Raw genomic sequence first — 57,671 nt, forward strand, 5'->3', positions numbered from 1 at the left:
TATCAGCCTACTCCTGGAGATTTTCCGGCGCTCGCATTGCTTGTTTTTTCACTTCTCAGACCCCAGATTTATTGTCAAGTACAATTTATACCAAATTAGATGAGCTTACCCTGCTCTTAGGCTTCTTTTTCCAAATTTTAAGTCGTGGTACCTTTGTCCTTTTTCATTCCAGCCGTAGCCGTAATCTTCTCTATTATCTATTCCTGATTCATCTACATAAACTCGGTCTTTTGCTTCTTTTTGGCTAATTTTTAAGCTAAATGCTTTTCTTATCTCTTCATCTCTTTCTCGATATCCGTAAGTTTTTTTTCGGGTAAAACCAATCTTTTTCAAGGCTTTTCCAGATTGTTCGGTCACTGATTTTTTCCTCCCAGGCTTCTGCCATTTCTTCTTGAGTTCGACTGCCATGTTTTCGGGCAAATTCTCGAAATTTCTCGAAATCCGTGATTTTTGCCCCATATCCTTGTTGATATCCCTTTTTGGCTTGACAATCTCCCGTTTTTTTTCTTCTGTTGAGCGATAAGTTTATGGTATTCCGACTAATGTTGAAGATTTTACTAGCTTGGGTTTTCCCCATTCCTCTATCTATTGCCTCTATTACTTTTATTCTCAAGTCATAACTGTAGGGAGCTGGCATTTCTTTCTCCTATTCACTCCTTTCTATTATGTCCTAACCTTTACTTCAGTTGCTATAAGAGCCAATGAGAGTATCATACTGGGACAGCAAGCTTTTCACGCCAAAGTCTGAGGAATGAAACAGATAACTCCCGCAGCCATACCCCCTTGCTTCAATAAATGATGTAAACGCTTCGATGAGATACAGAATTTAAGAAGAAGCCGGAATTAGCTGTAGAGTTAATTGACTGAAGTAAGGAAAGAGAGTATCAACCCGGTTTCAAAGAAATTGAGTTGAAGTTTTCTATCGGAAAGAGAAGGGATGGTTAAAAGTTAAACAATAGCAAATTAGAGATTATAGAAGTCTAATGAGGCATTTTATTCTCGTATAGCGTGCCTAAACTTTTATGTTATGGCACCGTTTAACAGGAGGACTATAAAGACGTTGGGCTCATAAACCTTTAAACACCTTTGTTGAGGTTTTGGAGAGGTTTAGAACAAACTATCTCTTATCGGTTTTTCTAGTGGCTGAACCAGAACCGGGGTCTACTTGTCGCGAATATCGCTAGTTTTAGCTTGAATTGGGCTTGAAATTTGTTTAAGTCCCGCTAATGAATAATCTTTAAAAATACTCCTGCGGTGCAAGCCAAAGATAATCTTTACAAAAATACACAAATACGCCTTAAGTTTGAGGAATACACCTGAGCAAGTGAAATAATTTTATTGGTATAACAATATTTGCCTGGTCTTCCAGAGATAGCCTGTGTTTCAACTTCTATATTTTCTAGTTCATGCAATCAGCCCAATTTTAGCGCCAGTGTGCTTTTTTTGTGCCTGGATGATGACAATTTTGGTTTTGTGGAACATCTTTAGCGCGATCGCACAGGGTGTTTCCAAAACCAAGCGTCTGCACAGCATACCCTGCACTAATTGTCAATATTTTACTGGTGATTATCGCCTCAAGTGTACGGTAAAGCCTAGCGATGCCTTAACCGAAGAAGCGATTAACTGCTCCGACTATTGTCCAATTCCCGGTTATTCTCTACATTCTCAAGATTCGCTGTAGGATGGCAACATAGTCTTGTACGAATAACTATTCTTCGAGAATGCTGATTCAAAAGCTTAGTGCTTGTGAGGAATTTATTGCGGGTGATCGCACTCAGTTAAGAGAATTACTGCACCCAGATAAGCAGCCGATAGAGTTGCGCTATAGTTTAGCTCACGCCGTTCTCCCAGTGGGACAAACATCTGTAGCGCACTCTTTAAAAACTTCTGAGGTTTACTACATCATTAGCGGTGCAGGTGAAATGCACATTGATGATGAAACCCAGTTAGTCCAACCTGGGGATGCGGTGTATATTCCACCCAATGCAAAGCAATTTATCCATAGTTGCGGAAAAGAGCCACTGGTGTTTATCTGTATCGTCGATCCAGCGTGGCGCAAAGAAGACGAGACAGTTTATTAAAACGTAAAGGCTTTAAATGCAACAACAGCACCCCAACGAAACTCACTGAGCGATCTCCTCTCATGGGCTTTTAGACCTGGAGTTGCATTAACTTAATAAAGTTTAGTTGCATAGCTCCCTAGTCAGTAACTGAGGAAATATCAGTCTTTAGGTGGGGTGCTGCTGTTGTTTTTTGATGAGACAGATGTTATATTAAACAGCGTTTTTTACCTCTCAAGTCGAATATCAACTGCGCTGTGGTATCTGTCAGAGAAGCTTTTCAGCTTCAATTCTTACTTTAGCAGGCTCTCTGGAAAGCACAAGAGAATGAAACCTAATTTTACAGGTTTTGCAACAACTGCTGTTACTTTTACTAAGTAACATTAAGCTATTAGGTTGGGTTGAGGTTCCAAAGACCCAACCTATAACTACAAATACTGAAGGAAAAGGTTTCTCAGCAATTAAGCAAATTCATATTATTTTGCTCCCTTTCTGAATTACTAAATTAATCCAAGTCGGATAAATTTATTTTGCTTTCTGGGGTTTTATAGGTACCACTAGAAACCTGTAGCTTCTGTAAGAATTCCTGCGTTAACTTGATAAAGGCTTTGGAGCCAGACGAACTTGGATTTGAGATAACTACTGGCGTAAAACTGTCAACAGCTTTGGAAACATTAACATCCATTGGGATTCTGGTTTTGAAAATTTGGGTGGGAGTAAAATCCTCGCTGACTCGTTGCATAACTTGCTGGTAATATCTGCCGCTGAGTATATTCCCCGACATAATGAAGACAATTCCCATCATTCGCAGATTCAGCAGACTCTCAGTGCCATGACTTTCTTTTAGTTTGTTGATCCGTCGTTCCAGTAGCTGAATTCCTACTACTGATAGGGGTTCTGGTCTAGCTGGTAGCAAGTAAAAATTACTGGCAACGATACCGCTACGAGTCAAGAGGTTATAGCCCGGAGCGCAGTCCAAAATAATGAAATCATAGTCTTTAATAACCGGCTCTAAAATTCCTCTGATTAATTCCCTTTCAAAGTTATTCCAGACGTCGATGAAGTTATTGTTGTCCCCATTCATCGCTTTTTCATGGAGCATTTCGGAAACTAAAAATTCATCGTAGAGGTCAATGTCTCCCGGTAATAAATCGAGTCCTTTGACTGTGCAAACGTAAGGTTGAATGATATCTTGAATTGACAACTTGCTGGGAATTTCTGGCCTAATTGCTTTGTAAACCAGTTGCCTTAATGTGCGCTTTTCTTTCCGGCTCTTGCCAAAGTCTTGTGGCGACATTAGGCTGAGCGTAGCGCTGATTTGGGTGTCTAGATCGACAACTAAAACCCGCTTCCCATAAGTTTTGGCTAAACAAGTCGCCAAGTTGACGCTGAGAGTCGTCTTACCGACACCGCCTTTCATGTTTACCGTTGCAATGACATATCCCATGTGTTCGCTCCTCTGATGGGTGATGCTCGCTCTTACAGCGAATCCCCGGCACTCGATCGCTGGTCAACTGTTACAGCCTTAATAATAATCTTGGATTCTTTGTCGGAAGGCAATAGTGCGCCTTGAAGAGTTGCACTGACTTTGCGATCGCAGTGTCTCCCTTGTCAACTAAGCAGAAGGCGATCGCTGCAATATATTAACCGCTTTGGGCTTATGGGAGCGATAAACCTAACTTTCTCTCGAAAGTTCGTTTCTCATGGCTGAATATTTATAGATGCTGTGAAATATTCCCCAGAAGTGCGATCGCTCTCGTTAATTCAAGCGCTCTAGCTGGTTGTGCGCCAGAACAGCATCCGCCTTGTGTGATCGCAAATGCTTAAAATTATGTAAAATTTTGTAAATACCTGAAAACAAGATTTATGACAACTAATAGTGGATTCGGCAAAGCCAAGACAAACAAAAAACCAACCAAATCTGCCTCTAAACGCACCCAAGCCTCTAAGCAGTACGACAAATTGAAGTCGGAAGGCGTACCAGAATTTAATATATACATTCGCACTCAGGGTAAAAAGAACTGGTATCCAGCAGGTTCTCTAGCAGTAAATCGCACCAGCCAGATTAATCAAGCCATCTTTCAAGAAGAGGAGAACTTGCGCGAAGCCTCCTTACGCCTGTATCCAGTGTTACGCAAGAATAAAAGCCAATTGGAATATGGCTATCGTCTCAAAGGTTCTGAATTTGCAGATGAGCCGATTGAGGTTGCGGTTCCTCAAGAGCCAGTTTTACCTAACTTCTTCCAATCGACTTTCGATAAGGTGAAGAACAGCTTCTCTGGTTTGTTCAAGCGCGGTTAATTTTTTTTTAATTAAAGGATAGTTTAAGCGATCGCGTGGCGGGGAAAAATGCGCGATCGCTCAAATTTACTATTGCTCCTGGCAGACGTGCGAGGCTACACTCATACAAGTATAAAAGAACGTCATCTCAGGTTAGCGAGCGCCCTGACGCGGAAAACTTCATTCTATTGAGTAGGTTTAAGGTTCCAATCAGTGCAGTGTTATTAAGGAAGTACAGAATTGAACTTTAATCCTGAGCTTTGCCGCAACGAGAGCGAAGTAGAAAGTAAACTCATAGTTCAATATCTGCTGCCACAGCTAGGATACACTCCAGAAACTTGGCATCAAGAGATTGCCGTTGGCAGCATTCGATTAGACTTCTTGGCATTTGCAGCGCAAGTTGTTCCATTTGTGTTGGATGACAACTCGCCGTTAAGTGTTGTGATGGAGGCAAAGCATCCTAATCAAAACTTAAATAGACATACTGGTAGACTCAAGCGCTACTTAACGAGTTTAAATGTAGAATATGGATTGCTAACAAATGGTAAGGAACTTAGAATTTACCAGAAAGTTCAGGATGATATTCAGTTAATATTTACCTGTTCCGGCAGAGAAATCAGCTCTAAAATAGATGAAATAAAAACTCTCATTGGTAGAGACAGCTTAAAAGAAAAACCTACTAGAATCGGAAATATCCAGATTGATTCCACTGAAAACCAAATTCCTATCTCTGGAAAATCACCAGCAAACCCTTCAATTGAAGTAACAAACGGACAAGGGGATTCAATTAATTCTCAACCCCTATCTACTGACCTTCTTAAAGAGAAAAGGCAACATACTGTGAAAACAATTGCAATTTACCACAACAAAGGCGGCGTAGGCAAAACAACAACCGTAGTCAACCTAGCCGCCGCTATCAGGAAGAAAGGCAAAAAAGTGCTTATTGTTGACTTAGATAGCCAAGCTAATACTACCTTTGCAGCAGGTTTAGCAAAATTTGATGATGAAGAACTAGATGAGGTAAAAGATTGCAATGTTCGTCATCTATTGCAATCAGAAGAGTTTTATCCTATAAACGAAGTTGCTAAGAAATCTCAGTATAGTAACCCGGAAATTGATGTGTTGCCGTCCCACATCACTTTAATGCAATACGAAACCGAGCTAAACCAACAAGATTCTAGTAAAATAATGCTTTTGCAAAAACTAAAAGCAGTAGAAGGTCAATATGATGTTGTAATTATTGATACGCCACCATCTTTAAACCTTTATGCCAGAATTGCCTTAATTACAGCTGACTATCTAATTATTCCTTCGGATCTAAAACCGTTTGCTAATCAAGGGTTAGTAAACGTAAAAGATTTTGTTAAAACAATTAATGGGTATAGGAAATTTCTCAATAAGCCACCAATTGAAATCTTAGGTGTTCTTCCTTGTAAAATATCTACCAATTCCAGGTTTGGACAATATACCTTACCAAAGCGCTTAGAGGTAATTCCCAAACGCTACGATTTGAAAGTAATGGAAAGCGTTATTTATGAAAGAGAGGAACTGGCAAAATGTACCGAAAGAATGCAGATTGTAGGTAATATAGAAATACCAGATCCAATATCGGTACTTGATTTTAAGCCAGATTCCCTCTCAGCTAAGGAATTTGAGTTACTAGCAAAAGAAGTTTTGCAAGAAATAGGACTAACTGCATGAAATTATCTACTTCGCTCGTAGCAGTAAAAAAAATTAACTCTAATGTTCCCCGTTCAGAATTTTTAGAGGATGAGTTAAATCGGACTGCTGAGTTAATTTTAAAAGCTGAAGGTATTATTAATCCCCCAGTTATTCGCAGAACCAGTGGGGAATCCTATGAGGTAGTTAATGGACACTTTGAATACTACGCCGCTGTTAAGGCTCGTGAGATAGATCCTCGTAAAGGGGAAATGATTGGAGCTTTCATTATTGAATCAGAAAATGAGGAAGTTCTCATGGATCAGGTTGAAGTCCTGAGAAACCGAGAATTTAATAATGAGTCACCAGTTGCTGACACACAGCCTTTAAATACGGTTGAATCATCAAATGAAGTAATACAAATTGAAAGTTTATTGCCCGAAATTGAGAGTTTGATAGATAATAAGCTTGATTTAATTAGCCGCAGGCTCAGTGAACAAAATGAGGAACTTCTCAGGGAGCAGGTTGAAGTCCTGAGAAGTCGAGAAATTAATAATAAGTTACCAGTTGCTGACACACAGCCTTTAAATACGGTTGAAACATCAAAGGAGGTAATACAAATTGAAAGTTTATTGCCTGAAATTGAGAGTTTGATAGATAGAAAACTTCAACTGATTAGCAACAGGATAAGTGAACATATTGATGAATTTGTTCAAAAAATTGAACCAATCCTGAATAAGCCTGGAAAAGTAAGAACCAAGAAAGATGATAAAACTCCGACTAAAAAAAATGGCTACACTAGAATGAAACTTTCGGATCTACAAAAAGCCGCAAAAGAACGGAATATAGAGGAACTTTCAAAGCTGAAAACAAGAGCTGAATTTATTGCAGCTCTTGAAAAAGCTGATGCAAGTCAAACTTAGCGACAAATCTGTAAGACTAAACGAATTTTTATGAATATTTTAATGCTTTCTTCAACGTTTCCCTATCCGCCTAGTCGAGGGGGAACCGAGATTAGAACCTTTAACTTGTTAAAATACCTGCACCAGCGTCATAACATCACACTGGTAACGCAACGCCACAGCGGAGTATCGGATGCAGAAGTAGAAGAACTTCGTCAGTGGGTAAGCGAGTTGGTGATTTTTCCGATTCCTGCGGAACCCAAAGGTGGATTATTGGGGAAAGTGGGACGCTTTACAGAGTCACTGCTTAAGGGAACGCCGCCAAACGTTTTGCATCGCTACTCACCAGAAATGCAAGCTTGGGTGGATACCTATGTCAAAGCTGGGAAGTGTGACGCAATTACCTGCGAACATAGTGTAAATGAAATCTACGTTCGCCCGGAATTCCGCAATTCAGTGCGGACAGTGGTAGATATTCATAGTTCCGTTTATGGCTGGAGTAAAAACCATCTGGAAATGGGGGCTTCTCCTAATGCTTTGCGCGATCGCTTGTATCTCTCAATCTTGTACAGTTATGAGAAACGCTACTGCACTAAATTCTCAAACATTGTAGTCACTACAGAGGACGATCGGCAGCAAATGCTCCAGTTTAATCCGGCTGCTGAAATTAGGGTGATTCCTAATGGCGTTGATCTAGAGTTGTTTCCCTATCGTCCTAAAGATCCCGGTGGACACCAGCTAGTCTTTGTAGGGGCGATGGATGCTTCCCACAATATTGACGCAGCGCGATTTTTTACCTTAGAAGTCTTGCCAGAACTACAAAAGCGTTATCCTGATGCCACATTTAGTATTGTAGGAGCCAGACCAACGCCTGAAGTCAAGGCACTCTCGGATCGCTTGGGGGTAATAGTTACAGGGAAAGTCTCCTCAATGGCAGAACAGTTACACTCAGCAAGTGTTTGTGTTGTTCCGCTACGCACGGGGTTTGGGATAAAAAATAAAACTCTGGAGGCGATGGCTGCTGGGGTGCCTGTGGTGGGAAGCGATCGCGGTTTGGAAGGATTAGCAGTTGAGGGTGAAGGCGTACCTTTACGGGCGTTACGCGCTAACGGGGTACGAGAATATGTTGATGCGATCGCACGACTTTTTGAAGATGCCCAGTTGCGAGAAGAGTTGGCGAAAAATGGGCGATCGCTTGTAGAAACAGAGTATACCTGGGAAAGCGCTGGATCGCGTTATGAACAAGTCTTAATTTCTTAAAACACTCTCGGTACGCAGAGATATTACTTTGCGTACCGAGAGCGTTTAAAGTTTAATTTTTGCTACCTGCGTGATATTCATTGAAAGACTTGTAGTAGTCTTCTGAATCGTACAGGTGACACTCGTCGGTAATCTGCTTCATCAAAGACCAAGAGAAGCGAGTCTCGCGAATTGAGTCTCCCCACTTTTCTTTGATAGCGCTATGCGCTAGTCGCAAATTATAGGACGGAATTGCTGTGGAAATGTGATGAGGAATGTGAACGTTGATATCGTGGCAAAGGAATTCTACCCAACGCGGATAATCGCAGTGAACGGTGCCAAATAGCTGCGCTTGCGCCTCATTCCACTGCGTAGCGGGAGTAAAGGGAATTTCTGGTGCTGTGTGGTGAACCAGAGTAAAGGTACTCATCCAGAAGTGGTAAACCAACCACGGTAAGAGCCAAAATTTAACAAATCCCCAGACACCAGTTGTCGCTATTAACAAGGGGAAGGCGACGCTGGCAAATCCCAAAACTACTAGTGCCGACAATTTTACCTTCTGCCGCTCTTTGCCTTGGAATTTCGTCCAATCAAAGTGCATCATCGACCAGTGTATTATCGAAGCTAACCACCAAAACCGACCCCGCATTAAGCGATAGCCCCACTGTCCGGCCTTTGGCATACTGTCATAAAACTCTGGCTGGAAGGGTTGCCAAGCGTTGTCTTCCTCAAGCTTGTTGGTGTGGGCGTGATGGTAATTGTGCAGAATTCGCCAACTGTGGAAGGGATAAATCAAGGGCAACATAAATATATGTCCCACCAAATCGTTTACCCAGCGGCGGTTGGCAAATGAGCGGTGTCCGCAGTCATGCCCAATTACAAAAAAACCTGTCAACGCTGTGCCTGTAAATATCCACAGCAAAGGTGTCAGATACCAGGGCGCGATCGCTAACCCCCAATATCCCAATCCCACCATTAAAACGTTGATTACCACGGTCGTCCACGCTTTCTGACGATTTTTAGCAAAAACCTCACGCGGCAGACTTTTCAAGATGTCTCTCAGGCGGAGACTTTCAGCGGTTGTCGTAGATACCAGGTTGGTGTCGGTTACTTTGATTGTCGATAGAGTCATTAAAAACTTTTCTAAGTATCAGTTAAGTGAATTCACCCATCAATGCATAAAAAAATCCTGCCTGGTACGGATTAGTGGCAGGCAATGATTTTTGTCAGCTATGGGCTGCTGACCGGGTTACAAACCGCACTGAAGAAGGACAAAACCTTACTACTATAGCTTTTTGCTACCGATAGCATCGGAGAAAGCCGCATCTTGACAATCTAATGTTAGACGCTGCTTTTTAAGTGATTGCAGTTGCTGCAAAAGAATTTCAACTTCCACTTGCAAATGCAAGAACTTTACTTGCTGGTCGGTTTGATACACAGCTTTGGTTAACAAAGGCGATACATTACTCCCCGGATGGGAGTTGGCAACATTTTGAGGACGGGTCAGTGTTGATGAAAGAGTGGACATCAGCTGAATAGATATTTCTGCTTACTCACACCATTTTGCAATTCTATCCTGAACTGGCAACTTAGTAAAACTTCATGTGGCAATTTTACACCTGGGCAAAAAAAATCAGAGTGGTAGACAAAGTGTGATACCCTCTACTGGTTTGGTTCGCTCAGTAGAGCCGGGGAATCAGCTTTTTAACTTGTTGCCGATAATCTGCGTAATCTGGGTACTTTTGCGTTAACCATCCTTCCTCGTGGCTGGCTTTGGCATCCAAAAATACGAATAGGATAGCTGCTGCTACCAGGTGGGACAAGCTGACGAAGAAGATTGCCCAACTTAAGGCAGCCAGAATTAAGCCACTGTAGACAGGATGGCGCACGATACTGTAGACACCAGTTTGAACTAGCTGCCCGTTGTCTTTGGGATAAGGTAAGGGAGTCAGCTGCTGTCCCAAATCCAGCAATCCTTTGGCAAGTAGCACTAATGCCGCCAGTCCTAGTAGAGCAGCAACGCTTAAGTTAACAAATTTGTCAAGAGGTAAATTAATGGGGCGGTAGACTGGCAAAACGACAAAACCAACGATGAGAATTGCCTGAGCTACTACCCAGTATTCGCCTCTTTGATTATTGCGCCAGCCTTGGCGGGAGAAGCCCCAATCTGAGAAGATTTTCATAGGATGCGATCGCTCTGTCAATTTTGGATTTTGGATTAAATTCGCTGGTTCCCATGCTGAGGGGAACCAGCGTAGAGGCTAGAGCCTCAATTAATTTCGCCAAGGGCGGCTCAAAAGTTCCAGATGGGCAACTTCCTGGGCGCTCAACTGCCAACCCAGCGCCCCGGCATTCTGCCGCGCCTGTTCGGCTGACTTTGCCCCCGGAATGGCAATCACCCCATCCTGGGCAATCAACCAATTCAGGGCAACTTGAGCGGGTGTTTTTTGATACTTTTCTCCGAGTTTACGCAACGCACATATCACAGGCTCGATTTTCTCCAAACCGCTGCGATTGAAGCGAGAATCAAATTTACGTGCGCCAGTCGGCTCCTTGCCATCCTCGATTCTATATTTGCCAGTGAGTAACCCCTGAGCCAAAGGACTATAAGCCAAAATAGTCACGCCTAGCTGACGCGCCGTGTCGAGAATGCCGTTAGCCTCGACTTGCCGAGTCAGCAGCGAGTACCGCACCTGATTTACAGCCAAAGGTACGCCTCTAGCCGCTAAAAGCTGATAAGCTTCTTTCATCTGTTCGGCTGAGTAATTGCTGACACCGACTGTAGCAATTCTGCCCCGCTTCACCTCATCCGCTAGGGCATTCATCAGCGTTTCTTGGCTCATCAGGAAGGCGAAAGGCCAATGCACCTGATAAAGGGCTACTTGCTCGACCCGCAGACGTTTTAAACTCTCGGTTAAGGCATCTGACACGGATTGCCCGGTAACTCGCCAAGGGTAAGGGCCGTATTTTGTAGCAATCTGGGCTGTGCGCCCAGTTTCTTGCATGAACTTTCCCAAGAACTCCTCTGATTTTCCTGGGCCGTACACTTCAGCCGTGTCAAAGAAGTTTACGCCGGAATCCAGAGTCGCTTCAAAAGCTTCCCGCAACTGGGTTTCCCCGTAGTCGCTGCCATAGTTCCAAAATAGCTTGTCGCCCCAAGCCCAAGCGCCGATACCTACAGCAGTGAAGGTGGGGCCATTTTGCGCTAACGTGATGGTTTGCATTGGTAATACTTTTTACAAAAGTTTATATTTTTCAGTTTATCGTTGCAGATAGTTGCTGGGGGCTATGGTGAAATTAAAACAGCGTGATGTGCAACTTTATCCTTAAAAAGGGCGCTAAGAAAAAATTGCACCGAAGTGTAAAAACAGTAATGCGTGTATTGATTTCCTTTTAAAAAATATGGCAACAGGTGATATAAATTTACAGCCAGATGAGTCGAAACCGCTTGAATCAATCAAGAAAGTGAATTTGTTCACCATGTTTCGACTCGGCTTGTTTCAGATGGGATTGGGGATGATGGCGGTGCTGGCGCTGGGAATCCTGAACCGAGTGATGATTGGGGAACTGGCGATTCCGGCGACAATTGCGGCTGGTACTATTGCGATGCACCAGTTTATCGCCCCAGCACGGGTGTGGTTTGGGCAGATGTCAGATTCTAAGCCGTTATTTGGTTTCCATCGCACGGGCTATGTGTGGGTAGGGGCGGCGCTGTTTGCGATCGCATCCTTCCTGGCTGTACAAGTAATGTGGCAGCTGGGTAATGTGGTGCAAGCTGCTGGGGGTTGGGTATGGACAACTCAAACTTACGGTTGGACTGCGGTACTTGCACTGATTTTCGCGCTTTATGGTTTGGCGCTGAGTATGAGTTCCACTCCCTTTGCAGCGCTGTTGGTGGATGTTTCCGATGAAGATAACCGTTCCCAACTCGTCGGAATTGTTTGGTCTATGCTGATGGTGGGAATTGTTCTGGGGGCAATTATCGGCGGTACTTTGCTCAAAAAAGTTGCCGCAGATGCACCACTTTCGGAATTGCAAGCATCAGTAAATCAGCTGTTTATGATTGTCCCCGTCGGAGTGTTTGGGCTGGCGTTACTGGCGACAGTGGGCGTTGAAAAAAAATATTCCCGCTATACATCTCGTTCTACTTTAGTAGACCGGGAAGACAAAATTACTCTAGGGAAAGCGCTGCGAGTATTAACTGCTAATCGGCAAACGGGGATATTTTTCACCTTTTTGCTCGTGATGACAATTAGCTTATTTATGCAAGAAGCAGTGATGGAACCCTACGGAGGCGAAGTTTTCGGAATGCAAGTTTCGGAAACTACTAAGTTAAATGCTTACTGGGGAACCGGAACGCTACTTGGGATTAGTATCACTGGATTTTTAATTGTGCCTCGTTTAGGAAAGCAAAAAACAACTAAATTAGGCTGTCTTTTGGTAGCGGCTACTTTTGGATTAATTATCCTGTCCGGATTCACCCACAATCAAAAGTTGTTGCAGGGAGCGCTATTATTATTTGGTTTGGCTTCCGGTGTCACTACAACAGGCGCAGTTAGTTTAATGTTGGATTTGACTGCGGCGGAAACGGCTGGTACATTTATCGGTGCTTGGGGATTATCACAGGCAATGGCAAGGGCAATCGCAACTGTTACAGGTGGTGCTGTACTGGATGTGGGTAAAAGTTTATTTACTACTAACTTGGTGTTAGCCTATGGATTGGTGTTTGCACTGCAAGCAGTGGGAATGGTAGTAGCGGTTTGGTTCCTTTCTCAGGTGGATGTGACAGAATTTCGCGACAATGCAAAAGTTGCGATCGCAACTGTCCTCGAAGGTGAATTAGACTGATAAATTGCTAATGGCTAATTGCTAATTGTGAAGATGCCATGAACCATTAGCAATTAGCCATTAGCGATGAACTATAAACTATGAACGATTTTTTTGAGCAAGTTTTAAACTTTGCGAGTGAGACTACCGCTAGAATTGGCAAGCAGCTAATGCAAGATTTTGGGCAAGTGCAAGCTTCCCAAAAAGCTGATGGGAGTCTGGTGACGCAAGCGGATAAGTGGGCGGATCGGGAAATTCGAGAAGCGATCGCTGACGCTTTTCCCAGCCACGATGTCTTAAGCGAAGAAGCTGAACACACTTTTTATGGTGCCGAATGGTGTTGGGTGATTGACCCCATCGATGGTACAACAAACTTTACACGGGGAATTCCTATTTGGGGAATTTCAATGGGTTTGTTGTATCAAGGTACGCCTGTTTTCGGGTACGTACATTTTCCGCCCATCAACCAAACCTTTCACGCCTTTTGGTACGGGGGAGAAAAAAATGGTGCCTTTTTAAATAATCAACCGATTCACACCAGCCCTGACTCTCCCAGCCACAATCACTTTTTCTGCTTGTGTGCCAGAAGTACCTCTGTTTTGCAGAAACCTTTCCCTTGTAAAATTCGGATGCTAGGTGTCACTACCTACAACTTTGTTGCTGTTGCTTCTGGTACTACCCTTGGCGGTGTCGAGTCTACGCCTAAAATTTGGGATATTGCAGCAGTGTGGGTAATTTTACAGGCTGCTGGCGGGGTTTGGGTGTCACTGAAGGATGAAGCGGTGTTTCCGTTGCAAGAAGGAGAGGATTATGGCGATCGCTCTTTCCCCACTTTAACTGTTGCTCGTCCCGAATTGGTGCCAGTTTTTCAACCTTTGGTGCAATTTTTGGGTAATAAGAAGTAAACGCAAAGGTAGCGTAACAGCGCTACCTTTGCGTTTATCTTTGCGAACTTTGGCGTTTTAATTCCTCCCTCAATCGCATAATTTCTGCCTTATTTCCACCTTCATCTCCGAACTTGATTAACTGCATTTTCTTTTGCGCTAACTCCGCCGCAGCTTGAATAAAATGACGTTTTTCTTTGGGAGTTATGTGAAAACGAGCAAGTGCATTTGCGGTAGTGCTGCATAGTTCATGGTAGTCTTTAGGTGAAATAATTTTTGGCACTTCTTCGCGCAAGTAAGTTTTTAGTATTTCATGGTCGTGGTGTGCAGCAATAAAGCCTAAACTGATGAGTAAAGCCGCTAAAAATCCGTAATTACCAGCAGCTACAAAAATTGTGGCACCGCCGCTAGATTTTGCCAGAAGTAAAGCACCGTTGTGCAACAAATGCACAAATATAGCCGCAATTAAACCGCCAGAAATTACCAATATTTTCTTGAAAATATCTTGCATATGGCGTGCTAAACCAAAGCCGATTCCTGTAAGCGATGTCCAGAAGCCGTGCATGAAACCAAAGATAACAACACGTAGGAAAAAAAGCTTCCACCACTCTTCCCAGTTGGGCGTGTTGAACAGATAAAGAATATTCTCAACATAGGCAAATCCAAAACCAGCGATCGCGCCATACACAATCCCATCCACCCAACCATCAAACTCGCGCTTTCTCCACAGATAAATAACCGCTACAGCAGCACCTTTGAGGATTTCTTCTGTCACTGGCGCATTGACAGCAGCACTTACTAATTGTCCTCCTACGCTCTTTCCTCCGAATATTAGTTCTACTGGAACTTGTAAAATTAGTTGTAGAATAATTCCAGCAACAACTGCTGGTATTGCTCCCCACAAAAATGCACCAATTAGATAGCGCATTGGTTCTTTCTCAAAGCGATCGATACTGCTGACAATAAGGATATAAATAAATGTGGGAATAGCAACCAAAATTGCCGTAAATAGAAATTCTAGCATATGTTTGTCGGGGCGAGTTTGTCGCCATACAATTCGTTTAAAGAAACTAACGGCTAAACATTTGAATCGCCCTTAAAAGGGAGGTTAAGAAAAGCGATTAGTGTAGCCGGAAAAAAGTGAGTTGGTATAAGTAAGTTAGGTTGAAGTAAACGTTATTTTTTGTATTTATTGGGTAATGCTTACCTTAACCCCCCGTGCGGGGGTGGCTCCCCAACCTACAATTATTCTTAACTCAGTTCTCACTCAGAAGTTACCCAAAAGTAGTCAGCGATCGCTTTGTCACTTGAAGCTTGCATGACTTCCGATGGATTGAGTAGGATTGAGGATTGGACTATATTATTTCCCAAGCGTCGCGCAACGCGGCTGGGAATACCATAGCCATAAATAATATGAGCTTGTCCAGCCAACACAATGACTTGATAATCTGGGTTTGCTTTCACAAATTGGGCAATTCCTTCTGCCATTGTTTCATCCCAAAGCACCTGCGCTGTGAAGAAACGCTCAAAGTTTGCACTATTTCCGTGTCCGGCGACTTGATGCTGTTGAAAAGACTCTTGCACCATTTGGCGATATTGGGAATTATCGGTGCGAATTTCATTAAATGGCGGAATGTACTTTTTATCATCTGGTGTGAGACTTTCTAATCCTTGGCGTGCGACTTTGCGCGTTACTTCGCTGGGAGTATTTAAGGCTAAAACAGGTAAATTATTTTCCTTAGCAAAACTCAGAATCGGGGCGTAAGATTCCCACGGGAAACCCCAGCGTTTTTTATATTCGCTTTGTTCTAATAACTGGGTTTGGGTTATTTTTCCAGCTAGATATTGATTGAGTACACTTTGATAAGGACGCTGGAACATTTCCATTGCGATCGCTATTTTAGAATTTTGCCGATACAGTCGCTGAATAATCTCCAACTGGGCTTTGTGATCTTCAGGATTATCGTGGGTTTCGCCTAAGTAGATGACTTTGGTTTTGGCGAGTTGTTGCAAAACTTCTTCGACAGAGTATTGCTGCTGCTGGGGACGGGAGATTTTTTGGGCATGAGCCGGCAAGGTGCAGAGTAACATAATTAAAAGCGACCAAGCCGAGATAGTAATTGAGTGTTTTTGCATAGAAATATTGTGGCTTGCGATCGCGCATATAGTTTTGGATTGGGGATTGGGAATCAGGGATTAGGGATTAGGGATTAGGGATTGGCAAGAATCTTACCTAGTCCCCAGCCCCCAGCCCCCAGTCCCCAATCCGATGCTTTAGCCAGAAACCCAGCAAAGGTAAAGCTATCTGGTAGCCGTACTTAGCGCCGTATACCAAACCTTTCTGTTCTAAACTTGCCAAAGCACCTTGGAGAGAGCCACCTCTAGAAAGTTGGTGTTTTTGGATGTATTCCCGGCTGTGCGGGCTATCTGTGGGGTCAAGAGCTAAACTTTCTAGTACCCGAACTTGGCTGGAAGGTAACAGTAAAATCAGTGACTCGAAGGTAATAGATATATCTTCAACTAATGCTAAAGCACTGCGATGGACGTGGTGGGGTTGGATTAGTCCTTTTTTCTGGCTTCCGTATAAAACTCGGCAATCCAGCCAAATTCGTCTAGCTAGCGCGATCGCATCCCCTAAATGTCCTTGAACGTAGCTTAAAAATAGCGCTAAACCGTCTGCATCAAATTTCAATCCTTGCAAGCTCATTGCTGTCTCAATCCATGCACTGAGTTCTTGATTAGACAGGGGTGCTAAACAGACAACCTGCAAGTTACTATCTTGTACCCAAGGTTCTCCGACTGTAGCAATTAGCGCGTAGCTGACATGAGTATGTATGGCGATTTCTTCACGCAGATAAGCTTCCCATTTGCCATCTCTATCCCAAGAGCGGATGTGGGGAAAATTCCGAAAAACCATCACTACGCGGCTATTGAGTTTATCAGCGATCGCTTGCGGTAAGTTCAGCAAAATTTCAAATAGCGACCATTCTCCCTCACTTGATAGATTCCAAACTAAACGAGTTTGCCCATTCGGCAATTCCTCCAAACTCAGGGGATGTTCCGCAATCCACTGCCCAATTAACGCCAGTTCTTCCGGTGCGGTGAAGGTCGCCATCAAGCTTTCAGCGAACAATTGTAGAAATCTCTTGCCATCAGTGGTTCGCAGACAGTCAATTTCTAGCACTCTAGCTTTCACTTTCTGTGCTGCCCAACGAATAAGCGATCGCCTTCCACTACCAGGAACCCCTGTAATGAGTAAATCGCCATCTATTGAGAGAATTTGGCTGACTTGTTGCAGTTCTTGTTGTCTACCTACTAAATCTTGCGGCACAAACGGATTCGCAACCATTTTCCTTCACTTTGACACTCACTCTACTTTATAGTTCTATGACCCTCATTCCCATTTTCTCCTTCTGTCGTTTCTCTCGTTTTCTCTGGTTCCCAAGTCAGAAAAGCATTGTAATGCCCGATTAACTCTATCGGAAATTCCAATGGTAGTTTCCTTGACCGCACTTCCTAAGCCACCGTCATCCGCGACGGGCAAAAATTGCGAATTTCCTCACAAGATTTAGTACCGGGTGACGCAGACTTGCGAATTCAAGCACGGAAGTAAATTGATGAATCAGCCCTCACAGGCGAATCTCTTACTGTTGAGAAAGAAACCGAACCGCTAAAGCCAGAAACATCCTTAGCAGAACGGGAAAACATGGCTTTAAATTAAATATTTTGATGAGTTCGCTTAACTTGAAGTCCTTATAGCAATCCTATTTGAGTTGTGAGATACCAGCCTTTCAGATACCCGACTTCTTAGAGAAGTCGGGTATCTCGCCTTCACGAATCATTTAGGGCTGCTATATAAGCGATTTAACTAACCTCACCATATTAATAAATGTAGGGTGGACGCAATCTCCACCCTACTAAATTTAAACACCTTCAACTTTTGCAACCATTAAGAGAGTTTTCAATACAGAATCGGGATTCAAACTCATCGAATCAATCCCCAACTCTACCAAAAACTTAGCAAATTCGGGATAATCGCTGGGTGCTTGTCCGCAAATTCCAATTTTGCGATTAGTTTTCTTGGCGGTTTCAATTGCCATCTTCACCATCCGCTTCACAGCTTCGTTGCGTTCATCAAAGATATGCGCTACTAAAGCTGAATCTCGATCTAAACCTAACGTTAACTGTGTCAAATCGTTAGAACCGATGGAGAAACCATCAAAAACTTCAGCAAATTCTTCTGCCATGATTACGTTACTGGGCAACTCGCACATCACGTAAATTTGCAAGCCATTTTTCCCTCGTTCTAAACCATGTTTCGCTATTTCAGCTAACACTTTGCGTCCCTCATCAGGAGTACGACAGAAAGGAATCATGGGGATAACATTTGTCAAGCCCATTTCATCCCTTACCCGCTTTAACGCCTGACACTCTAACGCAAAGCCTTCGCGATATTTCTCATCATAGTAACGAGATGCTCCCCGCCAACCAATCATCGGGTTTTCTTCTTCGGGTTCAAATTGCTTACCGCCTAAAAGATTGGCGTATTCATTGCTTTTAAAATCGCTCATCCGCACAATTACCGGATTTGGATAAAAAGCGGCAGCAAGTCTGGCTACACCTTGGGCTAATTTATCGACGAAGTATTGCGGTTTGTCTTCATAAGTTACAGTCATTTCCGCAATTTTCGCCTTAGCTTCTTCATCCTCTAATTTGTCGTAATTAATCAAAGCTAAAGGATGCGCTTTGATGTGATTGGCGATGATGAATTCTAATCTTGCTAACCCAACACCATCATTAGGAATACCTGAGAAACTAAATGCTTCTTCCGGATTTCCCACATTCATCATTATTTTGGTGCGAGTGCGGGGCAAATTTTCTAGCGCTACTTCTCGGACTTCGTAGGGCAATAATCCTGAATAAACTCTTCCTTCTTCTCCTTCGGCACAAGAAACTGTCACCTCTTGACCTGTTCTTAAAATATCTGTGCCATTCCCACATCCGACAATTGCCGGAATTCCCATCTCCCGCGCAATAATTGCGGCATGGCAGGTGCGCCCGCCTTTATTAGTAATAATGGCGCTGGCTTTTTTCATTATCGGTTCCCAGTCGGGGTCAGTTTTATCTGTTACTAAAACTTCTCCTGGTTGGAACAGTTCAATTTTCTGGACATCGAGAATTACTCTAGCTTTTCCCTGTCCAATCATTTCCCCAACAGCACGACCTCTAACTAAAGGAATTGGTAATTGGGAAGATTTGTCCCCAGTCGCAAGTCCTCTATCCCCTGTCCCCAATTTCAAGTGATAGCTACGTAGGACATTTTTACCTTTTTGGGATTGTACTGTTTCCGGGCGGGCTTGGACGATGAAAAGTTCATCTGTAATACCATCTTTTGCCCATTCAATGTCCATCGGCGTATACTTACCGTGAACTTCACTGTAGTGATCTTCGATTAAACAAGCCCACTTAGCTAGTTGCAAAATTTCGTCGTCGTTGATGGCAAATTTCTGCTGTTCGCTTAAGGTTACACGTTCATTCTTGGTGATTCTACATCCACCAACATCGCAGACTAATTTGAACTCTTTGCTACCGACTCGTTTGTCGATAATTGGGCGGAATCCTTCTTTTAATGTAGGTTTGAAAACTAAATATTCGTCAGGGTTGACTGCCCCTTGAACGATGTTTTCTCCTAATCCGTAAGCGGCGGTGATTAAGGCAGCATTTTTAAATCCGGTTTCAGTGTCTATGGAGAACATGACACCAGAGGAAGCTAAATCTGAACGCACCATTTTTTGAACGCCAACGGAGAGGGCCACATTAAAATGGTCGAAATTTTTGGCGTGGCGATAGGAAATTGCCCGGGCGGTAAATATGGAAGCAAAGCATTTATGGCAGGCTTCTAAAACGTCTTTGATGCCGTTAATATTCAGGTAGGTTTCTTGCTGTCCAGCAAAACTGGCATCGGGCAAATCTTCAGCGGTGGCGGATGAACGCACGGCTACATCGGTATCATAACCATATATTTCGCACATCTGGTGATAATAGGATGCGATCGCTTCTTGCAATTCCCTTGGAAACGGCGTTTTTAGAATCAACGACCGGGCTTTTTTTCCCTGTTCCTGCAAATTCTGCACGTCTTCTATATCCAAGTCAGCAAACAGTTCGCGCAACTGCTTTTCTAACCCCACAGCTTGAATAAAATGCCGGTAAGCATAGGCAGTAGTTGCAAACCCACCGGGAACCCTGACCCCCTGCTTGGTCAGTTGTCGAATCATTTCCCCCAAGGAAGCATTTTTACCGCCGACTATTGGGACATCGACAATCCCAACTTCATCAAACCACAGAACCAGCGATCGCTCTTTAGAAAACCGAGAAGTCCTTTCTGTAGCCGCTGTAACCATAGCTTTTTCTCCTCTTGTAGGTTTATTTTAGCTATCGCTACCCCCTAAAGAGGTATATTGCATTACTTCGTAATTTTTTTTACAATTTCTTTGGGATCATCGAATTTTCCCTCGTTCCTTGGCCCAGCCAGGGAACGAGGGAAAAGGCTCCAGCCTCTTACCTACACGTAGCTAGTCAAATCTACTAAGCGGTTAGTGTATCCCCACTCGTTGTCGTAATATGCCAGTACCTTAACGAAGTTATCGGCAAGGACGCTAGTCGAAGGTAAATTCACAATAGCCGAACTAGGATCGCCCACGCAGTCGGAAGACACCAAAGGCACCTCACTCACCTTGAGAATTGACTGCATGGAATCGCTGGCATACTTGCGTAAAGCGTCGTTAACTTCCTCCACCGTCACCGATTTTTCCAATACTGCACTCAAGTCTGTGACTGAACCAGTCGCGGTTGGGACGCGCAAAGCCATACCATCAAGTTTTCCTTTCAATTCCGGCAACACCAACGCCACTGCAACTGCTGCGCCAGTAGTCGTGGGGACAATATTCTGCGCTGCGCCGCGTCCCCGCGCCCACTCTTCAGGATGTCCAGTATCTACTAAACGCTGGTCGGCAGTATAAGCGTGTACCGTAGTCATCAGCGCCTTCTCAATGCCAAATTCATCATTTAAAATTTTGGCGATGGGGGATAAGCAATTGGTGGTACAAGAGGCAGCTGAAATGATATTGTCTCGCTCAGCATCATATTTTTCGTGATTTACCCCAAACACGAACGTAGGAACTGCACCTTTAGCAGGGGCGCTGATAATTACCTTTTTCGCTCCCGCTTCTAAGTGCATTCCGGCTTTTTCTGCTGTGCGGAAGATCCCAGTAGACTCGATGACGACATCAACTTCCAATTCTTTCCAGGGAAGGGCGGCGGGATCTCGTTCAGCTAGTAGGTTAATTCGCTTGTCGCCAATTATCAGACTTTTATCGTCATATCCCACCTCGCTCTCGAAGCGTCGATATACGGAGTCGTATTGCAGTAAATATGCTGCTTGGTCTGATTTTAAGGCAACGTCGTTGATGGCTACAACTTCCAGATCGCCTTTAGAAGCAGCAATGCGGAAGAAGGCTCTTCCAATTCTGCCAAAACCATTGATGGCTACACGTTTCATCAGTATCTCCCCCTTAACAACAATTTTTTTAGAATCAATTAGCAGTTGGGTAGGTGAACCGAACTATCTAACCTCTCCACTCCAGTCGCCACAATGGGAGAACCCCTGCAAGGCGCTGCCTTCCCAACTCATCAGGTGCAAGGTGCGGGGAGCCAAAATCAGCCCCCTCCTTGCAAAAAAAGATTTATTGGGCTTCCTCCTAAAAGGAGAGGTTTGGGTTGGGGGTTAGGTTTTTATGATGTTTACCTTTGTCCATCTACTTACAAATTAGTTAACTCTTTCATCCCATTTGCTGCTGTAATATTTGCCACTTTTAGGGAATGTTTAAGTTGTACTCAACCATTGAGAAATTAATAAACAATTAATCTTAATTTCGGGAATAATATACAAAATATCTATCAGAATAGGGACGCAATATGTCAGTTTATTTGACTGGGTGGCTAAAGAACGATTCAAGATTTTGGGATGATATGAACAATTTCTGAGCCAGCGATCGCTCTTTACAACTCCTGAGATTTCAGCTGGCAAAAATTGGGAACTCAAGGTTCCCGTCCCGCCATCCACACCACGACGAGCAATGAAGCGCGATCGCGTGAGTGCAAAGATAATAGTGATGCCTAGTCCATTTGTCTAACCTAAGTCGTATAATAAAATGCTGGCTAAATAGCCTTTTAGAAACTACCGCAGACTGAACAGTTAGCTACTGGTGTCAAGTGTATGCAGCTTTTTGCAACAACTCACCCCAAGCGCCTCCTGGTCAACAGCTCCAATCAATGCTAGTTATCCTAAAAGCCTAAATACTGCACTTTTTTTAACCCAGTCAGCGGCGGGAGGCGTTGAAATGAACTTGAACGGCAAAAGCAAAATTCCGGCAATTCTCAAAAATTACGAAGCCCAACTGTTGACAGAGTGGCTAAACGAGCAACTAGCTGCTGGTATCCGTAAAGACTTGCTCAGGGAGACAGAACTGCGCGAAGAGTGCAAAGAATTCCTTGACTTGTTTACAAATGCAGTACAGGCAGGTAACTTAACCGACATCCAAACGTCTCAGTGGCGTGGCGTGCGGGATTTGCTGGCTTCGATTTCGCGATCGCGATCGAATAAAGGCTTCACCCCATCAGAAACCGCCATCTTTGTTCTTTCCTTTAAGCAGCCTTTATTCAGCCGCTTGCGCCAGGAACTAGCACAGGATGTCGAGACACTTATAGATGAGATTTGGTGTGCCACTAACCTCCTAGATAAGCTAGGACTCTGGACGACGGAAAGCTATCACAAAGCCCGCCAAGAGGTAATCCTCCGCCAGCAAGAGGAATTGATGGAACTCTCAACGCCAGTCGTAAAACTGTGGGAAGGGATTTTAGCATTGCCCATTATTGGCACCCTCGACAGCGCCCGCACTCAGATTGTCATGGAATCTCTACTAAACAAAATTGTCGAAACGGGTGCAGAAGTTGCCATCATCGATATTACCGGAGTGCCAACCGTAGATACCCTGACAGCGCAGCACCTACTAAAAACAGTAACAGCTGCTCGACTGATGGGTGCTGATTGCATCATCAGCGGTATTCGTCCCCAAATCGCTCAAACCATCGTCTACCTGGGCGTGGATCTGGCTGATGTAATTACCAAAGCTACCTTAGCCGATGCCTTTGCTCTAGCCTTAAAGCGAACGGGGGTGGCGTTCGTTCGCTCCCAGACACCCACTTAATAAGCAAGGAGTTGTAATGGAACGCATCCCCATTCTTCAGATGGGCGAATTCCTCCTAGTCACTATTCAGGTGGATATGCACGATCGCCTAGCGATGACCTTGCAGGACGATCTGACAAACCGGATTACCCAGACAAATGCTCGTGGTGTCCTGATCGATATCTCAGCATTGGAAATAGTTGATTCCTTTATTGGGCGGATACTGGGAAACATTGCCAAGATGTCGCAGGTGCTAGATGCACAAACGGTTGTCGTAGGAATGCAGCCAGCAGTCGCCATCACTTTAGTAGAGTTGGGACTTTCCTTAACAGGTGTTCGCACAGCCTTAAATGTTGAGAAGGGAATGACTCTTTTGCAGCGATCGCTACGTAGAGACAGCGGCTATCGCGTCTCCACTCCAAGGGGGTTTCTGGATGGTGATGCACAAGCATGAAACCATGAGCATCAACACTTCGGCAGATGTTGTGCTAGTACGGCAAGCCGTGCGTCAGTTTGCCGTAGAACTGGGTTTTAGCCTGATAGACCAGACTAAAATCGTCACAGCAGCGAGCGAATTAGCACGCAACACCTTGGACTATGGCGGTGGCGGGACAGTCAAACTAGAAGCATTAGATGAAGGAATTCGTCGTGGTCTGCGTTTGACTTTTGAAGATTCGGGGCCAGGGATTCCAAACATCGATCTAGCCCTAAAAGACGGCTTCACCACCGGAGGTGGACTCGGTATGGGCTTAAGCGGTACAAAGCGGCTGGTGAACGAATTTAATATTGTTTCCCATGTCGGCGAAGGCACCTGCATCACAATAACCAAGTGGAAGTAACTATATGAGAGATCCAGTCGGCTTGCCCATCTTAGAGTTTAGTCAGGCTGGTGAAGCGCGACGGATGGCTTTATCCCTCGCTAGTAGTCTCGGTTTCAACGAAACAGAACGAGGGAAGGTAGGCATTGTTGTCACCGAGATGGCAAATAACCTGGTTCGTCACGCTACCGACGGTCAGTTGCTGCTCCAAGCTGTGGAAAAAAACAACATCGTGGGGATCGAAATCCTAGCGCTGGACAAAGGGCCAGGGATGAGCAATATCAGCGAGTGTTTGCGCGATGGCTATTCTACGGCGGGAACTGCGGGAAATGGCTTAGGCGCGATCGCTCGCCTCTCCACTGTTTTTGATATTCACTCTGTTCCCAGTGTCGGGACAGCCTTATTAAGCCAACTCTGGGCTAGTCCTAACCAAGAATTGCCGCTACGCAGCAATATAGATATAGATATAGGTGTAGTGTGCTTGCCCAAAATAGGTGAGGAGGTTTCGGGTGATGCTTGGGCAATAGATCGCTGTGGCGATCGCACTCTGTTATTAGTTGCAGATGGTTTAGGTCACGGCCCTCTAGCCGCCGAAGCGTCGTTAGAAGCGGTGAGGATATTTCGAGAGAATGTCTGTCAAAGTCCTAAAGAAATTATTGAAGCAGCTCATGCAGCTTTGCGAAGTACACGGGGAGCAGCAATGGCGATCGCTGAAGTAAACTTTGAAAAACAAGCAGTTCATTTTGCTGGAGTGGGCAACATTTCTGCCTCAGTTCTTTCTCCCAACCAAGAGATAGGACTAGCCCGTTCCTACAGTATGGTTTCCCATAACGGCACTGTCGGGCATGAGGTTCGCAAAATTCAGGAGTTTGTTTATCAGTGGTCTAAAGGGGGGATTTTGATAATGCACTCCGACGGTTTAGGTACGCAGTGGCGTTTAGATCGTTATCCTGGTTTAGTCGCAAAACATCCCAGCCTGCTTGCTGGAGTTCTATACCGGGATTTTACCCGACACCGCGATGATGTCACGGTACTGGTCGCACGGGAAAATTATTAATAACTCTAGGGTAGGCAAGATGGTAGTCCTACGGAAGAACTATAGCAGTCCTAAATGATTCGTGAAGGCGAGATGCCCGACTTCTTAGAGAAGTCGGGCATCGGAAGGGCTGGCGCACAACCCGTGCAAAGATTGCTATATAACAATCTTTACACGGGTTGTAAGAATTGCTCAACCGTAAAGAGGCGTTGGCGGAGCCTGCGCGTTAGCGCTTAGAGCAAGGGAGGAAGGGAAAGAAGGAAGAAAGACGAGCGAAGAGAGAAAGAAGAGAGACAGAAGGTTTTATAAATGATTTAGGATTGCTATATCTATTAATAAATAACCTATGGCTAAGGAAGAGATAACTATCCTCACTATAGAAATACGCTTTGAACAAGATGTCGTTTTGACACGTCAGCGGGTGCGCCAGATTACGGAGTTGTTGGGTTTTGACTCTCAAGATCGGGCGCGCATTGCTACTGCTGTTTCTGAAATTGCCCGCAACGCTTTTCAATATGCAAAGGGTGGAAAAATTCAATTTTGGGTGGAAGGCGAATCACCTCAAATATTCATGGTTTCCATTCGTGACCAAGGGCGGGGTATCCCTAATCTCAAGACTATTCTAGAGGGAAAATATGCGTCGAATACGGGAATGGGATTAGGCATTATTGGCAGCAAACGACTGATGGATCAGTTCCGCATTGACTCAACCCCTGAGCAAGGAACAGTGGTGGTGATGGGGAAAAATTTGCCTAAACGCAGTCCTATAGTCACCACAAAACGTTTGGCTGAGATTGCTAATGAGTTGATAATGCGATCGCCTGAAAATCCTTATTCGGAAATTCAGCAGCAAAACCAAGAACTGCTTCGCACTCTAGAAGAACTAGAAAAACGTCAAGCCGAGCTAGCTCAGCTCAATCGTGAGCTAGAGGATACTAATCGCGGTGTTGTGGCACTATATGCAGAATTAGACGAAAAAGCTGATTCTTTACAGCGCGCTAATGAACTTAAAACTCGCTTTCTCTCGAATATGAGTCACGAGTTTCGCACACCGCTAAACTCTATTTTGTCTCTGTCCCGCCTACTGCTAGATCGGATGGATGGGGAATTGACAGATGAGCAAGAAAAGCAAGTAAAGTTTATCCGCCAATCAGGTGAAGGCCTTTTGGAGTTAGTTAACGACCTTTTGGATCTGGCAAAGATTGAGGCGGGAAAAATTGTTATTCATCCGAATGAGTTTGAGGTAAGCGAGCTTTTCGGCGCTTTAAGAGGTATGCTGCGTCCTCTTCTCGCCTATAATTCTTCAATTTCTCTGATTTTTGAAGAACCCGTTGGTATTCCCACACTCTACACTGATGAAGGCAAAGTTGCTCAAATTCTGAGAAATTTTATTTCTAATGCAATCAAATATACAGAAAAAGGTGAAGTTCGCATTGCTGCCAAATTGGTTGGTAGAACGGTAGTTTTTTCGGTGGTTGATACCGGAATTGGCATTGCACCGGAGGATAAAAAGCGAATTTTTGAGGAATTTGTCCAGGTAGATTCCGCTTTTCAAAAGCGGGTTAAAGGCACAGGACTTGGACTTTCTCTATCACGGCATTTAACCGAATTGCTAGGCGGAAATGTTTCTTTAACAAGTGAGCTAGGGAAGGGTTCAACGTTCTTTGCTACCATACCGATTAGCTACAATAATTCCGAGTTTGGGGCAGTGGTGCCAGATGTAAACTGGCAGTTAGATCAGTCTCGTTTGCCTGTACTCGTAATAGAGGACAACGACGAGACATTCTTTACTTACGAGAAGTATTTCCAGGGTTCAAATTATCAGCTTATTCAGGCGCGATCGCTCCAAGAAGCCCAACTTGCTCTTGAGATGTTTAAACCTGTCGCGGTAATATCTGACATATTACTAAAAGAGCAAAATACCTGGAATTTGATTTCAGAAATGAAACAAAATGAAGCAACGCGGGATATCCCCCTGCTCGTCATTACCGTTATCAATAACGATAAAAAAGCGCTAGAATTGGGAGCAGATGCGTTTTTTGTCAAACCAGTAGAGCGATTATTACTATTGGATAACTTTAATAAACTTATTAATACAAAGAGACAACAGAAAATTTTGATAATTGACGATGACCAAGTATCCCGATATTTACTAAAGCAATTATTAGCTTATACTAATTTTACAATCCTTGAAGCCGAAAATGGACGCGAAGGTATCCGCTTAGCGGGAGAAGAAAATCCGGATTGCATTTTTCTGGATCTGGCAATGCCACATATGAACGGATTTGAGGTGATAGAACTTCTAAAAAGCGATCGCGCTACTAGCAATATACCGGTAATTATTAATACATCAAAAGTCCTAGAAGAAGAGGAAAAAAGGGATCTTGCCCGCAGGACGGTAGCGATTCTCTCTAAAGATCCATCGCGGAAAGATGCGATCGCCCGAAGTCGGGAAGCACTGCTTAAAGCTGGGCTAGTGCTGGAACCTGGAGAAAAAAATCATGGATGATAGCGTTATAACTATTCTGCACGTAGACGACAACGAAACTAACCGCTATGTCGTCAGCCGGATGCTAAAACAAGCCGGATTTCTGGTGAAGGAAGCAGCAACAGGCGAAGCTGGTCTGCGAATGGTTGAACAACAACCCGACTTAATTATCCTTGACGTGAAGCTTCCAGATATCGATGGGTTTGAGGTGTGCCGCCGGATTAAGGAAAACCCTGTTACGTCCTTTATTCCCGTATTACATTTATCCGCTAGTTTTGTCAATAGCAAAGACAAAGCACAGGGATTAGAAGGTGGTGCAGATGCCTACCTAGCCCAACCTGTAGAGCCAATAGAATTGATTGCCACTGTCAAAGCGCTGCTCCGCATCCGAGAAGCTGAGGAATCGGCGCTGGGTTTAGCGAAGGAGTGGCAGACTACCTTTGATGCAATGAGCGACAGTGTTTGTTTACTCGATGCCGAAGGAAAAGTCCTGAGATGTAACAGCGCCATGTGTCAGCTTTTAGAGAAACCCTTCAGCGACATTGAGGGTAGCTTTCACCAGGAACTCCTACAAAAAATACTGAGTTCTATCGAGGTGTGTCCCTTTTCTAGCATTCAGGAAACTCAGCGTCGCGAAAGCAGAGAGCTAAAGAACGGTACGCGCTGGTTTGCCATCACCGCAGAGCCGATATTTGACCAGAGCAAAGCTTTCACAGGTGCCGTTTACATAGTAGCTGACATTAGCGATCGCAAGTTTGCCGAAGAAGCACAGCAGGAAAGCGAAGAGCGGTTCCGCCTGTTGTTAGACAATGTGAAGGATTACGCAATTTTCTTTCTCGACACAGAGGGGCGTGTTGTCCGTTGGAGCGCTGGGGCAGAAAGCATTTTAGGCTATCAGGAAGCAGAGATCCTGGGACAACATTCTTCAATTATCTTTACACTAGAAGACCTGGAGCGCGGCGAGGACAGAAAGGAACTCCACTCAGCAGCAACGGAAGGTCGGGCTGAGGATGAGCGCTGGCACATTCGCCAAGACGGCAGCCGTTTCTGGGCAAGTGGCTTCGTAACCCCCTTAAAAGATGAAACTGGATTGCGAGGCTTTGTCAAAATCATGCGCGACTTCACCGAACGCAAGCAAGCTGAGGACGAACGCGCCCAGCTACTCGCCTCGGAACAGGAAGCACGCGCCGCCGCCGAAGCAGCCAACCGGATGAAGGACGAATTTTTGGCGACACTTTCCCACGAATTGCGATCGCCACTAAATGCGATGCTAGGGTGGCTGCGACTACTCAATACTCGAAAGTTTGACGAAGCAACTACTGCTAGAGCTATGGAGACAATTGAACGGTCTGCCAGAGCGCAAGCACAACTGGTTGAGGATTTGCTGGATGTCTCCCGCATTATTCAAGGCAAACTCCGCTTGAGTGTCCGCCCAGTGGAACTGTCTACTGTCATTGAGGCGGCTCTTGATACCGTCCGCCCAGCGGCTGAGGCTAAGGCAATCCGGCTGCAAAGCATACTCGACCCGGCAGCCGGGCCAGTTGCAGGCGACTCAGACCGTTTGCAGCAGGTAATCTGGAACCTGGTATCTAATGCGATTAAGTTTACGCCCAAGGAAGGGACTGTTCAGGTTAGCCTGGAACGGATTAACTCTCATGTGGAGATTACAATCAGCGATAGCGGAGAAGGCATCAACCCCGACTTTGTGCCTTATGTCTTTGAGCGGTTCCGTCAAGCTGATAGCTCTATCACTAGGCAATACAGCGGACTCGGACTAGGTTTAGCCATTGTCCGCAACTTGGTAGAACTGCACGGTGGAACAGTTCGCGCCCACAGCGAAGGCGCGGGAAAGGGAGCGACATTTATTGTCAAACTTCCCGTTATGCCTGTCCGTATGGAGACAAGCAATGCGGAGCGGGTACAGCCAGCATCTGTTGAAAGTGGAGTATCGTTCGATCCGCCGTCGCTGGATGGGGTAAAGGTACTTGTGGTCGATGACAATGCTGATACTCGCCTGTTTCTGACTACGGTACTCGAAGAGTGCAAAGCCCAAGTAAAAGCAGCTGCATCGGTGAGCGAGGCAATGGAGCTGATTAAACAGTCAAAGCCAGATGTTTTAGTGAGCGATATCGGGATGCCTGAAGAAGACGGCTATACATTGATCAGCAAGGTACGAGCGCTATCGCCAGAGCAAGGGGGACTGATTCCAGCTGCTGCACTAACAGCATACGCTAGGGCTGAGGATCGGACGCGATCGCTTATGTCCGGTTTTCAGATACATTTACCTAAGCCTGTGGAACCAGCCGAGTTAGCTGCGGTAGTCGCAAACCTCGCTGGGAGAAGTGGAATTCGGTGCTAATTGCTAATTGCTAATTGTCATTAACCCTTGACTAATACCTGTCATAATCTATTGGGTCATCTCGTCTGCTTTCCAACCGAGGCGGCAGAAACTCAGAACGCCTTCTTTGAGTGACACTTGGCGGATGAGTAGGAATCGGATGAATCACTTGCACTGTCCGGGAATGACGCTGCTGTTGCGAGAACACAACAAAAATTCCGGCAACGACAATGCCACCAAACAAAGTTAAAACGATGCCTCCGAATGCCCAGAGTACACCGGAAAGAATTTGATTATTCGGCTGCCCAGCGGTTGCCAAAGTCGCTGAGTTCACCTGTCCCCCCAGCACATTTGTTTTTGCCTGCGTTGTCAGAGCCTCGATAAGCGTCTGCTGATTCCGCAGTTGAAGTTTCATCTGCTCAGTTTCATTCCGCTGCTGTTCCAGCTGATCTCTGAGCCGCTCTGTGTCGTTCTGCTGTCGTAGACAATAGGAAGAAGATTGAGTCTGATCCTGCGGTGCGATCGCGCTAGCAGCAGGAGGAGGAGGCGGCAGCTGCCCCGTCATCGAAGGCTGACCAAGCGGCGGCGGTGGCACCGCAGTATAAGCGGATAGGTTAGTTTGGCCTGCACTACCTCCTGTCTTCAGCAAGACGATAGCCGCAATTCCAGCGAAGGCAGCCCCGGCCAGAAATGCCATACTTTTATCACTCATCGTTCTTGCTTCTTAACTGCAACTTAACCACACACAGAACTGACGCACTCTGACCAACCTCACTTTAACCCGACTTTACTCGCGTTGAACACCGCAACTGAGTATAGGGGGTATTGAGCAATTTGTTAACACATCATATCTTTTATGAATACTTCTAATACATTCATGCACCAGAATATTTTAGGTATCTATTTCAAATTTTTTTACCTGGGCTTTTGCCCACCTAGATACTCATCAGTGCTATGCTTGCCACACTAGGCGGTTATCATGTCTTGGGGTCTACCATCGGCATCCAAACCACCGCCATTTAGCCCAAGATTCTGCGAAATGAGCGCATCAGAAGAACTGGTTACTTATGAAGGCGGCTGTCACTGTGGCGCAGTGCGCTTTCGCGTCATAGTGGACGAGCATAACGCAGATGATTGCAACTGCTCCATCTGTAGAAAGAAGGGTTTTTTACATTTGATTGTGCCACCGGAGCATTTTACCTTACTGTCTGGTGCAGAGGTTTTGACAACCTATACCTTCAACACTGGTATTGCCAAGCACACTTTCTGTCGTATTTGTGGGATTCACCCATTTTATCGCCCCCGCTCCCATCCCGATTCGATTGATGTCAACGTGCGCTGTTTGGATGGTGATGTCTTGTCTCGCTTTCACATCGTTCCTTTTGATGGGATGAATTGGGAGGAAAACGTACATAAGATTCGCTCTGAGACATCCAAAACCGAGTGATAAATCGGCAAATATTTCAAAAAAAAATTAAAATCAAGCTAAATGGTAGATTAATTCTGCCAACGGCGGGTACTAAAATGCAAGCATGGTCAGGGGCATTGGTTCAAAGAAGCTGTTGAAGGCTGGAAGTGGCTGTAGGCAAGCTCTTACCCAACAGCTGTAGCGGTGAGAAAAATTAGCAAGTTCTTACACCGTAGCGGTTCTTTAAGGGTAGGGAACGTTTTAGACTGGCAATCTTCCTTGGCTTCTAATCTTATAACCTGACATTTATGTAATGGCTCAGCTCTCAAAGCCGAATTTCAGTGGAATGCGATCGCGTCTGGTACGCACAGGTGCCTCAGTATGGAGGCTACCAACAGTTCTAGTGAGTGTGGCAGTCAGTATCTTTGTGGTGGGGTTGCGGCAGCAGGGCCTGCTGGAAACCTTAGAACTGGGTGCTTATGACCAAATGGTGCGGCTGCTACCAGAGGAAAAACCAGACCCTCGCCTGTTGGTAGTGGCTGTCACGGAAGCGGACATCCAAACTTACAAAAATTACCCAATAACTGATGGCGTAATGCAGCGGTTGTTGACAAAATTGCTTTCAAAAAATCCGCGTGCTATCGGGCTAGATATTTATCGCGATTTGCCCGTAGAACCGGGTCATGCGGCATTCTCCAAGCTAATGAGTAGCGATCGCCGCATCGTTCCGGTGTGTGCAGTCAAAGACGCGGAAACCCCCGGCACACCACCACCGCCCAAGATTGCCAATGACCGCGCTGGCTTTGCCGATATAGGGAAAACTGATTCTGATGGCATTATCCGCCGGGGTTTGTTATTTGTCTCTCCATCCGCTCACAAGCCTTGTCCTAACCCTAACTCCTTTGGGTTCCAGCTGGTACAACGTTACTTGGAAAAAGAAGGAATTGAACCAACAGACAGTGAGGAAGGTTATCTCAAAATAAAAAATGCCGTATTCAAACCGCTACAAGCCAATGATGGAGGGTATATACGGGAAGATACACGCGGTTATCAAATCCTGCTAAATTACCGCGCCCCCAAATATCCAGCAAAGCAAGTCACAATGTCCCAAGTTCTCAACGGTCAGGTTGACGAAAACTTGGTAAAAGACCGCATCGTTCTCATCGGTGTCACCGCCGCCAGTGTTGATGATGCTTTTTATACTCCTTACAGCGCTGGAGTGACGGGAAACCGCAAAATGCCCGGAGTTGTGATTCATGCCCAGCTGGTAAGTCAGATTCTCAGCGCTAGTCTAGATGGGCGTCCTCAATTTTGGTTCTGGGCTGAGTGGGGAGAAGCACTTTGGGTAGTAGGTTGGTCTGTAGTCGGCGGACTGGTGGCATTTCGGCTGCGGCATCCAGGGCATCTGGCACTAGCAGAAGGCGCGTGCTTAGCGGTTTTGTCTGGAACGTGCTGGCTTCTGTTTACTCAGGCGGGATGGGTGCCAGTGGTGCCGCCAGCCTTGGCTTTGGTGATGACTGGTGCTGGGGTGATGGCTTACAATACTCACCAAGCCGAGAAAGAGCATAAAAAAATTGCGCTTTTGGTTCGGGAACAGCAGAATAATTTGCTGGAGATGCAAGCACTGCTGAAAGAAAAACGGCAGGAGACTTTAGCGACAGGTGCGATCGCTCCTGAACAATCTTGGGCGCGAAAGGATGATGATTCAACAGCGATCGCTCCTGAACAATCTTCGGCCACAGATGATAGTTCAACTGCGGTCTGGGAAGACAACCCAGACGCGACTACCAAAGCCGCCGATCTGCACAACGAGCAATCAAAGCGGCCTCTCTTACCATTGTCCTTAGCCGGACAAATAGGCGATCGCCGGGGTGGTTCCCTACTAGCAGGACGCTACAAAACCGTTCGGGGTTTAGCTTCCGGCGGTTTTGGTCACACCTATCTAGCAGAAGATATCAAGCGACCTGGTAATCCCCTGTGCGTGATTAAGCACTTGATGCCTGCTCATCGTGATGAAAAATTTTTGCAACTGGCAAGACGACTGTTTCACACAGAAGCGGAAATTCTAGAACAGTTAGGTCATCATCCTCAGATTCCCCAATTATTAGCTTATTTTGAAGAAAACCAAGAATTTTACTTAGTTGAAGAATTTGTCAAAGGTCATCCGCTGAGCGACGAATTACCAGTAGACAAGCGCCTACCAGAAGCACAAGTAGCTGAAATCCTGTACGGGATTCTAGAAACTTTGGCTTTTATCCATGAAAACTACGTAATCCACCGGGATATCAAACCCAGTAACATTATCCGCCGCGAAAAAGACAATAAACTGTTTTTGATTGACTTTGGGGCGGTTAAACAAATGCAACCCCAAAACCCTAACGAACAGGAAAATCTCACCGTTGCCATTGGTACGAAAGGTTACACGCCGCCTGAGCAATACAAAGGTAAGCCAAACTTCAGTAGCGATATCTACGCCGTTGGCATAATTGGCATTGAGGCGCTGACAGGCATATCTCCCCAAAAGCTTTCTAGTGACGAAACCTGCAACGTCATCTGGCGCGATTTCGCCTCAGTTCAGGAGGAATTTGCCAACATCATCGATAAAATGGTGCGTTACCACTTCCTCGACCGCTACCAGACAACTTTAGAGGTGCTAAACGATTTGAAACGCCTAAAAGATTCTGGCACTTTACAACAGTCGGTCATGCCCAGACAAGATTTGGGACTCACAAGTGCGGAGCCAGAAATTAGAAGTACCTCTTCAGGGGTGCCGAGATGAGGGGGATTGGGGATTGGGGATTGGGAATTGGGGGCTGGGTAGTAGAGGGAGCTGGGGGATGACCACTCCATAGTTAACAGGACTTACGCAGTTAATTAGTGAATGCCTGATTCTGTCGTAGGGGCATGGCAATGCCATGCCCCTACAGCGTGTTGACGTGCGTAAGCCCTAGTTAAAAAGGGATTGGGAATTGGGGGCTGGGTAGAAGAGGGAGCTAGGGGATTAGCACCCCATACTTAAAAATGATTACATTTTTAAGTTGTGAATTAGAATTTTTAAGGGATAAAAGTGGCACAATGAAAGTCTGTCAATAACAAGCCCGGAGTAAAAATTCTGTGAGTCCGACTGCCTCAGCGCCTGAAAAAAGAGCAAGCCGTGCGGTTTTTCCTTTCACTGCGATCGTCGGTCAGGAAGAGATGAAACTGGCTTTGCTGCTGAATGTAATTGACCCCAAAATCGGCGGTGTGATGATTATGGGCGATCGCGGCACTGGCAAATCCACCACCATCCGGGCGTTGGCTGACCTATTGCCCGAAATCGAAGTCGTTGCTGATGACCCCTTCAATAGCGATCCCAACGACCCCGACGTGATGAGCGACACCGTGCGCGACCTGGTTGCACAGCAACAGGAAATACCCGTCGCCAAGAAAAAAGTCCAGATGGTTGACCTGCCCCTTGGTGCCACAGAAGACCGCGTTTGCGGCACCATCGACATCGAAAAAGCTTTATCCCAAGGAGTCAGAGCCTTTGAACCCGGACTCCTCGCTAAAGCTAACCGGGGTATTCTCTACGTGGATGAAGTCAACTTACTTGACGACCACCTGGTAGATGTGCTATTAGACTCAGCAGCTAGTGGCTGGAACACCGTAGAACGGGAAGGCATTTCGATTCGCCACCCTGCCCGGTTTGTGTTGGTGGGTTCCGGCAACCCGGAAGAAGGCGAACTGCGCCCCCAATTGCTCGACCGTTTCGGAATGCACGCTGAAATCCGCACGGTGAAAGAACCAGCGTTGCGAGTGGAAATTGTAGAGCAACGAGCCGAGTTTGACCAAAATCCGCAGCAGTTTCTCGAAAAGTATCAGGACAAGCAACAAGAGTTGCAACAAAAGCTAGTCAGCGCCCAAGAGTTACTACCCTCGGTCAAGATGGAGTACGAACTGCGGGTAAACATTTCCTCTGTTTGCTCAGAATTGGATGTGGATGGTCTGCGGGGTGACATCGTGACCAACAGGGCCGCCAAAGCGATCGCAGCCTTGGAAGGACGCACCGAAGCCACTGTAGACGACATCCGCCGCGTCATTGCCCTTTGTCTACGCCACCGTCTCCGCAAAGACCCCTTAGAGTCGATTGATTCCGGCTACAAGGTAGAAAAGGTCTTCGGGCGTGTCTTCGGACTGGAGATGTCCTCAGAAGAAACTGGCACGGCTACATCGAACGGAGTCCGTCAGGGCGTAAGGTAATGGGATTGGGGATTGGGGGTTGGGAATTGGGAATTAGGAAATTGGGAATTGGGAAAAAGTCTTATCTAGTCCCTAGCCAGTAGTCCCTACTCCCCAGTCCCCAGTCCTCAGTCCCTAGCCCCCAATCCTGTATGTCTGAACCGCTAATTGAACTAAAGGGAATTTCTAAATCTTTTGGCAGCAGTGTCATCCTAGATCAGGTTAATCTGACGATTTATCAGGGTGATGCGCTGGCAATTATTGGCCCCTCTGGAACTGGGAAATCGACGATTTTACGAATTATTGCCGGACTGCTGGCTCCCGATGCTGGCGAGATTTATGTCCAGGGAAAGCGTCGTCAGGGTTTAATTGAAGATGCTGAAGATCCGATAAACATTGGCATGGTGTTCCAGCAGGCGGCTTTGTTTGACTCCTTGACAGTGGAAGAAAATGTCGGCTTTCTGCTGTTTGAGCATTCTAAACTAGGGTATCGGCGGATACGAGAACTGGTAGAGGAAAAGTTGGAGATGGTCGGGTTGGGGGGAATGAGCGATCGCTACCCCTCCCAACTTTCCGGCGGGATGCGGAAGCGAGTCAGTTTCGCTCGTGCTATAATGTCCAATCCAGACAGCTCCCAGGACACGCCAGAAGTTTTACTGTATGATGAGCCTACCGCTGGACTTGACCCCATCGCCTCCACGGTGATAGAAGATTTAGTCCGGCAGTTGCAACGTCAGCAAGGCGGTTGCGGCAGTTACGTGATGGTGACGCACCAAGATAGTACCATTCGCCGCACCTCTGACCGAATTGTGTTTCTTTATCAAGGACAGATACAGTGGTCAGGTGCAACTAGTGAGATTGACACTACAGATGATCCTCTGGTGCGACAATTTTTTAGCGCCAGTGTAACCGGACCCATTCATGTTGTCGGCTAAAATCAATTAAAAATTAAAAATTAAAAATTAAAAATCTGGTTTTTTAATCTTTAGTTTTGCATTTTTAATTTTATGAGGAAGACAGATGCGATCGCGAACAGTTCGAGAAGGCTCCGTCGGTTTGTTAATCCTAGTGTCCCTTTTCTTGTTTGGTGGACTAATCTTTTGGATACGTGACATCAGGTATGGTAAAAAAAGCTACACGATAATCGCAGAATTTGCCAACGTTGGGGGAATGCAACAAGGCGCTTCCGTCCGCTATCGCGGCGTTAACGTCGGTCAAATTACCGCCATTAATCCTCGCTCTAATGGCGTGGATGTGACAATGGAAATTTCACCAGCAGACTTGGTAATGCCAAATGAAGTCGTAGTTGAAGCCAATCAATCCGGTCTGTTGAGCGAAACTTCCATCGACATTAATCCCCTCAAGCAGCTCCCCCCTGAAGTTAAAGTTGCTCTGCCGCTTGACCCCCAATGCCCAACGGGTCTGATTGTTTGTAACAACGAGCGTGTAAGAGGTCAAATTGGTATTAGTTTCGATGAACTGCTTCGCAGCACTACCCGCATTGCCAATCTCTACAACGACCCAACTTTATTAGCTAACCTGAAAGCAGCCACTAAAAATACCAGCGATGCCGCAGTTGGAGTGGCGCAACTAACTCGCGATTTCTCCGGTTTGAGCGCGACAGTACAACAAGAGATAAAAACCTTCTCAGGCGCTGCCAATGCTGTAACCCGTGCCGCTAACCAATCCAGCGCCCAACTTAGTCAAATTGGCGGTACAGCCAATCAATTCGGTTTGGCAGCAAATCAGATTACTAGAACTGCCAATCAATACAGCCTAACCGCCACTCAGTTAAACCAACTGCTTGGCAATGTCAACAGCTTAGTGGTAGAAAATCGCTCGACTCTGCTCAGCACTTTAGATAACTTTTCCACGAGCAGCCTACAACTACGCACTACAGTCAACAGCCTGACGGGACAAGTCAACCAGTTTGGCAATACGGAACTGCGGCGTAATTTAGAAGTTCTTTCGGCTAACGCAGCGCAGGCATCTGTTAATGCGGCGCAGGCATCAGCTAACTTGCGCGACCTTACCACCGCTCTTAATAGTCCAACAAATTTGGTGGTATTACAACAAACATTGGATTCGGCGCGGACAACTTTTGAAAACGCCCAGAAAATCACATCCGATTTGGACGATCTCACAGGAGATCAAGCTTTCCGTAACAATTTACGAAATTTGGTCAATGGACTCAGCGGTTTGGTGTCTTCAACGCAGCAGCTAGAGCAGCAGGTTCAGATAGCTGAGGTTTTGGAACCCGCAAGAGCGGCGATTAACACGCAAGTTGCCGCAGGAAAAATGAATAAAGACGTTTCTTCATCGTTCTCCTCTAGCCCTTTGACAAATATTAAGGCCCAGAAGCAGTTAAAGTCTAACCCAATTGCTCGACCGAAAGCGATCGCTTTACCCCCTGCCTACTGGCATGAAGAATCAACTCAGCCAGCGGCGGATTTTGAAAAGAAAAATTAACTCGCTTTTGTTACTCAGGATGAATGACTGTTTCTATCATCCAAACTTCTGCTGCGGCTAACTTCAAACAAACAGGAGGCAGAAATGCCTAGCCTAGAATCTGTGAATGGAACCCCCGCTAAACGCCAAGGATGTTATAGCGACCCAAGGATGTCAATATAATATTTTACTGGTTCTGTCGCGGAGCGTGTTTAGAACAATCTAGTATGGCAACAATTAACACCAACTACCTGAAGCTGAAAGCAGGCTATCTGTTTCCCGAAATTGCTCGACGGGTGAATGCTTTCGCACAAGCCAATCCTGATGCCAACATTATTCGGCTAGGTATTGGCGATGTCACGGAACCACTGCCGGAAGCCTGCCGCGCGGCTATGATCAAAGCTGTGGAAGAAATGGGCGATCGCGCTAGTTTTAAAGGTTATGGCCCAGAGCAAGGCTACGCCTGGTTACGCGAGAAAATTGCTATTAATGACTTCCAATCGCGGGGATGCGAGGTTGATGCGTCGGAAATCTTCATCTCCGACGGTTCCAAGTGCGATACAGGCAACATTCTCGACATCTTTGGAGATGATAATGCGATCGCTGTTACCGATCCTGTTTATCCGGTGTATGTAGACACTAACGTGATGGCAGGACATACGGGAGACGCTAACGAGAAGGGCGAATTTAAAGGTTTAGTGTATCTGCCGATCACCGCAGAGAACAACTTTACCGCAGAGATACCTCGCGAGAAAGTTGATTTGATTTATCTGTGCTTCCCCAATAATCCTACGGGAGCGATCGCTACCAAAGAACACCTGAAAGCATGGGTAGACTACGCCAAAGCCAATGGCTCCATCATTTTCTTCGATGCAGCCTACGAAGCATTTATCACCGATCCCAACCTTCCCCACTCCATCTACGAAATTGAAGGAGCAAGGGATTGCGCGATCGAGTTTCGCTCCTTCTCCAAGAATGCAGGTTTTACTGGCACCCGTTGTGCGTTAACAGTAGTACCAAAAACGCTCACAGCAAAAGCCACCGATGGTTCTGATGTGGAACTCTGGAAGCTGTGGAATCGCCGCCAGTCCACCAAATTTAATGGCGTGTCTTATATCGTGCAACGCGGAGCCGAGGCGGTTTATTCCCCAGAAGGTATCGCACAAACTAAGGCGCTTGTCAACTTCTATATGGAAAACGCCAAAATTATTCGCGAGAAGCTGACAGCAGCCGGATTGCAAGTATATGGGGGCGTGAATGCACCTTACGTCTGGGTGAAAACGCCCAATGATTTGTCTAGTTGGGATTTCTTCGATAAGTTGCTGCACACAGCGAATGTTGTGGGAACCCCCGGTTCTGGTTTTGGTGCAGCAGGCGAAGGCTACTTCCGCATCTCGGCGTTTAATAGTCGGGAAAATGTGGAAGAGGCAATGAAACGGATTACCGAGCAATTTAAGGTCTAGGGCGAGTAGTTTTGACTATCGATTCTCGTTGATCATACTAGACCTTTTATTGGTAGTGGTAAGTATAGCAATCCTATCTGAGACGTGAACTATAGCAATTCAAGGATTGGGTGCGATACATATGTAGGGCATGGCAATGCCATGCCCCTACCAACCTTAGAACCACAATATATTCCACCCAACTGAGAAACGCTATATATATTTTTCGTAAGCCACGCATACAGTTTACAAATCAAATAGGATTGCTATATGTAATGGAAAATGCACTAAACAGTTAATGAGGTATTTATGTATACGTCTACAGTTACCCCGAATATTATCCTATTCGGCATAGTAAGCGTGTGTAAGCTCTGCTAGATTCTAAGCTTTGATGAGTGTGATTTTTTGTATTTATAGTAACAAAGTAAACTAAACGCAGAACTATTCCTTATTATGTAGAGCAATAAACTGCTCAACCCAATTCAATAATGCCTTTGGGTAGATTTAAAGCGATATTAAATCAGTTTAATAAAAAGTATGGTATCCGGCAGGAAGTTCCCCGGATTACTTCCTACCATCATGACCGATAGTAAGTTAAACCGAAATTCCTCCCTGACCAATTTTGAGTAATTTTTGTTAGAAATGAGGTATCAATATGCAACAGCGTTATGGTGATCTAATCAACCGGATTAGCGACAAAGAGCGTGCTTTTGCCCTAGCCATTGGCATCTTCTTTTTGTTTGTAGGCATTGTTGGATTTATACCAGGCTTTACTGCTATGCCTGAAGTTGCATCCGATGCGCCGCTTTATGTACCTAATCTCAAGTTTAGTGACGGATACGGCAATGTGTTGGGACTATTTCCCACCAATTATTTGCATAATGCCGTACATATTGTAGTGGGTATTCTGGGAATTGCTGCGGCTACTAGCCCTAGTGGTGCGCTGGTATTCAATCAAGGTTTTGCCATTGTATATACCTTGATAGCAATTATGGGTTTGTTGCCCTTCACGAACACAACTTTCGGCTTAATGCCAATCTTAGGAAACAATGTTTGGCTTAATGCTCTCACGGCGGCAGCAGCAGCTTATTATGGGTTCTTTAAGCCTGCAAAATTAAAGGATGTTGGTGTATCGCCTGGCGTCTAGTTTGGTAGGGTGCGTTAGCTAAGCGTAACGCACCCTACGCTGTAAGTATTTTGTATATTAAAATACAATCTTATTTAACATAAAACTATTCCTTAAGTAGAAGTAAGACAAGCTTTTAGGATGAAGCTGAAATTTCCCAGGATATCGAAAATAAAAGAAGTATTTGATTCCCTCGGTGTTAATTGCGGATTCAGTTGGCTATGTGGAGGAAGCTCAAGCTGACCCCAGTGTGGGTAAGATTCCAAAAGATGCTGCGATGTTTCAAGCTGTACCTTCAATGTTAGAAACATCCCTTGCACTGCCTAGTAAACATACGTGGATTGAGTTTTTTGCCCCTTATCAAATTAAAGGTGCAGCAGCTACTGGTTTAAACGGTACAGGATGGACTGAGGAGTTGAAAAATCAGGTGGCTTGCGGGATGCCGGGACGCAATTGTGCGCGGGTTTTTCTGCATACTCAGGGTCGGATTGCTCAGGCTCTAGCTGATGTAGGTTCTGGTATGAAATCAACAGCAAAATCTGTCTTAAATATCACATAGGGGAAAACAAAATTATTATGATTGCAAGAGATTTCATTATTTGTTTGCGAGAAACAACTTTCAGTTTTGCACTGAAAAAACCTCAAGAGTGTTTGTTACATCTTCCCTGTGGGTGTGCTAATCCAGGGCAAGCAATCAAGTGTGAAGACTGTCCTTATCTTGAGGCTTGTTTGTCTCGTTGTAAGCCGAAGAAAGCTAAGGCAAGCAATGTCAAAATTGTTTGATTGTACCAAGTTGCATTCATAGGAACTATAGCAATCCTATTTTAGGTGTGAAATTTCCCTTTTTTTTACGAACCGCAGGGGAAAGAGAGAGCGCAGAAGAGGAGAAAAGGGAGAATCTAAATAAATTAGGATGGCTATAGCAATCCTAAATGATTCGTCAACCCCTGGTGTAGGGACAAGGCATTGCCTTGTCCCTACACCAGGGGAATACTCGTTCACAACTTAAATAGGATTGCTATATATGCGATGCTGAAGACAGCATGACATATTTGAACGCTACTTGATATTACCTAATGCAGCCTAAAGTTATTTTTGGAAACGCTCAGACTGAAGGTAAAAAACGTTGGGGTTGGATTCTAGGTCACTTTGTAACTCCGACAGATGACCCGCGTTCGACCACGGATTTAGAGGTAAAATGGGCTGTCCACCAAGCAGGAGATAGTAGAAATCAGTGGGCAACGAACGAGGAAGCAACCACACTTTCTATTCTGATTAAAGGGCGATTTCGCCTGCAATTTCCTGAGGATGAAGTATTATTATCTAGTGAGGGTGACTATGTTCTTTGGGTGCCTGGTGTAGCTCATTCTTGGTCTGCTCTTGAAGATTCTATTATTCTGACTGTCCGATGGCCTTCAATCTCAGGCGATAGCATAGAAGTTGGCTAATTGCTAAAACTAATGCCAGCCCTCCCCAACCCTCGCCGTAAATGGCGAAGGTTGGGGAAGGTTTTAAAAGACTACAATTAAATTTCTGGAACTAGAATGCGTCCGGTGTTACCTGCATTGTTGTAACGTTCAAGTACGTTTTGCGCGATCGCGCCCGCTTTTCCCGCCTCAACCAAAGCTACGCACGCGCCCCCAAAACCAGCACCAGTCAGCCTCGCACCAAAAACTCCCGGAGTTTCTTGTAAGATCGCCACGAGGGTATCCAGCGCTGGAACGGAAACTTCGTAATCGTCGCGCAAGCTGGCGTGAGAAGCGTTCATCAATTCCCCAAACCGCTGTGCTGACACTCCTTGCAGAACCTCCAGCACTCGGTTATCCTCGGTGACGACATGACGAGCGCGACGCTGCTGGGGTTCGGGTAAATTTTCCACTGCTTGCGGATCGCTGATATCTCTGAGCGCTTTAACTCCCAGCGATCGCGCTGCTTCTTCGCACTCAGCGCGACGCTGGTTGTATCCGCTAGTCGCCAACGTGCGCGGTACGCCACTATCGATCACCAAAACTTCTGCACCAGCAGGGAAAGGGATAACTTGGCGTTCTAGCGATCGCGTGTCTAAAAACAGCATAGAATCTGTGTCAGCCAAGCTCGACGCCATCTGATCCATAATGCCGCAGTTGACGCCAGCATATTGAATCTCCGCCTGTTGTGCTATTTCGGCGATGCGGACATCATCGAGATCGAGATTGAGGAGCGATCGCACTCCCCTAAGCGTTGCAACTTCCAAAGCAGCACTGCTAGACAAACCCGAACCCATCGGTACCGACGAACTAACGTGCAGGTTCAGCGGCGGTATTGCTTGTTTTTCCTGCTGCAAAAGCCTGATACACCCTAATATATAGCTGGCAAATCCTGGCGGCGTGTGTTCGTTGTCTGAAATGCTTACCCGTTCGTCGAGTTCTTGCGAGTAAAAGTGGTGCTGTCCATCCTTGCTGAAACCCAAATTTACCGTTGTCCGTTGTGGAATCGCTGTTGGTAACACGAATCCATCATTGTAGTCGGTGTGTTCGCCTAGCAAATTCACCCGTCCTGGTGCGCTGGCTTGCATTTCAGGTGTTTTACCAAATATCTGCTGGAAGTCCATCATAATTTATTACGAACTAGCGTTACATTGACTTTTTTTCGTATTTTCTCAACGAAAAATTTGGAAAAGTAATTTTTTTGTGGCTGGCTATTCCTAACTGAACCAGAAAAATATAATTTCCCACTAACTATGATATCTATATAAAAACTTGACTTTTATTAACATCATAGTATGCCTCATTTCGTTAACATTTACCTCGATCAGCAATAGTTATTCTTTCAATATTTAATCTATCTCCACATTTTTTACTATTTTATAATACCTTTTGTATAAATTATCACCATTATCCTTAACACTACATCCTACCGCAGATAGTCCTGAAAATCAGCTTTAATTAGCTCCTAGAAAGAGTAAATAATAAGTAGAGCTTTTATAAAATTAATTAGACAAACAGAAATCTTTTAAGAAAACAAAGAGGCTTGGTAATTATGCTTAATATAGGTGATTATGTCCTCAGCAAAAAAACAGGACACATCGGCAAAGTTATCGGCTACGGGCATGAAATAATTGGGAACACTTACACTTCAACACTCAAAGTGTTAGTCGATCATACCCCAGATTTTAGTAAGAAAGGACTTGTGGAGGAAGACGTATATTCCGCATGGACAGCTTGGCAGGAAGCTAATAATTCCCAAGCCATGAGTTAACTGGCATCACTAGGATTAACTAAAGTTGAGAACCTCCTCCCTACCAAAATCATTAGGTAGAATAGGCAACCCCTCTAGATACAACTGGAGTTAACCCCGACAGGACTGGATGCCCGGACTTGACCACCTGCTCAACAATATCAGCAGCTCTTTTTACGCCCCCTGATTGACGGATAGATTCCTTCAACTTTAAGGCATTATTTAAGTAAGAATCCTCCGTTAGCACCCGTTGAATAGCTGCTTGCAGTTCAGTCGCGTTCAGGCTAGCCAAAGGAAGCGCTTCCCCAGTCCCTGTCCACTTAATTCGCGCTGCCGTTCCTGGCTGTTCGTATGTGATTGGGATGGCAACCATAGGAACCCCGTGACTCAGCGAATCTAGTACCGTGTTGAGTCCTCCGTGAGTGATGGTTAACCTAGCTTTGGAAAGCAGTTCTAGTTGAGGGGCATATTTTACAACTAAGGGAGAACCGGGCAGTCCTTGCACCGCTTCTACATCCATCCCGCCCCCAAGAGTGATAACAAGTTGCACATCCAGTCCCTGGCAGGCTGCGGCGATGCAGTGATAAATATCCTCTTTAGTATTTTGTACAGTTCCCAACGAAGCATAGATCAGTGGTTGCCCGGTCAAGCGTTCGTAGGGAAAGGAAATTTTGCGCGGCGAGGGATTGCGAAAAGGCCCGACGTAATGGAAGTGCTTTGGTAGGTTGGCGCAGGGGAAATCAAAAGCAGCAGGTTGCTGACTAATGTGGGCAAGTCGAGAACGGGAGGCATACAATTTGCGAACCACTGGTAACTTCCACTGTTTACGATACTGATTGAGGGCTTGCAGAAGCGGTTGGCTATTGCGATCTAATAGGTAATAAGCAGCCTGATTGCGAAGACGCGCCCACAACTTATTCTCGTAGTTCCAAAGAGTGAAGAAGGGAGGAATTTGTGCTTTGCGGTGGATAGCTTGGGCGCAGGACACGGTAACAAAAGGGATGCGGAGGTATTCGGCTACCGTTTCACTTGCTGGTTCTAGCTGATCTGCCAATAGTGCTTCAATTCCTGCTTCTGCAATGGCACAGGGGGCATCCTCGCACATCGTAGCTGTGAAACGTTGGCACAAGTCTACTGAATAACGTAGGGATTCTATACCGCTTAATTTACCTAATTCTGTGAAGCTTTCGGCAAGTTCGCCCGGTTGATAAGCAGACTCTCCAATAGGCCAAAAGTTTAGTCCTTCTGAGCGCACTGCTGTTTCTAAATCGGGTATTTGCAGGAAGGTGATGCAATGACCGCGCCGTTGTAGCTCTCGTCCCAAGGCTGCCATAGGATGAATATGACCAGCAAAAGGTGGACAAATTACACCAAAGTGAGTCATGGCTTGGATCAAATAAAGTTTTAACGATGTTTGGGTTTTAGGGGACTGCTATAGATTCAGAAGATAAGCTACAAGAAGTAATCGCTGAGAAATTTGCCTCAAGAGCGATCGCGCAGTTAACTTCTGAGACTGATAGCTAAAAGCTTAAGTCAATAATTAAAGCACGAAAGAGTATAAAAGATTCTTGTCTTATGGTATTTAAACCCTACAAGAATATTTTTTATTGGTTGCTACTAACCAAAGTAATTGCTACTACTTAATCTATACTTCTAGCTAAAGAATAGTCTTACTGTTAAGGTAGGTTGTAATTTTAAATACTAAAAATATTAGTTTTTGTCAACCAAGAATAAGTGTAGGTTCATCGAACGATAGTAAAACTAAACAAATTCTTATAATAATTGGGGTTCGTTACTTAAGACAACCTACGTGATTTTTATATTATTAGCCCTAATGTACATGACCTTCGTTCAGGTTTGAATCGCAAACTCTTCCGGGGAAATTCCCCAATTCACCCAACGAATAGCCTCCCGCGCTGATACTACATCAGGCGGTACGCGCAACACATGAATAAATTTGGTGCTTGGGCAAGTCATCTTTAACAAAGATATTTGCTCTATATCAATATCAGTATTAATTTTTAATAAAGTATATTCTTGATATGAATCTAACTCAATTGCCCCTAATTCCTGGGCGATTTTATCATAGCCAATTCCCTGAATTAGCACTCGCCGCAGTTCCGCGTTATATTCTTCTAAAAGCCATTGGGGTTGCCACTGGTTCGGGTGAACTGTTCCGTATTTTTCAGGTAATCTCACGCCATGATAGGCGTAGAGACTGTATCCGGCGGCAAATTGTATTGCTGGTGAGCCTTCCGCGTGGAGACGCTGCTGGTTGTCGAAGGAGAGGACGCGAGGGCGATCGCACACAATTGCTATCTTTTCATAAGGGTAAATCCAGCCGCAATTCTTAACTATTGATTGAAAAACAATCCATTCTTTTAAATTTTCAGCGGAATTTAAATTAAAAACAAAAACACAAAAGTCAATAAAAACCCCACTACTAGACCATTCTTCTATGTCAAGACAATAACCAAATATAGATAATTCAAAACCTAATTCCATACCAATCTTGCTAGACACTTGCTTGTGTAGATGCGTGTGTAGCTCTTCAGTTTCAAAGTAGCTCCTCATTTTTTCCCATAGTTGCCCCATCAGTTTGTCCCATAGTTTATATTCCAGTTCCTGAGACACTCGGCCATACGAATCATCTGTAAATTCTTTTCTTGATTCTTTACTCAACTACTGATTATCTGCTGTATAAGGGCTATCACAAAAAATAATCTTTGGTTCAGATAAAGCAATCAAGTTATAGGCTTCTTTTACCGCTTCAGCAGCTTTTTCTCTATCAATTGGCTCAGTTGAATATGCTATGTTTCTCCATTTATCCCGATAAATCGGAATCAAAGCTTCTTGCTCTGGAGTCAGCTTTTCAATCTTTTCCTGTGACATATTGTGGCGGCGTTGCTGAATCTATCTCGTGCAAAAGTTGCCCTGGCGATTAGAAATCGCGGCTATACAAACAAAGCCCGCCTGCGCGGACTTAAGAGAATTTGGTATTTTTAAACCTGCATAGCCAGATTTAGTCTGTATAGGCGCGAATAGAATTCGCTAGGGCATTTCCATTATCCAACTTCCAAAGGTACAGGGCGCAACCTTCCTTCTACCTCCACGCTAGGCCAATTTGGATCTAAAGTCAGATTTTCCAACTTGCCATCATTAGCAAGGACAAAAGTATCTTCAATCTTTGCACCCCGTACACTTGGATTCCAAGCAACAGCCATGTTTTCCGCCAGAGTGTCATTAGTTGTGGGATTGGCTACAACTTCTCGCGCTAAATATCCCGTAGTTCCCCCCTGATGATGTTCGCGGATGGCATTAGGAAAGCCGTGCTTTTGATAAGCATTAGCTAAAGTGTCATAAACTGCATTAAGCGATACCCCAGGTTTTAAAAAATTCAGCGCTTCCGCTTCGATTTCCCTGACATGGCGGTGCAATTTGGCGCTTTCATCGGACGAACCGAATGACACAAATCGGGTCAGATTTGCATACAAACCATGTTCCCTAGCGCAAAACACTAGCATCGCTTGCTGTCCAATTTTTTCGCCGCTAGCGGTAGCGTGACGGTAAAGCGGCAAACGTCTCTCGCCTGCTACTAGCGTCAGCGCTGGATGTATCCCCCTCGCCCACAATGCCTCTGCACCCGCACCCGCAAGCTGATATTCTGTCCAATCCGGCTTGGCGGCTTTTAGCACCTCTGTCATCGCTTCGCTTGCTTTACGCCCTAGCTGGCGATATCGCTCCAGCTCACTTGACATCAGGGTTCGTTTATGCTGTTGTAGAGACGCAGGTAATCGCTTCTCGACATGAGGAAGTGGGCGATCGCTTAAAACTTTCCCTCCATTGGTAGCTTCCTGCACAAAAGACTCACGCGCCGCAGCATCAGCCCAAGGATTGACGTAAAACTGGAAATTTGCTGAAATTTCCTCATCTTTAAAACGCTGCGCTTCGATTTCGTCAGTTAATATCCAGGCATCTTGGGCTGTCACCAGCACTTCTGCGACTCCGGTTTCTGCGGTTAGCAGTACGGTGCTGGAACCCCCAGCAGTCGCCCACGCGAACCAGTCTGTGCCGCGTAGCCGTAAACCCTGCGCGTCGGCTTCAGTTAGGGCTTTTCGGATTAACTCTAGCTTCTGGGATTCTTCACTAAATTGATTCATAACTCACCTTTTACAGCAGGAAACCCCTCCCCAGCCCCTAGCCGGAGTTCTTCCCCCTTCCCTTGCAGGGAAGGGGGTTAGGGGGTTAGGTTTTGATTCACAACCGTACCGAATTTTCGAGTGTTATGGCTATAGCTTGTAAATCCTTAGCTTTCTCCTCCGGAAGCGCATCATTAGCAAACATCCCTGCTGCTAGTTCAGTTCCCGCCAGATACTTAAGCCGATCTTTGGTACGATAAGGCGGATAAAATTCGGCGTGCAGGTGTGCTTCTGGATGCGGTTGTCCATCGGTAGGTGCTTGGAACCAAGCCATCAAGTAAGGAAACGGACGATTCCACAAACCATCGTATTTAAGAGTAACAGTCTTTAAAGCTTTGGCAAGTCCCGCCCGTTGCTTTGGGGTAAGATCCATGAAAGTTGCAGCAGGCTGGATGGGCGCAAGCCAAACTTCGTAAGGATAACGCGCACAAGCGGGGATAAATGCGATCGCTTGCTCATCCTGATAAATTATCCGCTGCTTGTCTTCAATCTCCTTTTGTATCAAATCTTGCAGCAAGCCGCGGTTATTTTCCTGATAATAAGCCTGCTGACGCTCTAACATTCGGGCGGGAACAGGCGGGACAAAAGGATAAGCGTAGATTTGTCCGTGGGGATGCTGCAAAGTCACCCCCATTTCTACACCCTTATTTTCAAACGGCAACACATATTGAATGTGGGGATTTTCGCCGATAACGCGAGTGCGATCGCTCCAAACTTGGAACAGCAATTCTAAATGATCCAGTTCCAGGGAACCGATAGTAGCCTGCGGATCTTGAGTAAAAACCACCACCTCGCACGCACCATCTGCGGGGAGAGTTTCAACAATGCTGGCGGGTGGGTTATGCGCCGCCAGCGTCATTGAGGGAAAGCGGTTATCGAAAACCGCTACATCATATCGACCTTGGGGTAGTTCAGTGGGAAAGTTAGGATCGGTGGTAGGTGCTAGAGGATTGTATTCTGGGGGCGGCATAAAAGTCCGCCCCTGACGATGCGAAGCATAAGCTATCCATTCTCCCCGCAAGGGATGCCAACGTAGATGAGGATTTGCGGCTACAGGTTCATTGCTGGGACTAGGAGCTATAATTCCCTCCGCAATGGGGTATCTGCTGTACAGCTTCAGAGTGCGACCATCCGGTTTCAACAGATCCAGGGAATGCATTTTTGTCTTGCGACCATCCAGCTTTCATCCCTGAGAGCATAGCGTCTTCCTCGTCTTCGCCGCCCCTACCTAGAGTCGCAGATGCGATCGCTTCTATGGGGAATTTCGGTGTCCGGTCAGCATACAACAGTCCGTTAGCTTCTTGGAAAGTATCCGTTAGCTGGGTGTAACAAAATCCGCTAAATAATTCGACTTTGTTAACCACGTTCAGTAACGCGGTATACCTTACTTCCAGTTCTGAGAGATTCTCAGAACGCACGTATCCCCATATTTTGTTAGAATCAGGGCTTTCCCGATGTGCGTAGGCAATGCCCCCAAACTCAGTCAGCATGATAGGCTGTCCTTGATGAGGATACCCGTCAAGCGTCAAGACGCGCCCACCCGGACGCTGGCGATCGAACAGATCCGATAACTTCACCTCTGGCCCATAGCGCTTGGATAACCGAGTCGGCTTATTATCGTAGTCATGAATAGCCAAAATATCGGTCGCCGCACTTTCCCAGCCATCGTTACCAATTACAGGGCGAGTCGGGTCTAGAGTTTTGGTTAAGTGATAGAGTGCTTGCACGCAGTGGCGATGCGCGTCTGTTGCTGTCAAGTCGGGAACTCCCCAAGATTCGTTGAACGGCACCCAGACTACAATACACGGATGGCTGGCATCGCGTTCGATTACCTCAGTCCACTCCTTCGTAATGCGTTCTACGGCTTTGGGACTGAAGCGATAGGGGCTGGGCATTTCTTCCCAGACCATCAAACCAAGTACGTCCGCCCAATACAAGAAACGGGGGTCTTCTATCTTTTGGTGCTTGCGGACACCGTTGAAGCCCATCGCTTTGGCTAACTCCACATCGCGCCGCAACGCCTCATCTGAGGGTGGAGTCATCAGCGTGTCGGGCCAGTAACCTTGGTCTAGAACCAGCCGCAGATAGTAAGGGCGACCGTTAAGCATAAAGCGATCGCGCTGAGTTGACACAGTCCGCATCGCTGTATAGGATCTTACGTCATCCAACAGCTTGTCATCAGACCACAACTGCACAGAGGCATCAATTAAAGTCGGTTTCTCCGGACTCCACAGTAACTCGTTGCGGTAGTCGTCGATACCAGGGTCAGATAAAGCAATGCGGCGGTGAATCTCCCCGTTAATCACTTCGTAGGTATCGTTTACCAGCAGATGACAGCCGACGGTTAGTTTAACTTTAATTTGGATGCCATCGCGCAGCTCACCCCCAACAAAAGCCTCAAAACCAATCTCCCACCGCTCAAAGTGCGGAGTCCAGCGGATACGCTGAATATAAGTAGAGGGAACGCGCTCAACCCAAACAGTCTGCCAAATTCCACTGGTGCGCGGATACCAGATACTGTGGGGTTCCAACTGCCAATCTTGCTTACCGCGAGGTTTAGCTAAGTCTTGCGGATCGTCTTGCGCCCAAAGTGTTACCCGCTGGGGTTCATCTTTATTCAATACAGATGTAATATCTATAGTGAATGGGGTATGACCGCCCTCATGTTCAGTCATAAACTGACCATTGACCCAGACTTTCGCACAATAATCTACAGCTCCGAAATGGAGGAGTACCCGCCCCTCACCTTCCGGTACGTCAAATTCCCGCTCATACCAGCAATTAGGATGAAAACCCGTATCGCCTATCCCACTTTGGGCGGATTCGGGAGCAAAGGGGACTTGAATGGTATGTGTCCACTCAGAAATATCTGAAGGACGAATTTTTTTGCCATCGTCATCAAATGTAAACTTCCAGGAGCCATTCAGACAAACCCAGTGCGATCGCTCCAACTGCGGACGCGGATACGCTGGTTGCCGATCGTAACAATCAGCGGAGTCAGCAGGATTGCAGGGGATATAACAGTTTTCCAGCCACTTGCCTAAAAATTGCATAACTTCATCTACCCAAGGTTATATATCTAGAGTACCCGCAAGTATCTGACCTGTAACTGTTTTTGGATATTTTATTTAAAAATATTTCAAAGTCTCACACAGTCTAGGTTTCAACAAGTTGAGCCTATATTTATTTTACCCTTTAGTACAATTGCATTACCAGACGTAGTGTGCGCTTTGGAGACCGTAACACAAGCCCAGCCTTCTACTGGACTACTCGAAGCGACTTACAGAACGTAGATTGGGAAGCCAGTACCGTACTGCTTTGTATTTTTATCATTGAGCAACGTGGGTGGCGTTTGAGGAAAATATGCTATTGGTGTCTAAAAGAAACCGCAAGCCACCACACTCATCGCCTAAAATTTCATTATCAATGCCACAGGCAGTATAAGGAAGATATTACCAGTATTTCAACCGTATTAATGCCGTACCAGAACAAACAGTTTATATTGCCTCCCCCAAGGAAAATTCTTATCTAACTTTACACAGATGCAATAGTGAAAAAAATTCTTTTAGTTATACATCAAAAAACATCAGATTCCGGACTTGTTGGGCAAATTCTCCGCAGCAACGGTTATGAACTTGATATCCGTTGTCCCAGCATCGGAGAGGAACTACCACACACGATGGACAGCCACGAAGCTGTTGTCATATTTGGTGGGCCTATGAGCGCCAATGATAGCGAAACCCTACCATTTATTCGTACAGAACTGGATTGGATACCGACTGTTCTCTCTTCGGGTAAGCCTTTTTTCGGAATTTGTTTGGGCGCTCAGTTATTGGCGCGTGTACTTGGTGCATCCGTTGCACCCCATCCAGAGGGCATGACTGAAATCGGCTATTTTTCAGTCGAGCCAGCAGACGCAGCACAAGAACCTTTTGACTCCCTTAGATATGTTTATCACTGGCACCTTGAGGGATTTGGACTGCCAACAGGAGCAGTTAAGTTAGCTAAAGGTGAGATTTTTGAAACACAAGCTTTTCGTTATGGAGATAATGCTTACGGCGTACAGTTCCATCCGGAAATAACCAAAAAAATGCTCAGAAAATGGACTACCCTTGGCGCTCATATGCTGACACTTCCAGGCGCACAGTCTCGCGAAGAACAAATACAAAAGCAATTACTTTATGGCAGCGAATGTGAAAATTGGCTAAAGGGTTTTCTTCCCTTCTGGCTGCACACGACAAAATCAAAAGTGTGACTACTTTTACTCTGGTTCCCAGTCAGAGCCTGGAAACCAGAGATGATAGAGAGCTGTTATTTGGGCATCAAACTGGCGAAGCAATCTTGCAGTAACTCCCGATTCAGCGAGTTATACTTGGTTTGCCCTTCTTTTCGGGTTTGGATTACCCCAGCTTCCAGCAGTGTCTTAGAGTGATGACAAAATAGAGCCAGACTAATCCCTAACTGATTGGCTATCTCTGAACCGCTCTTTTCCCCACACTCGCCGCAAAGAGCTAACATCTCCACAATCCGCAAGCGTGTTGGGTCAGCGAGAGCCGCAAAGATTTTCGCCCGACGTTCTATGTCCCCTTGTGCAACTCGATACACCGAGGGCGATTGAACGCTATCGTTGTTATTCATAATTTCTATTTTATGTCTAAAAATAGTTAAATAACTACTTGACTACTATAGAAGATTGTTCTAGTATTTAGTTAAATGGTTGTTTAACTACTAAACCAGTTGATTCGCCTCACGTTGCGCTCCAGCCTGAAGGAGGCTGAAAATCATGTCAGAGAACTCTAAGTATGTCATCTTGACAGAAGATAACTTTGAAAACGAAGTTGTTGCTAGTTCAGTTCCGGTTGTTGTGGATTTCTGGGCTGCTTGGTGTGGGCCTTGTCGAATGCTCAATCCTTTGATTGAAGAATTAGCTGCCAATTTTGAAGGAGTTGCTAAGGTTGGCAAGTTGAATATTGATGAGTATGGGCAACTTGCTAATCAATACAAAATTCAAGCTGTTCCAACTGTTTTGTTTTTCAAAGATGGTCAAGTTGTGGATCAAGTAGTTGGGGTAGCGCCTCTGGCGGTGTTTGCTGCCAAAGTCAACGATTTACTTCCACAGAATAACTCAACAATAGAGCAAGCTGCTTAAATTAGTCAGTTTCTATATCGGTGATTTCAGCCAGCGAAAGTATTGTACTAGCTGGTTGAAGTTCCTGATACTTTAATGTCGTTGCAATGGAGATTCTATCTATGAGTGCTAATGTCAATCTTTTCTCACCTGTTCAGTTGGGTTCCCTAGAACTTCCTAATAGAATTGTGATGGCTCCGTTAACTCGGATGCGTGCTGGTGCGGGAAATGTTCCCAGAGCAATGAATGCTACTTATTATGCACAACGGGCATCGGCGGGGTTAATTATTGCTGAGGCAACTCAAGTATCGCCGCAAGGACAGGGATATGCTAATACTCCAGGGATTCACTCGCCAGAACAAGTGGCTGGATGGCGATTGGTAACCGATGCAGTTCATGCGCGTGGCGGGCGGATTTTTCTACAACTGTGGCACGTTGGGCGCATTTCTCACCCGTCACTGCAACCGGGGGGAGAATTGCCAGTAGCACCAAGCGCGATCGCTCCCGTCGGAGAAGCTATGACTAATGAGGGGCCAAAACCCTTTGTAACTCCTCGCGCCCTCTTAACTCAAGAGATTCCAGGGATTGTCGAACAATACCGCCAAGGTGCTGAAAATGCTTTGGCGGCGGGATTTGATGGTGTGGAAATTCACAGCGCTAACGGTTATTTACTTGACCAGTTTCTTCAGGATGGCACGAATAAACGCACCGATGAGTATGGGGGTTCAATTGAGAACCGCGCCCGACTTTTGATGGAAGTAACTGAAGCGGTGGTAAGTGTTTGGGGTGGAGAACGGGTAGGAATTCGCCTTTCTCCCAATGGCACTTTTAACAGTATGTCTGACTCAAATCCAGCAGCTTTGTTCAGCTATGTAGCTTCTGCACTGAACCGTTTTGGTTTGGCTTACTTGCACATTGTGGAGCCGAGACTTGATGGCAATACTACGCTAGAAGTCAATACAGGCGGCTTGTCTGTGGGATACTTCCGCCCCATCTTCAAGGGAATGCTGATTGCGGCGGGAGGATATGACCGCGAGTTGGGGAATGCTGTCTTGGCTTCTGGTGATGCGGATTTGGTGGCATACGGTAGGCTGTATATTGCAAATCCTGATTTGCCAGAGCGTTTTGCAGCTAATGCTCCACTGAATAAGCCGGATCGCGACACGTTTTATGGTGGAGATGAGAAGGGATATATTGACTATCCCAGTCTGGAATTACAAACTGTGTAAATCTCTCGTTCCCAGTCAGTGACTGGGAACGAGGAAGGTTACATCAAGCCGCTAAAATTGTCTTCAAACCGCGCACTAATCGCTCAATACCTTCTGCTGCGGTCTCTTGTTGCAATGCACCGTAGGCGACGCGCAAGTAACAACCGTCGTCCATACCAAAGGTTGTACCGGGAATGACAGCTACACCATGTTCGCGAATTAGTCTTTCTACCAGCTCCATTGCGTGCAGATTAGCATGAATTTTCAACAGAAAATAGAATGCTCCGTCTGCGGGGGGAACTGTACAAATATCTTGTATGCCACCAAGTTTTTCTAGTAGGAGTTGACGCACGGATGCGATCGCGCTAATTTTTTCCTCACAGTAAGCAACTCCTGTTTGCAATGCTCCTAATGCTGCATACTGCGAGATGACTGGTGGACAAATTAGAATCGTATCTTGGACTTTCTTTACCGACACTAGCAGATGTTCTGGAATTACCATATATCCGATACGCCAAGAAGCAAAACCGTAGGCTTCTGAGAGGGTATAAAGTGAAATTGTATAATCGGTATTAGCATAAATTGAGCCTGGAGAAAAGTGTTTTACGTTATTGTAGGTAAAATATTCATAGGCTTCATCGCTAATATGATAAATTGCGCGATCGCGACATATTTGATTAACTTGGCGTAAGGCTTCTGGCGAGTAAACTGCGCCTGTGGGATTATTAGGTGAAATCGTGACGACAGCACGAGTTTTATTTGTAATTGCAGATGCGATCGCATCTGGACGCAGTTGATAATTTTCGTCAGTAGCAACGAGTACCGGACGACAACTCGACATGGTAATTGCCATTTCGTGATTGAAATAATAAGGCGTTTGGATAATAATTTCGTCCCCTGGAGAAGTGATGGCGAGAATTGCATTTATAAATGCCATGTTGCTTCCAGCAGAGACGACAATGCAATTTTTTTTGTTAATTTTGATATTATTATCGACTTTCAGTTTTTCCGCAATTACATCTAGCAAAGGTGGAATACCTTCTACTGCTTTGTACTTATGATTTTCTGGTTCGGCTAGAAATTGCGAAATCTGTGCAATTGCCTCTTTTGGCGGATTGTAATATACCACACCTTGACCCAAGGAAATCGTCCCTGGATGGTTGCGGATTAGTTCTCCGACGACGGGAATTATTGGCGATTGTACCGCCTGGATACGAGAATTTAAGGTTGACATTAAGGAATGGACTGGGGGCTAGGGGCTGGGGACAAAAACCGGGGCTGGGGCTAGGTGATTAGGGATTGCGGTAGGGCGAGAAGTTAGGGTTATATTCTTCTCTTCTCTTCCCCAGCCCCTAGTCCCCAATCCTCAGTCCCTCATCCTGAAGAAAGCACTGCTTCTATAAATTGCTGCATTCGTTCATAATGCGACCCTTTCCAATAAATTTGACTGCATTCAGTACAGCGATGAAATTCATTAATTTGCAAGGCGGTATTGTGTGGTAATTGATCAATAATGGTTTCCTTAGCTACGGGTTTTAATAATCCATTGCAACGCAGACACCTTTGCAATGGCGAAACTCGTTCAAATAAGTTGAAGCGTCGCATGACTTCCACAATTTGTCGCTCTGGGTTAGTTTCTCTGACATAATATCCATATGTTACTAGACTACGCATTAATAGACCTTTATCGCGAGTCAAGAGAATTCGTTCTTCAGCAGATGAAATCTTGGCTAATTCTTCGTCGTCGTAATCGTTGCGGTAAAGGGTATCAAAGCCTAACATTCGTAAAGATGTTGCCAACTTGCCTAAATGTATATCTAAAACAAAGCGGATAACATTTAGCGGTTGAGGTCGCACGAGAGATATTATTGCTGCGTTTTCATCGGCAGAGGAAACCGGATAGACCTGGATGCGATCGCTATCAGCTAAAATATACGAAAAATCTACAGATTTCGCATTAACTAAAATCAAGTCAACTTCCGGATGGGGTACACCCAGAGATTCAATCGTGTCCTTAATCGGTGCGCGTTCTTCAAATAAATGAGTAATTGTTACTTGCCTTCTTTTAGGCGGCAAGAAATCATTCAGTTCTGCATAAAAGCGAAAATCTGCTTTAGCCATATTGAGAAATTAATAAACTTGTGTTTCTCACAATTTTCTTTTATAATAGTCCTTGAAGGAATTGTAAATTTTTTCGTTTGTAGCGCCTCGCCATGAGAGCAACTTGCCGGATACTATACCAGGAAAATTTTAAGATTTCCTTGGATTTACTAACCTCAATTATCTTTTCCTCCTGCCTCTTTTAATGGTGGAAAGGACAGCATTGCAATTCCTGCCATGAACGCGCGCTCAAACTAATAGCAATGCTTAATAACGTATCCATAATACTCAAATTCAGTCATTAGATAGGGTTGCTGTTGCCAAATCAGCTTCAATTAACTTGGCACCACTTAAGTTAGCACCACTCAGGTTAGTTCCACTCAAATCAGCACCTCTTAAGTCTGCCAATTCTAGATTTGCTCCCCTTAAATCGGCTTCACTGAGATTAGCCTCACTCAAGAAAGCTTTACTCAAATTCGCCCCTCTTAAATCTGCCAGCCGCAGGTTAGCTTTAGCCAGGTTTGTTCTACCCAAGTTAGCTGTACGCAGGTTGGCTTCGGTCAAGTTGGCTTCAATCAAATCTGCATCACTTAAGTTGGCTTTACTTAAATTGGCTCCACTCAGGTTTGCTAAACTCAGTTTTGCCCAGCTCAGGTTAGCTTCACTAAGTAAACACTCATCAAGCTTAGCGCACCTCAAGTTAGCATTGATAAAATGCCTTTCTCCTGCTGCATAACGTCGCCTTAAGTCATCAGTACTCAATCTGCTTGTATGGGCGATTTTGGCACCATTGTAACACCATCGCGCCCCTAACAATTCAGCAGCCGTATTAACCGCTACTTCATCATTTTTAGTTACCAAAACCCCATTACAACCATCCCACTCCCCGCCAATTATAAAGGCAATGTCTTGGGCAGCAAATGAGGAGTCAAATAAGAGAACATCTTGCTTGTTTCGACCTTCAAAACCATTGAATTTAATTGGAAAATTTAATATCTTTTGTATTAAGCTTTTCATACTGTACTTTTTTTCACTATCATTGAGGTAAAAACGCTTGACGGCTAAAGTCAATGGCGAACGCGATTAATCGGCTGGCTATATTTGGGTTAAAATAAACTTTGAATAGCCTAGCAAGCGCAAATATATTTAGACATCAATCAACAGGCGTATTTATCTTCGGGAAAAAACCGGGGAGAGGGTTTTATTCAAATTGCTGCCTCCGTTGTTATCCCAATTGTTCCCATCAGTGAAAGCAAAATTTAAAGCGGTTCCACTCAGTGGTATAGCAATTGTGGCTTCCCAAAAGCCATCATTTCGCTTAAGCATCGGCTTGTCAGTGACGCTTTGCCAATTGTCGCGTCCCCAGTGCAAATTTAACTGTTCAGAACTCGCCAAAAAACCT

Annotated in this window: 48 protein-coding genes and 5 pseudogenes (1 of these 53 running past the window's edge); 29 read left to right on the forward strand and 24 right to left on the reverse strand. The window is 45.3% G+C overall.

Annotation, left to right across the window (positions count from 1 at the left end; genetic code table 11):
- Positions 1-114: 114 nt before the first annotated feature.
- Positions 115-637: pseudogene (locus H6F66_RS26615) on the reverse strand (IS630 transposase-related protein); the annotation flags it as partial.
- A gap of 259 nt (positions 638-896) precedes the next feature.
- Here H6F66_RS26615 and H6F66_RS29615 point away from each other — a divergent pair.
- From H6F66_RS29615 to H6F66_RS26625, 3 genes and pseudogenes are all read left to right on the forward strand, one after another.
- Positions 897-1,140, forward strand: a pseudogene (locus tag H6F66_RS29615) (IS701 family transposase); the annotation flags it as partial.
- Between the two features lie 238 nt (positions 1,141-1,378).
- Positions 1,379-1,681 carry a hypothetical protein gene (locus tag H6F66_RS26620; protein WP_190428052.1) on the forward strand — a complete coding sequence of 101 codons (303 nt, stop codon included), beginning with the start codon at positions 1,379-1,381 and terminating at the stop codon, positions 1,679-1,681.
- Positions 1,682-1,721: 40 nt separating this feature from the next.
- Positions 1,722-2,081, forward strand: coding sequence for a cupin domain-containing protein (locus tag H6F66_RS26625; RefSeq protein WP_190428054.1), 360 nt, complete (start codon positions 1,722-1,724; stop codon positions 2,079-2,081).
- A gap of 484 nt (positions 2,082-2,565) precedes the next feature.
- Here the strand turns inward: H6F66_RS26625 and H6F66_RS26630 are convergent, their stop codons facing one another.
- Positions 2,566-3,507 (reverse strand): ParA family protein, encoded by a 942-nt coding sequence (locus H6F66_RS26630; protein WP_190428056.1) that lies wholly within the window; start codon positions 3,505-3,507, stop codon positions 2,566-2,568.
- A gap of 419 nt (positions 3,508-3,926) precedes the next feature.
- Between H6F66_RS26630 and H6F66_RS26635 the strand changes: the two genes are divergently transcribed.
- The 4 genes from H6F66_RS26635 (at position 3,927) to H6F66_RS26650 (ending at position 8,161) form a co-directional block, all read left to right on the forward strand.
- Complete coding sequence (locus tag H6F66_RS26635; protein ID WP_190428058.1) at positions 3,927-4,361, forward strand: HHL1-like protein; 435 nt, start codon at positions 3,927-3,929, stop codon at positions 4,359-4,361.
- 219 nt (positions 4,362-4,580) lie between these two features.
- Complete coding sequence (locus H6F66_RS26640) at positions 4,581-6,041, forward strand: AAA family ATPase (RefSeq protein ID WP_190428060.1); 1,461 nt, start codon at positions 4,581-4,583, stop codon at positions 6,039-6,041.
- The gene (locus H6F66_RS26645) at positions 6,038-6,922 is read left to right on the forward strand and encodes a hypothetical protein (protein ID WP_190428063.1); all 885 of its coding nucleotides are present in this window, start codon (positions 6,038-6,040) and stop codon (positions 6,920-6,922) included. Before H6F66_RS26640 ends, H6F66_RS26645 begins: the two co-directional genes overlap by 4 nt.
- Positions 6,923-6,952: 30 nt before the next feature.
- Positions 6,953-8,161 (forward strand): glycosyltransferase family 4 protein, encoded by a 1,209-nt coding sequence (locus tag H6F66_RS26650; RefSeq protein WP_190428065.1) that lies wholly within the window; start codon positions 6,953-6,955, stop codon positions 8,159-8,161.
- A gap of 52 nt (positions 8,162-8,213) precedes the next feature.
- On the opposite strand, the gene H6F66_RS26655 is transcribed toward H6F66_RS26650, so the two are convergent.
- From H6F66_RS26655 to H6F66_RS26670, 4 genes are all read right to left on the reverse strand, one after another.
- Complete coding sequence (locus tag H6F66_RS26655) at positions 8,214-9,272, reverse strand: fatty acid desaturase (protein ID WP_190428067.1); 1,059 nt, start codon at positions 9,270-9,272, stop codon at positions 8,214-8,216.
- Positions 9,273-9,425: 153 nt separating this feature from the next.
- Positions 9,426-9,668 (reverse strand): hypothetical protein, encoded by a 243-nt coding sequence (locus H6F66_RS26660; protein ID WP_190428069.1) that lies wholly within the window; start codon positions 9,666-9,668, stop codon positions 9,426-9,428.
- 151 nt (positions 9,669-9,819) lie between these two features.
- Entirely contained in the window at positions 9,820-10,323 is a 504-nt protein-coding gene (locus H6F66_RS26665; protein WP_190428070.1) for an isoprenylcysteine carboxylmethyltransferase family protein, read from the reverse strand.
- A 90-nt stretch (positions 10,324-10,413) separates the two neighbouring features.
- Positions 10,414-11,364, reverse strand: a complete 951-nt coding sequence (locus H6F66_RS26670; RefSeq protein ID WP_190428073.1) for an aldo/keto reductase — start codon at positions 11,362-11,364, stop codon at positions 10,414-10,416.
- 178 nt (positions 11,365-11,542) lie between these two features.
- Here H6F66_RS26670 and H6F66_RS26675 point away from each other — a divergent pair, with 178 nt between their 5' ends.
- Both H6F66_RS26675 and H6F66_RS26680 read left to right on the forward strand, forming a co-directional pair.
- A complete protein-coding gene (locus H6F66_RS26675; protein ID WP_190428075.1) occupies positions 11,543-12,988 on the forward strand; it encodes a BCD family MFS transporter in 1,446 nt (481 codons plus the stop codon).
- A gap of 80 nt (positions 12,989-13,068) precedes the next feature.
- Positions 13,069-13,872, forward strand: coding sequence for an inositol monophosphatase family protein (locus H6F66_RS26680; RefSeq protein WP_190428078.1), 804 nt, complete (start codon positions 13,069-13,071; stop codon positions 13,870-13,872).
- 34 nt (positions 13,873-13,906) lie between these two features.
- Here the strand turns inward: H6F66_RS26680 and H6F66_RS26685 are convergent, their stop codons facing one another.
- The 3 genes from H6F66_RS26685 to H6F66_RS26695 form a co-directional block, all read right to left on the reverse strand.
- The gene (locus H6F66_RS26685; RefSeq protein ID WP_190428080.1) at positions 13,907-14,875 is read right to left on the reverse strand and encodes a PrsW family intramembrane metalloprotease; all 969 of its coding nucleotides are present in this window, start codon (positions 14,873-14,875) and stop codon (positions 13,907-13,909) included.
- A gap of 239 nt (positions 14,876-15,114) precedes the next feature.
- On the reverse strand, positions 15,115-15,987 hold the full coding sequence (locus H6F66_RS26690; protein ID WP_190428082.1) for a ChaN family lipoprotein: 873 nt from the start codon (positions 15,985-15,987) through the stop codon (positions 15,115-15,117).
- Positions 15,988-16,084: 97 nt separating this feature from the next.
- Entirely contained in the window at positions 16,085-17,200 is a 1,116-nt protein-coding gene (locus H6F66_RS26695) for an ATP-binding protein (protein ID WP_190428083.1), read from the reverse strand.
- Positions 17,201-17,362: 162 nt separating this feature from the next.
- Here H6F66_RS26695 and H6F66_RS29620 point away from each other — a divergent pair.
- Positions 17,363-17,563: pseudogene (locus H6F66_RS29620) on the forward strand (hypothetical protein); the annotation flags it as partial.
- Between the two features lie 211 nt (positions 17,564-17,774).
- Here H6F66_RS29620 and ppsA read toward each other — a convergent pair.
- Together ppsA and gap are read right to left on the reverse strand one after the other, a co-directional pair.
- Positions 17,775-20,252, reverse strand: coding sequence for a phosphoenolpyruvate synthase (gene ppsA, locus H6F66_RS26700; protein ID WP_190428085.1), 2,478 nt, complete (start codon positions 20,250-20,252; stop codon positions 17,775-17,777).
- Positions 20,253-20,413: 161 nt separating this feature from the next.
- Positions 20,414-21,412, reverse strand: coding sequence for a type I glyceraldehyde-3-phosphate dehydrogenase (gap, locus tag H6F66_RS26705; RefSeq protein WP_190428130.1), 999 nt, complete (start codon positions 21,410-21,412; stop codon positions 20,414-20,416).
- 838 nt (positions 21,413-22,250) lie between these two features.
- Here gap and H6F66_RS26710 point away from each other — a divergent pair.
- The 6 genes from H6F66_RS26710 (at position 22,251) to H6F66_RS26735 (ending at position 29,797) form a co-directional block, all read left to right on the forward strand.
- Positions 22,251-23,117, forward strand: a complete 867-nt coding sequence (locus tag H6F66_RS26710) for an STAS domain-containing protein (RefSeq protein WP_190428131.1) — start codon at positions 22,251-22,253, stop codon at positions 23,115-23,117.
- Between the two features lie 16 nt (positions 23,118-23,133).
- Positions 23,134-23,550, forward strand: a complete 417-nt coding sequence (locus H6F66_RS26715; RefSeq protein WP_190428087.1) for an STAS domain-containing protein — start codon at positions 23,134-23,136, stop codon at positions 23,548-23,550.
- 4 nt (positions 23,551-23,554) lie between these two features.
- The gene (locus H6F66_RS26720; RefSeq protein WP_242019077.1) at positions 23,555-23,935 is read left to right on the forward strand and encodes an anti-sigma regulatory factor; all 381 of its coding nucleotides are present in this window, start codon (positions 23,555-23,557) and stop codon (positions 23,933-23,935) included.
- Positions 23,936-23,939: 4 nt separating this feature from the next.
- Positions 23,940-24,971: an ATP-binding SpoIIE family protein phosphatase gene (locus H6F66_RS26725; protein ID WP_190428091.1), complete on the forward strand. Its 1,032-nt coding sequence runs from the start codon at positions 23,940-23,942 to the stop codon at positions 24,969-24,971.
- Between the two features lie 325 nt (positions 24,972-25,296).
- On the forward strand, positions 25,297-27,459 hold the full coding sequence (locus H6F66_RS26730) for an ATP-binding protein (protein ID WP_190428093.1): 2,163 nt from the start codon (positions 25,297-25,299) through the stop codon (positions 27,457-27,459).
- Positions 27,452-29,797, forward strand: a complete 2,346-nt coding sequence (locus H6F66_RS26735) for a response regulator (RefSeq protein ID WP_190428094.1) — start codon at positions 27,452-27,454, stop codon at positions 29,795-29,797. The genes H6F66_RS26730 and H6F66_RS26735 overlap by 8 nt, the downstream gene beginning before the upstream one ends.
- 31 nt (positions 29,798-29,828) lie before the next feature.
- Here the strand turns inward: H6F66_RS26735 and H6F66_RS26740 are convergent, their stop codons facing one another.
- Positions 29,829-30,488, reverse strand: coding sequence for a heterocyst differentiation related protein (locus H6F66_RS26740; protein ID WP_190428096.1), 660 nt, complete (start codon positions 30,486-30,488; stop codon positions 29,829-29,831).
- Positions 30,489-30,815: 327 nt separating this feature from the next.
- On the opposite strand from H6F66_RS26740, the gene H6F66_RS26745 reads away from it, so the two are divergent.
- From H6F66_RS26745 to H6F66_RS26785, 9 genes and pseudogenes are all read left to right on the forward strand, one after another.
- Positions 30,816-31,223, forward strand: coding sequence for a GFA family protein (locus H6F66_RS26745; protein WP_190428133.1), 408 nt, complete (start codon positions 30,816-30,818; stop codon positions 31,221-31,223).
- 274 nt (positions 31,224-31,497) lie between these two features.
- Complete coding sequence (locus tag H6F66_RS26750) at positions 31,498-33,963, forward strand: CHASE2 domain-containing serine/threonine-protein kinase (protein ID WP_190428098.1); 2,466 nt, start codon at positions 31,498-31,500, stop codon at positions 33,961-33,963.
- A 335-nt stretch (positions 33,964-34,298) separates the two neighbouring features.
- Positions 34,299-35,423 carry a magnesium chelatase ATPase subunit I gene (bchI, locus tag H6F66_RS26755; protein WP_190428100.1) on the forward strand — a complete coding sequence of 375 codons (1,125 nt, stop codon included), beginning with the start codon at positions 34,299-34,301 and terminating at the stop codon, positions 35,421-35,423.
- Between the two features lie 131 nt (positions 35,424-35,554).
- The gene (locus H6F66_RS26760) at positions 35,555-36,337 is read left to right on the forward strand and encodes an ABC transporter ATP-binding protein (protein WP_190428102.1); all 783 of its coding nucleotides are present in this window, start codon (positions 35,555-35,557) and stop codon (positions 36,335-36,337) included.
- Between the two features lie 85 nt (positions 36,338-36,422).
- A complete protein-coding gene (locus tag H6F66_RS26765) occupies positions 36,423-37,871 on the forward strand; it encodes an MlaD family protein (protein WP_190428104.1) in 1,449 nt (482 codons plus the stop codon).
- Between the two features lie 206 nt (positions 37,872-38,077).
- A complete protein-coding gene (locus H6F66_RS26770) occupies positions 38,078-39,313 on the forward strand; it encodes an LL-diaminopimelate aminotransferase (RefSeq protein WP_190428105.1) in 1,236 nt (411 codons plus the stop codon).
- 634 nt (positions 39,314-39,947) lie between these two features.
- Positions 39,948-40,439: a DUF4383 domain-containing protein gene (locus tag H6F66_RS26775; RefSeq protein ID WP_190428107.1), complete on the forward strand. Its 492-nt coding sequence runs from the start codon at positions 39,948-39,950 to the stop codon at positions 40,437-40,439.
- A gap of 157 nt (positions 40,440-40,596) precedes the next feature.
- A pseudogene (locus tag H6F66_RS26780) lies at positions 40,597-40,977 on the forward strand (hypothetical protein); the annotation flags it as partial.
- A 517-nt stretch (positions 40,978-41,494) separates the two neighbouring features.
- A complete protein-coding gene (locus H6F66_RS26785; protein ID WP_190428110.1) occupies positions 41,495-41,866 on the forward strand; it encodes a signal peptidase I in 372 nt (123 codons plus the stop codon).
- A gap of 77 nt (positions 41,867-41,943) precedes the next feature.
- Here the strand turns inward: H6F66_RS26785 and galK are convergent, their stop codons facing one another.
- A complete protein-coding gene (gene galK / locus H6F66_RS26790; RefSeq protein ID WP_190428135.1) occupies positions 41,944-43,008 on the reverse strand; it encodes a galactokinase in 1,065 nt (354 codons plus the stop codon).
- A gap of 428 nt (positions 43,009-43,436) precedes the next feature.
- Here galK and H6F66_RS26795 point away from each other — a divergent pair, with 428 nt between their 5' ends.
- A complete protein-coding gene (locus H6F66_RS26795) occupies positions 43,437-43,655 on the forward strand; it encodes a hypothetical protein (protein ID WP_190428111.1) in 219 nt (72 codons plus the stop codon).
- 52 nt (positions 43,656-43,707) lie between these two features.
- Here H6F66_RS26795 and H6F66_RS26800 read toward each other — a convergent pair whose 3' ends face one another.
- The 6 genes and pseudogenes from H6F66_RS26800 to H6F66_RS26820 form a co-directional block, all read right to left on the reverse strand.
- Entirely contained in the window at positions 43,708-45,018 is a 1,311-nt protein-coding gene (locus H6F66_RS26800) for a glycosyltransferase (protein ID WP_190428112.1), read from the reverse strand.
- A gap of 467 nt (positions 45,019-45,485) precedes the next feature.
- Positions 45,486-46,004: pseudogene (locus H6F66_RS26805) on the reverse strand (DUF6745 domain-containing protein); the annotation flags it as partial.
- Between the two features lie 312 nt (positions 46,005-46,316).
- Positions 46,317-46,526: a hypothetical protein gene (locus H6F66_RS27930; protein ID WP_199295039.1), complete on the reverse strand. Its 210-nt coding sequence runs from the start codon at positions 46,524-46,526 to the stop codon at positions 46,317-46,319.
- A gap of 173 nt (positions 46,527-46,699) precedes the next feature.
- Positions 46,700-47,794, reverse strand: coding sequence for a M24 family metallopeptidase (locus tag H6F66_RS26810; protein ID WP_190428113.1), 1,095 nt, complete (start codon positions 47,792-47,794; stop codon positions 46,700-46,702).
- Between the two features lie 97 nt (positions 47,795-47,891).
- Entirely contained in the window at positions 47,892-48,992 is a 1,101-nt protein-coding gene (gene galT / locus H6F66_RS26815) for a galactose-1-phosphate uridylyltransferase (protein WP_190428114.1), read from the reverse strand.
- Positions 48,904-50,886, reverse strand: coding sequence for a sugar-binding domain-containing protein (locus H6F66_RS26820; protein WP_190428115.1), 1,983 nt, complete (start codon positions 50,884-50,886; stop codon positions 48,904-48,906). Before H6F66_RS26820 ends, galT begins: the two co-directional genes overlap by 89 nt.
- A gap of 497 nt (positions 50,887-51,383) precedes the next feature.
- Between H6F66_RS26820 and H6F66_RS26825 the strand changes: the two genes are divergently transcribed.
- Positions 51,384-52,088, forward strand: coding sequence for a glutamine amidotransferase (locus tag H6F66_RS26825; RefSeq protein ID WP_190428116.1), 705 nt, complete (start codon positions 51,384-51,386; stop codon positions 52,086-52,088).
- Between the two features lie 56 nt (positions 52,089-52,144).
- Here the strand turns inward: H6F66_RS26825 and H6F66_RS26830 are convergent, their stop codons facing one another.
- The gene (locus tag H6F66_RS26830; RefSeq protein WP_190428118.1) at positions 52,145-52,471 is read right to left on the reverse strand and encodes a metalloregulator ArsR/SmtB family transcription factor; all 327 of its coding nucleotides are present in this window, start codon (positions 52,469-52,471) and stop codon (positions 52,145-52,147) included.
- 145 nt (positions 52,472-52,616) lie between these two features.
- Between H6F66_RS26830 and trxA the strand changes: the two genes are divergently transcribed.
- Both trxA and H6F66_RS26840 read left to right on the forward strand, forming a co-directional pair.
- A complete protein-coding gene (trxA, locus tag H6F66_RS26835) occupies positions 52,617-52,982 on the forward strand; it encodes a thioredoxin (protein ID WP_190428120.1) in 366 nt (121 codons plus the stop codon).
- A 101-nt stretch (positions 52,983-53,083) separates the two neighbouring features.
- Entirely contained in the window at positions 53,084-54,190 is a 1,107-nt protein-coding gene (locus H6F66_RS26840) for an alkene reductase (RefSeq protein ID WP_190428121.1), read from the forward strand.
- 43 nt (positions 54,191-54,233) lie between these two features.
- Here H6F66_RS26840 and H6F66_RS26845 read toward each other — a convergent pair whose 3' ends face one another.
- The 4 genes from H6F66_RS26845 to H6F66_RS26860 form a co-directional block, all read right to left on the reverse strand.
- Positions 54,234-55,403, reverse strand: coding sequence for a pyridoxal phosphate-dependent aminotransferase (locus H6F66_RS26845; protein ID WP_190428122.1), 1,170 nt, complete (start codon positions 55,401-55,403; stop codon positions 54,234-54,236).
- A gap of 140 nt (positions 55,404-55,543) precedes the next feature.
- The gene (locus H6F66_RS26850) at positions 55,544-56,290 is read right to left on the reverse strand and encodes a Mut7-C RNAse domain-containing protein (RefSeq protein ID WP_190428124.1); all 747 of its coding nucleotides are present in this window, start codon (positions 56,288-56,290) and stop codon (positions 55,544-55,546) included.
- A gap of 273 nt (positions 56,291-56,563) precedes the next feature.
- Positions 56,564-57,286, reverse strand: coding sequence for a pentapeptide repeat-containing protein (locus H6F66_RS26855; protein ID WP_190428126.1), 723 nt, complete (start codon positions 57,284-57,286; stop codon positions 56,564-56,566).
- Positions 57,287-57,439: 153 nt separating this feature from the next.
- Positions 57,440-57,671, reverse strand: the 3' portion of a protein-coding gene (locus H6F66_RS26860; RefSeq protein WP_347269432.1) for a carbohydrate-binding protein. It continues 173 nt past the right edge of the window; 232 of the gene's 405 nt are visible here — the last part of the coding sequence; the start codon falls outside the window, past its right edge; the stop codon is at positions 57,440-57,442.

The organism is Trichocoleus sp. FACHB-6, from assembly GCF_014695815.1.
GTDB lineage: Bacteria > Cyanobacteriota > Cyanobacteriia > Cyanobacteriales > FACHB-T130 > Funiculus > Funiculus sociatus.

Coding starts and splice junctions, on each gene's coding strand:
- H6F66_RS26850 (WP_190428124.1), bottom strand. CDS start 56,290: ATGGCTAAAGCAGATTTTCGCTTTTATGCAGAACTGAATGATTTCTTG.
- H6F66_RS26750 (WP_190428098.1), top strand. CDS start 31,498: ATGGCTCAGCTCTCAAAGCCGAATTTCAGTGGAATGCGATCGCGTCTG.
- H6F66_RS26675 (WP_190428075.1), top strand. CDS start 11,543: ATGGCAACAGGTGATATAAATTTACAGCCAGATGAGTCGAAACCGCTT.
- galT (WP_190428114.1), bottom strand. CDS start 48,992: ATGCATTCCCTGGATCTGTTGAAACCGGATGGTCGCACTCTGAAGCTG.
- H6F66_RS26635 (WP_190428058.1), top strand. CDS start 3,927: ATGACAACTAATAGTGGATTCGGCAAAGCCAAGACAAACAAAAAACCA.
- H6F66_RS26770 (WP_190428105.1), top strand. CDS start 38,078: ATGGCAACAATTAACACCAACTACCTGAAGCTGAAAGCAGGCTATCTG.
- H6F66_RS26765 (WP_190428104.1), top strand. CDS start 36,423: ATGCGATCGCGAACAGTTCGAGAAGGCTCCGTCGGTTTGTTAATCCTA.
- H6F66_RS26670 (WP_190428073.1), bottom strand. CDS start 11,364: ATGCAAACCATCACGTTAGCGCAAAATGGCCCCACCTTCACTGCTGTA.
- H6F66_RS26650 (WP_190428065.1), top strand. CDS start 6,953: ATGAATATTTTAATGCTTTCTTCAACGTTTCCCTATCCGCCTAGTCGA.
- H6F66_RS26690 (WP_190428082.1), bottom strand. CDS start 15,987: ATGCAAAAACACTCAATTACTATCTCGGCTTGGTCGCTTTTAATTATG.
- H6F66_RS26840 (WP_190428121.1), top strand. CDS start 53,084: ATGAGTGCTAATGTCAATCTTTTCTCACCTGTTCAGTTGGGTTCCCTA.
- H6F66_RS26645 (WP_190428063.1), top strand. CDS start 6,038: ATGAAATTATCTACTTCGCTCGTAGCAGTAAAAAAAATTAACTCTAAT.
- H6F66_RS27930 (WP_199295039.1), bottom strand. CDS start 46,526: ATGTCACAGGAAAAGATTGAAAAGCTGACTCCAGAGCAAGAAGCTTTG.
- H6F66_RS26800 (WP_190428112.1), bottom strand. CDS start 45,018: ATGACTCACTTTGGTGTAATTTGTCCACCTTTTGCTGGTCATATTCAT.
- H6F66_RS26745 (WP_190428133.1), top strand. CDS start 30,816: ATGAGCGCATCAGAAGAACTGGTTACTTATGAAGGCGGCTGTCACTGT.
- H6F66_RS26775 (WP_190428107.1), top strand. CDS start 39,948: ATGCAACAGCGTTATGGTGATCTAATCAACCGGATTAGCGACAAAGAG.
- H6F66_RS26685 (WP_190428080.1), bottom strand. CDS start 14,875: ATGCTAGAATTTCTATTTACGGCAATTTTGGTTGCTATTCCCACATTT.
- H6F66_RS26655 (WP_190428067.1), bottom strand. CDS start 9,272: ATGACTCTATCGACAATCAAAGTAACCGACACCAACCTGGTATCTACG.
- H6F66_RS26795 (WP_190428111.1), top strand. CDS start 43,437: ATGCTTAATATAGGTGATTATGTCCTCAGCAAAAAAACAGGACACATC.
- H6F66_RS26830 (WP_190428118.1), bottom strand. CDS start 52,471: ATGAATAACAACGATAGCGTTCAATCGCCCTCGGTGTATCGAGTTGCA.
- H6F66_RS26695 (WP_190428083.1), bottom strand. CDS start 17,200: ATGGTTGCGAATCCGTTTGTGCCGCAAGATTTAGTAGGTAGACAACAA.
- H6F66_RS26810 (WP_190428113.1), bottom strand. CDS start 47,794: ATGAATCAATTTAGTGAAGAATCCCAGAAGCTAGAGTTAATCCGAAAA.
- H6F66_RS26710 (WP_190428131.1), top strand. CDS start 22,251: ATGAACTTGAACGGCAAAAGCAAAATTCCGGCAATTCTCAAAAATTAC.
- H6F66_RS26730 (WP_190428093.1), top strand. CDS start 25,297: ATGGCTAAGGAAGAGATAACTATCCTCACTATAGAAATACGCTTTGAA.
- H6F66_RS26820 (WP_190428115.1), bottom strand. CDS start 50,886: ATGCAATTTTTAGGCAAGTGGCTGGAAAACTGTTATATCCCCTGCAAT.
- H6F66_RS26845 (WP_190428122.1), bottom strand. CDS start 55,403: ATGTCAACCTTAAATTCTCGTATCCAGGCGGTACAATCGCCAATAATT.
- H6F66_RS26625 (WP_190428054.1), top strand. CDS start 1,722: ATGCTGATTCAAAAGCTTAGTGCTTGTGAGGAATTTATTGCGGGTGAT.
- trxA (WP_190428120.1), top strand. CDS start 52,617: ATGTCAGAGAACTCTAAGTATGTCATCTTGACAGAAGATAACTTTGAA.
- H6F66_RS26725 (WP_190428091.1), top strand. CDS start 23,940: ATGAGAGATCCAGTCGGCTTGCCCATCTTAGAGTTTAGTCAGGCTGGT.
- H6F66_RS26630 (WP_190428056.1), bottom strand. CDS start 3,507: ATGGGATATGTCATTGCAACGGTAAACATGAAAGGCGGTGTCGGTAAG.
- H6F66_RS26855 (WP_190428126.1), bottom strand. CDS start 57,286: ATGAAAAGCTTAATACAAAAGATATTAAATTTTCCAATTAAATTCAAT.
- H6F66_RS26760 (WP_190428102.1), top strand. CDS start 35,555: ATGTCTGAACCGCTAATTGAACTAAAGGGAATTTCTAAATCTTTTGGC.
- H6F66_RS26660 (WP_190428069.1), bottom strand. CDS start 9,668: ATGTCCACTCTTTCATCAACACTGACCCGTCCTCAAAATGTTGCCAAC.
- H6F66_RS26785 (WP_190428110.1), top strand. CDS start 41,495: ATGCAGCCTAAAGTTATTTTTGGAAACGCTCAGACTGAAGGTAAAAAA.
- H6F66_RS26720 (WP_242019077.1), top strand. CDS start 23,555: ATGAGCATCAACACTTCGGCAGATGTTGTGCTAGTACGGCAAGCCGTG.
- H6F66_RS26680 (WP_190428078.1), top strand. CDS start 13,069: ATGAACGATTTTTTTGAGCAAGTTTTAAACTTTGCGAGTGAGACTACC.
- galK (WP_190428135.1), bottom strand. CDS start 43,008: ATGGACTTCCAGCAGATATTTGGTAAAACACCTGAAATGCAAGCCAGC.
- H6F66_RS26735 (WP_190428094.1), top strand. CDS start 27,452: ATGGATGATAGCGTTATAACTATTCTGCACGTAGACGACAACGAAACT.
- H6F66_RS26715 (WP_190428087.1), top strand. CDS start 23,134: ATGGAACGCATCCCCATTCTTCAGATGGGCGAATTCCTCCTAGTCACT.
- H6F66_RS26665 (WP_190428070.1), bottom strand. CDS start 10,323: ATGAAAATCTTCTCAGATTGGGGCTTCTCCCGCCAAGGCTGGCGCAAT.
- ppsA (WP_190428085.1), bottom strand. CDS start 20,252: ATGGTTACAGCGGCTACAGAAAGGACTTCTCGGTTTTCTAAAGAGCGA.
- H6F66_RS26740 (WP_190428096.1), bottom strand. CDS start 30,488: ATGAGTGATAAAAGTATGGCATTTCTGGCCGGGGCTGCCTTCGCTGGA.